This is a genomic window from Paenibacillus sp. PAMC 26794 (assembly GCF_000316035.1).
GTDB lineage: Bacteria > Bacillota > Bacilli > Paenibacillales > Paenibacillaceae > Paenibacillus.
Genome location: NZ_ANHX01000091.1, coordinates 1 through 57,671, shown reverse-complemented (window position 1 = coordinate 57,671; position 57,671 = coordinate 1). Strand labels below are relative to the sequence as shown.

The window sequence follows — 57,671 nt, the reverse complement described above, 5'->3', positions numbered from 1 at the left end:
ACCACTTGCAATGAAATCTCCCGGATGAATAAAGTTGATCACTTGCCGGTCAAAACCTCCCTCTTCCGCTTTTCTGCGCATTTCTGGCGTCAATGATGCGACGACGGTAGGCGCACTAAATGTTACTGCATCTATCCCAGTATACACAGCTGCATATTGCGCATTGGCTCCACCCAAAGAATGTCCTGTGAGTGTGAAGTCCGCGTCTGGATACTTACTCTGCATCTCCTTCACATAATCTTCAGCCTCATATAGCTGATTTTCAAAACGCAGCCCCTTGCTGATGTTTTTTTGAGTGTCCCCTAGCCAATCCTCAAGTTGAGAAAGACCTAGCGAGTCTTCTATTCCTTTAGAAATTTCCTTTTCCAATGGAAATCGGAGATCGTCAAAAGCTCTATTGATCGTTGCTCCAATTTCAGGAAGACCTATATTTAGAACATCCGCTTTTAGATCAGGAGCTTTTCTATCCCAAGTGCTGGAGCCTTCCGTTCCTCGGAAAGCAACGACCGCTTGTTTCGTATCAGGATTATAAAAGGTCACTGCATCCATGCCAGATGAATTGTGTTTTTGGTCTAGTACTTCCCAGCCCGTTAAACCTTCAATTTCAATTCCTTTCTCCAAATCGTTATAAGCTGCATCGGACATTCGTTGATAAACCTGATCGGTTATATTTCTATTGTTTAGATCATCCTTACTCATTTAATCTCCCTACCTCACATTTAACTGTAATATCAAAGATTATATCCTTTTACTAATAATGCTTTCTTAAATTCAGGACTATACGCAAACATCTCTTTCAAACCAGTTTCATAATTAATCGATATTATGAACGTTTGATCTTCGTTTCCCGTTATATAACCATATATTGATACACGTGACATTGCCATCTTAGGCTGCATTTGCCTCCTTGTGATGGTCACGTCTAAATCATAAGTTTCTTTTAGATAATCAATGGCAATGGTCTCCGAACGCTCTATAATTTCTTGATCCTTTTTGTCCACTCCAGAACATCCTCCTATTACTCCAACGATCATTATGGTAAATGTAATTATCTTTATTATCCGGGACACAACCATCCCTCACTTTATCAATGTAGTTGTAAAACAGAAGAAATCCTCTAGTTAAAGGATTTCTTCTATCCAGTAACTGATTGTAATAGTTACATTTATTTCTTAATGCGGTACCTGCGCACTGAAATCATCGCGGCTGGAGCGATCTGCATGGTAGAAGACTACGTCTCCGTCCCGCAACGTAAAGCTGTTTCCATAGCTATCCTCTACCTCACGCTGGAATCCTTCCAGCAACCATTGATTCATCAGCGGGGCATGGATATATTGCAGATGCGGCGCCGCCAAATTCCCCTCCCGAATGGACTCGAAGTTGAAGTTCACCACGATATACCCATCCTTCAGGAAGATTGGCGATTTAGCATCCAATCCGCCATGCGTACGTCCATACTCAGCCAAGTTTGTTCCCACTTGCACCACATAGGGCTCGGCAGGCAAACTGTATTCCCCGTACCATTGTTGAATGGCTGCATTCGCACGAAGTACATCTGCACTGGCGGTCGTTGGAATATTCGTTTTCGGACCGATAAATGTCCGCAGTTGTTCTGGCATCAAGAGCAGGCTATATCCACCTACCGGAGTTTTCATTTTCGTAAACTTGTCTCGATAGTACTCTTGATACGCTCGTTCACTCATCATCCCCAGATGGATTTCACCATATCGGTTGTATTTGTACGTCGCTGTATCTCGTAGTTGTTCGGACGGAACTTGACGTAGCCGATCGTTCAAAATCACGAACCGCTTCACTTGATCTTCTGTCGAACCGATGCGAATAAAGTTGCGCTGGTTGGTGGAGTAATACAGATCCACCGGCACACGTGTACTTCCATCCTTACTCACAAAATCAAAGGTTGGCGTGAGACGAATGCCATCTCGTGGGCCGAACATGTTGCCTTTCGTTTTAAAGTCAAACTTGAAGTGATATCCCGTTTTCACCGCCACATTCTGATACCCTTGCAGGGGGTGACTGCCGGGACGAATCGGGACGGTAAACTGGGGTTTGTTCCCCCGCTTGTCTCCATCGATATCCTGCGTGCCGGTCCAGTAACTGATCCAGGTCGGCGCAAGACTATTTTTAAAACGGCGGAAGACCAGCTCCCAGTTATAGTCGGCGATATCGGTAATCTCAAAGTCATATAGTCGCCCAATGACCTCTACGGAGACTTCGTCCGAAGCGGCGTGGTAGTACAGATCTGTGTTGGCATCGGGCTGGGCATCAATCTCCGGCTCGATACTGAAATGCGACGGGGCATTTTCAGCAATATTGCGGAATTCCACCTGGTAGTCTCCTTCATCTACCCACACGGGCAGATAGAAGGTCGTATCCAGCACCGGTACCTGAACATCGATCCACGTGTTTCGCGGATAAAATTGCGTTCGGTCGGCACTGTACACGTCAAATGGAAACCGGACTTGTTTAATCCGATAATACTTGGCATAATCCCGATCGCCATATCCCGGGTAGGACCCCGCATCCAGATGTTGTCCGCTGGTCGGGATGCGAACCGTGAATGGTCGCTCCAAAATGAGCGCAGACCGGTTCATGTTCGGCACCGTTTTCTGATTATGCGGCTGATCATCCGATACGAGCGAGTAGTTCACGACTGGTGTATGGACGGTGACGGTATTGATTGGATCGACAGAGAACGTTTTTCCTCCACTGCCTCCCAAGGTGGTTGGATGGAGGGCATACTGGATTTCCCCTGTGGACTCCGTATCTGCTTTATTCAAGAGTGTCCGGGGAATCAACAGCTGATCTTCATACAACACCTGCTCCCCGGTATTTTTATACGAGCCGATCTTGGTCGGTGCTGGGATTTGCGTCGGATCCGGTCCATTTTCAACCACGGTGCTACCATCCATGACGTTTGTCGTTGAACCCTCCCAGGTAAAGTCCAGCGCATCATTCTTCACATCGGGTGGACCCGTTTGGCCTTCGGCCATGCCTTTAAGCAGCTCGGTATCATCAGGTACATCTAGCGGTTCGTACCCCTCAGTCGCTAGTACCTCGGGAACATAGCTGATTTCTCCCGTTTCCTGCGGCATGACATGAATTTCCACGTCTTCGTCATGCTCCATCTCCAGGTCTGGTGGGGTATACCCTTGAGGATACAGCGTAATTCGCTCCCCGTCAGGAAGCGCATAATTCTCCATCTTGGCCTGCTCAATCGAATACAGTTCGACGTTATTGATGTTCCAATAGCTATAGTTTCGTTCAAAGCTGAACCTATACGTCACATCAACCGTATCCGAATCCTCGGTATCGGGTTGGGGGATAGACGTGCCATCCGGTCCCGGTAGATCAGGTTGCTCCACCTTCCAGGTCCGGGCATACGTAAGTTCCGCGGTACAATCATAGGTAATCGTGCCTTGCTGTTTGCCAAAGGTATGCTGGAACAAATAGTTCATCGCCCACGTGTTGGCGTACAGATGCTCCGACGTCGGAATCCCTCGTGTGACATCAAAATGAATGCCGTTCGTTGGATCATCCGCCAGAATATGCCCTTGGGCACCAGGTTCCATAAACGCAGTTTCGGGTGCGGCTACCTCATTCGGTGGATTGATGGTATATGTACAGCCTGCAACTCCCCCTGGTGGGGCTGCCCCATCACCCACCGCGACTTTTAAGTAAGCTATAAGATCGTATTTATATGAATCGTCGCTTTTCCAACGTACAGAAATTGTAGCGGTTCCCGGGCTTACGCCTTTAATCTTTCCACTTGGGTTCACCTCAACGATACCTTCCTGATCTGATTTCCATTCCACACCCGAACGAGTGGAGATATCTACCCAGTTGCCAAATTGCTTAGCTCCATGACTCATCGTAGCCACTTCACCTTTGAGATTGGCTTCTTCATCTTTTTTTAATCGCTGAGTACCTGTAAGTCGAATTTTTTTCTGCTCCGTCCACTTACTTCGCCATGTTATATTTAAAGGCGTTAAATATAAGGTACTGTACTTATTTTCATTTTTGGGATTTTTTCCATAAAATTTTGTATAATCCTGAACGTAAAGCTCCGAATTTTTCTTTCCTGTGTCAGAGGTTAATGTTACTGCTGTTTTAGCTGGGTTTAATTCTAGCTTAGTGATTAGCGAATTTGTTCCTTGTGCCTCTGTAGTTTCAGCTTTAATGATATATGGTTTAGGCACCTTATCGGGGCTTACAGTTACTCCAGTTTGGTCTCGATACTCGTCTGGAAAATAAGCACTGTTATCAGCCATAAGAATTCTATCCTTTACAGACTTCACTTTTGGGGCAGATTCCCCTTGGTAAATAACATTATCTGCTTTTACATTCCCGCCACTTAAAGTAGTTTCTGCAATCCAATCTAAACTGTCGATTTGGTACCAATACACCCCTGGATTAGCCTCTTTTATTCCTTCAAACACTCTGAGTACTTTTTGGTATCCTGTCGGACCTCTAGGAGAGGCTAAAGGCTCTTCAAATTCATTTATTTTTTTGGAATCTTCGGGATCTGGACTGACAACTACTACTTTACTACTTGCTGCACTAGCATGATAAACGCCTGTAACAATGAGAACCATCACAAGTCCAATAGCAAGGATTAAAGGTGTAATTAATTTCTTTCTTCTCGTAACATTCATCTTAGTGGAAGACTAAATGACGCTTTTGTATTATTATCAATGAAAAAAGTTTTCCAACTGTCTGATGAGGATCCATCAGAAGTTCTGGCCAATCCAAATCTCATCCAAAACTTTCGATCCACTTTTTCTTTAAAAAATCCAGAGCTTACATAGTCCTCAACGGGAAGATTATTTATCCCGTATTTATCCACTGCTCCACTATTGAAGTTGTTTACCGTTGTAAATACGTTAGCAACCTCCTGGTAAAATGTTAAATTCCTTAAATTATTACTACTAGGGGTTACGGTCACTTCAATGAAAACCTCATAATATCCTTCTTTAATGGGGTATCTATAATCTTTATCAATAAACATCCTACCATAAATATTGTTAATATTTGTCTTTGAATGTGCATCGGCAACAATCATCCGATGCGGGGTCATAGTACCTAAATTGTTACGAAGTTTTACTGTCTTGCCCACTATACGATCAAAACTGGAACTAACACCCTCTTCGGATTTTAGATATATGTATGGTGTTGCAGACGTCAGATTTGTTCCTGTCAGACCTACCTCCCGCATTTCGTTCAGATCTTTGTACGAAGTTGCCTTACTTTCCTGCACCTGTTCGTAACGCGATAAAATAACTGCAGCCTCTGCTCGGGTGGTTGTTTTCCCCGGACCAAACGTACCGTCTGGGTACCCGCCCATCAATCCAGTTCCCAATACCACCGACACATAGGGATAGGCTGCTTTCTTCAACCCGCCCTTGTAATATTCTGCCACAGGCACCAACGTATTTTCTGTATCCTTCAACGCTTGCTTGTAATCCTCATCCTGAGCTGCAAGTCCTGAACCGAGCCACTTCGCCATTTCCTCTCGTGTCAAAGCCGTGCCTGGCTTAAAGCCATTCGGATAATCGGAAGCTTTCAAAAAGCCGAGCGATACCGCATGATTCACCTCGTTCTCACTCCAATGCCCCGTCAAATCCTTAAACACATTAGTTTTCTCCGTATCCGGCGTCCCTTTAGCCACTCGGGCTAGCAATGCTGCAAATTCCGCACGTGTTACTGTCGCCCCAGGCTTAAATGTACCGTCACTATATCCTTTGAAATAACCTTTTGCTACCGCTGCATCGATCGATGCTTTCGCCCAATGGCTCGTAGGCACATCTTTAAATGAGGCAACGGCTGCTTGACTGGTGTTTCCGGTAAAAGGGAACATTCCAAATACCAATGCACCGCTTAATATGAGTTGTGTTACTTTTTTCAAATCTTTCACGCTCCATTTTTATAGTTTTCTGTGGAACCTTCATGCCTATGTATCTTTTTTTCTTGAATCTACTATTATGCTATTATCAAATATATAGGACTTATTTAAATAAAATAGTTCACTAAGCAATATATCCCATTCAAGTTCCATGAATATTTTACCATATCACGATGCCCATTCATAGGTATTAAGACTTATTTCTCCTTGTATAAATACTCCTGAATCCACATATAATGTTCCTACCTTTCTAGCATTTTTTGATATATCTCTATTGAATGCTTTATCTCTTCACTAAAACATCCAACTTCACTGTTTAACGGATTAGCGCCTCCCCTCTACCCTATTTACTTAAACACTCAATACTTTACGTATGTACTTGCTACTCACAACATAGACTCTCATGATAAAAAAATGAAATTGTATAATAGCATAAAGCATGCCACATTTAACACAATTAATAAATCTATCCCCGAGATTGTGTTTCTCCTCATAACTCCTCAATAGATCTGATAGAGATAATTTTAAAAATATTTCTGTGTTCAATCCATATTGATGAAGTTACTTTATAGATCTTGCTAACGTCTGCAATTCTTCTTTTCCCTTCTAACTCTATTATCTCCAAGATATTTACTAATTTTAAAATCACAAAGTTATTAATTCCCAAAATCTTTCGGCAATTCATCGCTACAAGAAAAGTAGCCAGTTGCGTTCTCACTGGCTATACCTTCTCAAATATATTACATCTGGTACGATTTTGACTGTTAGTTTTAGATAACTTATCTAAGTTTTTCTTAAGAAAGAAAATTTCTATTTATGCGATTGAGAATTATAACAAATTTATCTTCTTGAGAAATTCGTACCAATCATCTAGATGCACATCAGGTACGAGTTCTTTATATTTTGGACCAAATACATAATTATAAAAAGGAAGTAGTTAAAATCCCCAAAAGTTTTCTCAGCGCTTGCTGAATATCCTTATTTAAAAAAGCATACTTGTCCAGAGTGCTTATCAATCACTAATGGCTCGTACAATACTTGCCCTACTTCCATCCATTCTCTTTTCCTCCTATAAAATCAGAAACCCGATATTGATGCTCATCTAATTCATTAATCGACCATAAATCGATTGCTCCACATCTTGCACCATCAGATTTTCCCAAGAACTCAAAGTACAGTTTCAGGACTTTATTATCCATTGTTGTAGCTGTAACACCTTTACATAATTCACCATAAATAATACTATCAGGTTCAGTTTTCAGTTTTTCTTTTACCCTCATTATTAAGTCGTCAAGTTTTTCATCCATCTACTTTCCTCCCAATTGAATATTAATCTTAATTTTTGTACCAAGTAGGTAAGATCCCTTGATACAGGCTTTTGTGCTTTGTATTAAAGACCTTGATCACCTAGTTCCTTTAACTTATTAGCCTTTTTCTCAGATTCACGTTTTGGCATTTCACTATCATATTTAAGAGTTATCTCATTCTCACACTTCATCAACCCTAGCGGATCGATTTAACTCACCGGATTCCCATTGACGTACACATACCGGTTAAACGTCTGCCCATCCTGAATCTCTCCACGAATCACGTCTCGATTCAGGAACCGTTTCAGCTTCGGATCATAGTATCGTGCCCGCATGTAATACATTGCGTTCGCATTGGTCATGCTCCCGTTCAGGCTGTTATATGAAAAATGCTTGAAGACTACTTCCTTCATATTGGCTCAACTCATAGATTCAAAAAAAACCTTAACAGGCAAATATGCCCATCAAGGTTTTAATTTACTTGACCAGAGTTGCCACCATGGCCCTATATCCATGTAGCCTTAGGATTGGATCGTTGTAGCTAGTAAAAAGTATGTTCTACTCGCCTTCTAAGATTTCATCACATTCAATACTTCGCATGAATATCATCATTACACGTAACGCAGCCTTAATTTCATCAATATTTAATTCGGGGAATTCGCTCTCAATTGCATTAATTATTTTCTTCTCCCCTTCAATAAAATACATGATATCTGTTAAAAGAATAGCTTTCTTTTTTATTTTTAATCCATATATTTTTTTATATTCATCAGTAACGTACTCTTTTTCAACTCTTCCATATTCGATTTTTTGTACAGCATCAATATTAAAAGGTGTATGCGAGGATTGCGTTAAAAAACTTTTTTCAAAATCTTCTTGACTATATTCTAATTCGCTTTTTTTAACCAATTCTTTGGTGTACTCCCTAATTTTGTCCAAAAATTCACTGTTATTCTGAAACATATTTCTCACCATCCATTAGTTATTATCTTCCTTTATTCTTTTTAGAAGTAGGAATTTTCTCTGTTGTGATTTTAACAACCCAGTCCTTATTAAACTCATCCAACAGGCCAGATCCCACTCCATATGAGCCTGCTTCATTTTTGGATTTGATTACAACACGATTTGTATACTTGGATTCTCCCCCAACCATATCTTCAAAGTCTATCCCTTTTGACTGGAGCCAGTCTTTTGCTCCTTTTCTAGTTTCAATCATGATTGTGTGTGTATAATTCTCTCGGTCTCCAAGATCTCGAGGATCTCTTGTACTCCCCTTCTCTGAAATCCATTTACTCCCTCTTGATACCGTTCCGTTATCATGAACTTTAGGTACCAATCCTTTTGCATCCAGTGAATCCCTAGCCTCTTTCTCAGAACCATATCTAACATAGTGTTCGTTCTCACACTTCATCAACCCTAACGGATCAATGTAACTCACCGGATTCCCGTTCACATACGCATACCGGTTAAACGTTTGCCCGTCCTGAATCTCTCCGCGGATTACATCCCGGTTCAAGAACCGCTTCAACTTCGGATCATAGTACCGTGCTCTCATATAATACAATCCGTTGGCATCGGTCATGACCCCATCTCGACCATTATACGCAAACGGTTGCTGGGTTAATCCTTCATGTTGCTCCAGTTCGCCATATAATCCATACGTATAGCGGTCCGTCACCCGGTTCTGCTCATCCGTCAGCAACGTCGTACTACCGCGCAGATCGTAGTGGTAACTCAGATACGTTCCATCGGCATCTTCGCGTCCAATTAGCCCCAGACCATAGATGTAACGGGATTTCACATTTCCTTCCCCGTCCATCTCCATTAGCACCCGGCTCAGTTCATGTGCATCGTCGATGACATAGCGGGTCACTTGTCCTCGCTGCGCGATTTCAATCCGGTCCCCCTGCGGGTTGTAGCGATACTTCAATTTCCCTGCTTTCACCATACGGTTTCGAGCATCGTATTCGTAAGCGGAAGCGGTGTTACCATCCGTTGCATACAGCAGATTTCCGTTGGCATCCATTTCAACTGGGTAGTCCCCCACACGTTGGAGCCGGTTATCCCAGGTGTAGTGCAGATGCTGCGTTGGCGAAATACTCGTGGATTCCGTTTCAGATGTCCCCATCTGTTCGGTTGTCAGGTTCCCGGATGGGTCATACGTGTAGTGTACAACACGACCTAGCTCGGCGCCACTGCGCAGGCGTTTCAAGGTATCGTACGTGTACTGTTTGTTTTCTTCCTTCAGCAGCAAGCCGCTTGGGCTGTATGCGTACTTGAATTGCTGTAAACGAATGCCCTGTCCGCTCGTATCCGTCAGGCGAGTCAGTTGGCCTGCGCCATCGTATTCCCGTTGCTCCTGGCTGCCGTTCGGGCGCCGAGTCTCGATAAGCTTCCCGCTTGCATCATAGCGGTACCGGGTCAGACGGCCGTTCCAGTCCTTCACTTCAGCCAGTTCACCCGTGGCTTGGTAGCGATATTGCACCACTTTGCCATCCGGATAGGTCAGCGCCGTCATCCGGCCTGCCGCATCATACGCATATTGCAGGAGATGCCCAAATCCATCGGTTCGGGTGAGCACTCGGCCTGCTGCATCGTAGGTTCGTTCCTCATGCTGCTCCGCTTCGAGCACACGCGCCACTTGTCCATCGGGCGTATAGGTCAGCACGATTTCACCTGCTTCATCCGTGGCACGGATCAGGCGACCCGCAGCATCATATGCGTACCGAGTTTCCTGTCCCTTGGCATCCAGCTTAGTACTTAGCCAGCCGCGATTATCATAAGTATACGCCGTCCGTGCACCTGCGGCATTCGTTTCCTGCAGCAAACGACCACTGCGGTCATACGTTAGACGGGTCTCGTTTCCACTGGCATCGGTGTAGCTCGTATGGCGATCTTCCCCATCCCATGTCTGGCGATAGGTCACTTCATCTGCGCCTTCGCCTTGAATGACTTCGGTCAGACGGTGCGCGGCATCGTAGCGATAATGGCGGGTATGCCCATCCGCGTCAGTATCTTCGACGCGTTGATGGAGGGCATTGAACCGTAGCCGCGTCATGTGGCCGAGTCCATCCTGCCATGCCACGGGGCGACCAGCCGCATCATAGGTCAGTTGCTGGACCGTCCGACCTTCGCCATCGATGACGGAGACCAGACGACCTGCACCATCATAGTGATACTTCGTGATGTGTCCTGACGCATCGGTCACGGCCTGCAATCGACCAGCGGCGTCATAAGAAAGTTGAGTCGTTTCACCGAGCGCATTCGTTTCGGCGATCAGGCGGTTTTCGGCATCATAGGTATACTGCCGGGTGTGACCGAGCGCATCGGTGATGGTCGCGACTTCACCATTCGGCGTATACGTATACTGCATGGAGGCTCCAGACGGACGGGTCTCCCGAATCCACTGCCCACTGGCATCATACACGGTCTGCCACATGAGGCCCAGCGGGTCGGTGATAGATGTCAGGCGATCTGCACCATCGTAGCTCCGGCGACTCACACTTCCTGCGGCATCTTTTAGTTCGATCAGTCGGCCTGCTTTATCCCAGCCCACCTGTAAACGTCGGCCTTCCGGATCCAGCGTATGTTGCAGTTCACCTGTCTCGCTGTAGGCATAGGTCCAGATGGCTCCCGTGAAGTCCTGGTACGTAGCCGTTTGTCCCGTTTCAGTATAGGTCCATTTCGCTATGCTGCCATCTGGACGGGTCACTTCGGTCAGACGCTGCTGTTCGTCATATTGATAAGTGGTTACGCCGCCTTCAGCATCCGTTTCGCGCGCAACTTGGTGGTGTGAGGTATAGTGATATTCCGTTTCATGACCCAGTGGGTCGATTTCGCGGATCAGATGTCCCTCTTCATCGTAAACATACGTTGTTGTTTCGCCCAGTGGGTTGGTGACACTGGCCATCTGTCCCTGCGGCGTGTAGGTGTATCGAGTTATACCGCCATCTTCGGCATGCACTTCGAGGAGCTGCAAGGCGTCATCATGCACGAGGATGCGCGCCTGACCCAGCCGATTGGTCACGGTAGTCCACGTCTGACCCGAGTGACTCTCGGTATCGTACTGGAACTGGAATTTACTTCCGGCCGCATCCGTCTGCTCCACAATTCGGTAAGATGCATCGAAGGTGTTCGTAAACTGGAGGATGCCACTCTCCGTCAGGGAGATCAACCGTCCATCCTCATCCGAAACCAAGTCGGTTACTACACCCCCCGGCTCGATCACGTGAACCAATACGCCCTCCGAGCTGTATTCAAATGTTACACGCCGCAGGGCATCCTTCACTTCTTTCAGTTCGCCTGTCGAGGTATAGTCCAGATGCAGGGATCGCTGGGTTGCCCGATCGGTTAGGGTCATCAGGCGACCCGCTGCCTGATAAGACATGTCCAGGGTTAGGCCACTGGATTGCGTGTGACTGAGCAGTTGTCCTTCTTCGGTAAATCGATAGATCTCACGCGGCTCACGCGTTGTCAGTTTCCAACCATCCTCTTCCCGTTCGAGCACGTCCCAATACACATCGAGATCTGAACTTCGATAGGTTCCATCGGCTTGATGGATGAACGAGTTGTGACGTCCTGCTGTCCAGTAGACGTCAACGGCAGGCGCGCGCTCAGCTGAATCTTGGATTGAAGAATGAACATGCAATCGCAGTCCGTATTGGTGCGTCCAGGCAGGTCCCAGTTCCCCTCGTTGCAGTAGCCCTGAGTGGTAGATCAAGGTCAAGGGCCAATCGGTAGCTCCATGCAGCGTCAGGATATCATGGTTCATAAACTGATAACCGGTAGCCGCATGGATCGGATCACCTGGACAGCTTTCTTTGTTGGATTTGGTTACATTCTGCGTTTCGGTGTTTCGACCTGTAGAGGGAGATTGCGACGAAGTTTCGATATCCTTCGACTTGGGCGCCCCTGGCGGCTCTGCTCCTTTGGCAGCACTTCCCCCGGGCGTCTTCTTTATCATCGAAGCGGCCGCTGCAGAGCCCGTTCCTGCCGCCGTTCCTGCTGCAGCCGCTGCTTTCTCGGCATCGGTGAGTCCCGTATCGTGGCGTGTGGACCCGGCATCGCTTGGCGCATCGTCTGCTTTGCCCGTTGGTTTGTTACTGGTCATCGGCGCGTCACCTGTATCCCTGGAGCCTGCGGGGGCTTCACCTGCCTTGGTCGACTTCGGCGTCGCTCCGGCCATATCCTCCCCGGCTTCTCGGGTCGAGTTCCCGGGCACTCCCGCCTTGTTCGGACTGGTTGGGATCGCATCGATTGCATCATCCGCGTTACGACCGACGGTTTTCGCTGCATCTGCGGCGTCGTCCGCATGCTTCACCGCTTTCCCGGTCAGATCCATAGCTTCATCCGCATATTTAAAGAGGGAAGCCGCTTTATTGGCTCCTTTCCCCAGCGGCCCAAGCACGGAGAGACCTCGTTCGTACCATGCGAGCTTCTCTCCCGTGAGCAGATCCCGACCCGTGATGGCCTCAATAATCCCTTTCACATTGCCAACGACAGGCAAGAAATCCAGCACCGTCCCCAATGCAAAGGTGAGGAAGCTCGCCAGCTTCCCCCAGTTGAATTTTTTGCCCTCCCGATCCGCTTGTTCATATTCTTCTCGTTTGCGACGGGTCAACTCCGACAACAGTTCCAGCTTGCTTTGCAAGCCGTCCAGTTCCCGCATCAGGTAGGTGAACGTACTTTGTACCCCACCTTGGCTGAGGGTTTTATAACTTAGGCTGTTCATGGACCGATTCAGGTCCGCGCGCAGATCCCCCATCTCATCCGCGGCTCCGTTCAGACTTTTTGAGGTCCGCTTCAGGTCAGATAGGCTGACTTCCAATTTCACATTGCTTCCCCCTTATTTCTTCTTCGCAGCAGCAGAGGCTGCCGCTGCTGCCGCTCGTTGTCTTTCGCGCTCCTGACGCTCACGTTCCTGGCGTTCTCTCTCTCTGCGCTCTTCTTCAAGATCTTCCTGCATGAACTGATTGGCTAACGCATCCAGTCGTCGTGCGAATTGTTCCATTTCATCCGCTGTCTGCCTCATCCGTTGAGTTGTGTCTCTGAAATCATCCATAAAGTGTTGATACACTCTACCCTTCCAGATCATGGACTGTACATTACTATTAATACTGGAGCGTTCATTCTCCAGCTTGTTGCTGTTGTTGCGTAATTTGGAGGCAATGCTCCGCAGTTTACCGACGTCAGGCCGAATTGGCATATGTACATCTCCTTACTTTATTGAATCTGCCTTACTGAATCTCTCGGAAATGGCTTTAAGCTCTTCCCCTACATCCTTCAGTACAGTTGATACACTTTCCAGCTGAACATGGGCATCTTTGTAAGAGGAATAGAAACGCTCTTGAGATTTCCCCTCCCATTCCCCGGTAATTCCATCGATCAATGACTTTAACTCTCTGGACAAAGCTATACTTTCCTGACTGCTGGCCAGAAATCGGGTAGCGATCTCCTTAATACGTTCAGGTTCAATTTTGATACGGTCTGCCATTTATTTGACCCCTTTCCCATCTAGTTTTTCGATTTGATCCGCAAATCGTAATAACGCTTTTTTCAATATCGCCGGCTTGTATGGCTGGAATTGAAGCGTACCCTCCGTCAATTCAACCGCCAAATACAGCTTGTCTCCCCATTGCGCATAGTGATAATCCTCCTGATGCCACATCAGTCCATGCCTCTTCATAAACATCATGGAGCCTGAGCGCTCCCCATTACTGAAGATGTCTAATGCAAGCTCTGCCTGTTCTTCCGTATGCCCTGCTTGAACCAGTCTATTAAGCCGGTCTACTTCGGTAAGCTGATTCCATTGATCCCACGTGCAGTCTTTGATGACCGCCTTTTTGGCTGCACTCTTATATTGAAGCGTCAGTGGAAAGAACCCCTTCATAGCTTCTAACGTTAATTGGGCATCTGCCACAGGAACAAGGACAATGCCTCCTAATTCATCTGCTGTTTGTTCAACAACGATTCGAGGAGTGAAATAGTAGTGACCTGCGAATTTCCCAGTGCCTTCAATCTTCTTACTCACATGCATCACATCAGCACTGCCGCATGCAGCAATGCAATAGGCGAGCATTTCATTCATATCATAGCCAGTCCCCTCTTGCTTCGGAACCAGATACCCTTTTTCCACAAATGTCTTTTCAATCACCTTATATTCCGCTTCCAATTCCTTAGCCAGATACCCACGATAAGGATCATCAAAGTTAGCTATATGACGGACTCCTACCAACTGAGTCAAGAAGAAAAATTCTTCAGGAGAGAGTTGAAATGACCACTCTTCCGTTAATTCATTTTCCAAGATAAAGCACTCCTTCAATCACTATTTAAATAGACCAATAACATAAATAATTAGTGCAAAAACCAGCGCACCAACCGAAGCACCTATTACATAGATCCACATACGGTCATAGGTGGACTGTTTATTCTGTTGGATAAGTTGATTCCAGCCTTTTTTTACGAGAGTCTGCTTAGGTTCAGGGTTAAAGACAGTCTGATCTATGCCTTCTTGCACCTGCTCCATGGCAATGGAGATTTCAACATGAAATGGCGAACGATCGTTAAATTGCTCAATCAGCTTGCCATATTCCCAGAAGGCCGATGTCAGATTCCCCTGACGTTCCAATTGACGGGCACGTGCCAATTGATTCTCTTGGGCGTGACTCAAAGCGTTAACAGCATACTCACTCGGCAAGTGAATAGATTCCTCTGCTGGTTGCTCCAACTCTATTTCCATTTCAGATGTTGAAATCGCCTCTTGCTCCACGAATTGCTTCGCTGAAGCCAGTGCAATCTGCCATTCTCCAAAGGTTGGGCATTGCTGTAGTTGCTCTGCATTCCACAACCGATCTAGCAATGCTGCTACTTCAGGGCCATACTGCTGCTCAAGCGTCGCTTGAAGAAGTACATAGCGCTCACTTTGTTGCTGGATTTCTTGTGGATCAAAATAACTATCTCCCCACGCTTGCTTACATATGTCTGTACTCGACCAAGCCAGCATCTCGGCAAGCAGGATTCCACCAGCAAATCGATCCGCAAGAGGACTCCAGTCCCCATACTCTCTAAGGAAAGCTGCGGTATATCCCGTTGCACCCTCTGGCAGATTATCGGGTTCCTCCAATTGCTTAGCGTACATTCCTTCCACGTCAACTAATTCAACAGACATGTCCTCCGCCTCTTGATTAGGATTGACGATCAGCAGATTAGAAGCTGACAAGTCGGCATGGGCTATGCCAGCTTGCTCCAATACAGCCATGGTAGATACCAAAACCATTGCCAATTTCATTGATTGTTCCCGAGATAATGCTTCTCGGCCAAGCATTAATTCACTCCATGTCACACCATCGATCCATGGCATATGTGCACCGTAAAGTAACTCAGGATAATGTCCGAGCAACTCCATATCTTCTATCGGATTCAATATCATTCGTGACCATACGCTCAGTCCTGAGTGGACTGTGAGGTCTGCCATGAGCTCTGTTAACTTCATGACAGAAGGCTGTCGGAAGGCTGGGCGGAACACCTTCAAGGCACTGTTTTCTCCCGAGCTGTTAATAAGCTTGTATACTGTGCCTTCCCTGCCCTCCTGACCATAAGGCATGCCTTCGAATTGAGGGTGCTGGCCCAGTCTGTAAACTTGGTTTCTGATTCGTAGTTCTGTATTTATATCAGGTGGAAACACGATTCTTGCTCCCCTTTGCACAAAAAAATGATTCGAAATTATATTGTTGAGAAGGAGTTAACCTGCTCAATGCGCAGATAGCTTCCATCCATTGCTTTTACATCCTCCAGAGACTGCTGAAGATCCATGCTATTCCACTCGCTTCCATCACTGCTAAGATAGTAGCGATAGTTGGATGCTTGAAACGTAAGGGCCATACCTTCATTTAATCCTTTGAGCATGGGTTCAAGTAATTCATGCAAAGGTATCGTATTAGGTAGCTCTACATCTGTCTTTTTTCCAGTAGCATCAATAATTAAGGTCAATAATGTTCGATCCATGTGTTCTCCTCCTTACGGTTACATCGGGGTAGAAGCAGACATCTGCAGCCCTAGTGAAATTAGGTCTTTACTTGTACCAGGCAGCATCATAAGTGCACCCTTCTTAATCGAATATCCGGATTCCATCATCATTTCGCGATAGCTTTCAGGTACAACCGAAGACATTCGTTTTAATTTCTCCGAATAGGGATCCACCACGAAGGAATCCGGCATCATCCCTTTCCAAGCTCGTGTATCGCGAATCCGGCTAGTGGAAGCATCCTCTGTAATAAAAATATTTTCGACCAGCACTTGTCCATCAGGGACAGACATGGTTTTGATCCGTTCAACAATCGGTTCAGGATCTTCCCCTGTGTAAATGCCATCAGTCATATGACAGATCAGAGGGGCAGGACAGTGCTCCATGTTACGAAGCTCAGACTGAATAATCTTCTCCGCTTGTTTGAATGCCTTCGCCGTGTCTGTGAATCGTTTCGGGTATAGCGGTGGCAGACTTCCACGATTAGCGATACGATCAATAGATTTAACACCATCTAGTAGATCGTATACTTCATCACTATAGGCAAGAATCGCGATTCGATAACGAGGAGACACTTTTGATCCTTTCGTTGATCGGTAGACGATCTGGCGAATAATCGTCTGAAGTCCCTCGTTAACGATATCCATCCTCCGTTGCCCTTCAAGCTCAAGTGTCATTGAACCGCTAATATCAATTAAATAGATTAGTAAAGCGGGGGTGCTTCCCGTCGCATGTACTGAATAACTCATAGGAATAACCTCACATTTTCATACTCTGGATATAGAAAAAGCCAGGTAAGTTTACCTGGCTTCTTATGTAACTACTACTGTTGGTCTGCTTGTCTGAAGCGATCTGCAATGGATTTCAATTCTGTACCTACTGCACGAAGCATTTCAACGTACACTGTCATGTTCTTTTTATCGGATTCGTATCTATTGTAAAATCCTTGGGAGGTCATACCTTCCCATCCGCCTTGCAAGGATTGCATCAAGGAGTTCAACTGTTGTGCCAGTTGCTCACTTTCTTGCGCTCCTTGGTCAAACTTCGATGCAGCATTATCCATCTCTTCAGGTGTAATCTGAATCTTTGCCATTCTTATCTTCCCCTTTATACCATTTTTATAAATTTTACCCATTAACTATTGTATACAAAGAACTAGTGAATTGCCAAACAATTTTTGGGAAAAAAGACTCATTTATGAGTCTTTTTTCCTTTAATGACTTAATTTACGACAAGAACTGCGTTTCTATTTATTTCCTCTACTTGTTCTGCTACTTGAGCAACCCCATTGGCAAATGCATGTACTGCTTTCACACTTACGAATTTCCGCTTAATATAGTAACCTTCTCCATCCGGCAGTACTCGACTACCTGAGACAAAAGGAACTTTAATATTAAACAGCTCAGTATCTGTAGATTCAGCCGTACCCAACAACCAACCGATCTGACCAGATTTAATCTCTTTCATCCACTCATCATAATTACGGTTAATGGCATTGGCTTGCCCAGAAACGATAATATAGACACCGTGCTCTCGTCCGTTTCGGGTGATGTATTCCAGATGACCTGTGATCGTTCTGGAGATACGCTTAGCTAGGAAATCAACATCATCCATCATTAGAACCATCTTCGGAGCGAATTCATCTGGATCAGCAACTCTCTCTTCCAGTTTCGTACGTAGATTTTCGATCATTTCTTCCATCGTTGCCTCATTGGTTGCAAATGCCACCGTATGATTTAATTCCTTCAGTGCTCCCAATCCTTGAGGCGTGCGTCTAAAGTCGCATAGATACAGTTCAAGCTCATCCGGCGAATACTTCATGGCTGATATCAATCCTATTGTGACGAGCAATGACGTTTTACCAGATTCCATTCTTCCGGCAACTATGAAATATGGACCATCCGCTTCCATATCCCATCCCAACATTCTCAAACTATCAATGTTCATATGAACGGGTAGCGTAGGGGCAGACACAATATTAATATCTTTCAACACTTCTGGAATAGCAATGACCTCAGGTAATACTCGAATGGACTCTGGTTTAGCAGTCGTACAAGCAACGTCAATTACTGCAAACTGTTCGCGCAATAACTTGGCACGGGAAGACTCATTCACCGCATTAATGGATAACGCCGTTTGGAACTCATATGGAGGGATTGTTCCCTTCACAAAGGCCCTTCCTTCCGGCATCTGTGTTGGTGCTTTGTTCAGCCTTCCTACGGCATAGTTATAGTCCCCTGCATCTGCAAGCATATATGAGACAGCATTCGGAAAGTTACTGCGGATTCGTTCCAACATATCGGAAATACGGTTGATCGTTGCTACAAAGTATATGCCTAGTCCCGGACCTTCACGCAGCAGAGGATCCAGCTTCTCATGAAGCTTCTCGAACTGCCCTCGGAAACTAACATAGCTATCGATAATAACAAGTATGGCCGGCAGCGTATTTCCAGTTTCGGAACAGTAAGACAATCTGGATTTTACTCCTGTTTCAGCAAACAGCGTTTTACGCTTACTAATGGTCTCTTCCAGATAATTGAACAATCGGTTCATCTTCTCTTCCTGATCATCCTGAATGACATCCGCTACATGAGGCAATAGAGTATAATCCTTAAGCATTCTTCCGAAATCGAGCGCATAGATATTCACATCACTAGGTGTCGTTTCCATTGCCAGTGAATAGAGCAAGGTCTGGATAAATGTTGTTTTCCCCGTACCTGGCATACCATATATTAGCCAATGTCCTGATTCGAGATCGATCCGAAGTGGAAATTGTCTTTGGTTCACTACATCATCAATAAGTCCAACTTGCGGATTCAAAATTTTACCTGGTTCACTGGAACTAACAGCCAGATCTTCCAAGGTCAGATGATTAGGCAATGGCTCCAGCCAAGGACCTGGTAGACGCTGAATACCTTCTCGTTCTGCTTTCATCGCGATATGCTCAATAAGAACGTTTAATTGTTTTTTACTGAGCGTCTTTTCTTCAGAAGGTTTTGTGTCCTGAAGCAACTCGAGCTGGTCTCTTAACTTGGTCTTGCGTCCATCTAATTCATAAGCATACATATTGCGGTCAGATTGCGTAATACTCTGATCTGGTCGATACGGAGCACCGCTCCATGCGAATTGAACAGATTCAAATACTTCATTACTGCCGACCTGCAGAAAACCACGACCCGGGTTTGTAATATGAGCAGCATCCGGAATTCGGATCATCTCACGACTATCACTTTCGTCCTGAACCCGAAGGCAGACTTTATAACGGGAGTTACTCCAGATTTTATCATCTACAACGCCGCCTGGTTTCTGGGTTGCCAAGAGCAGATGCACACCCAATGTCCGACCAATAGCCGCAATGGAAACCAATTCACTCATGAACTCCGGTTGGTCTTTTTTCAGTTGTGCAAACTCATCGATGACAATGAATAGATGCGGGAGAGGATCTCGATCTTTCCACTCTGTAAGATAATATTCGTCAATATGCTGTACATTACCAGCAGCAATGAATAACCGCTGTCTTCGTTTAAGCTCTGCTTTAAGGGAAACCTTAGAACGTTCAATTAATCCTTCTTCTTCCAGATTGGTTACTGTGGCAATAACGTGAGGCAATTCCTGGAACGTATTGGACATACCCCCACCTTTATAGTCAATCAGCATAAACGCCATATCATGGGGATGATATTCAACCGCAAGTGATGCAATAATGGATTGAATAACTTCACTTTTACCTGAACCGGTTGTTCCTGCCATAAGTCCGTGAGGACCATGTCCTTTACGCTCGATCTTGTCATGAAGGTTCAGCAGAACCGGCTTTTTCCCCCCTCTAACACCCACAGGGAAAGGCAGGGTATTGGGATAACGTGACTTCTGCCAATTGTTTTCCACATGAAACTGTTCGATATTCTGTATTCCAAATAGTTCAAACAACGTCAGTACATTTACAATCTCATCCGCAGAATTTCGCTTGATCCGATACGGAGCAATCTGACGTGCAAATTGATCTGCTTGTTCCATTGTCATCTGATCTGATTTGAAGGGTTGTACAAATGGGATCTCATCCTTAGGCTTGGCATAGGTAGCATCGCCAGCGGAACCCCCCGTTACATTCGTTGAACGCATGACCCCTTCAGCCGAATGTAAATCAATAACCAGTTCACATTCCTTCGGAAGAACATCCTTGCTCGGTGCAAGTACGATGCTGCAGACACCGATGACCTCCGAGCTCTTCATCATCAAAGGAAGAATAGGCTCATGCTCCAGCATCTCAATAAACGGCAGGAAACACACGTAAAACGGGAGTGCTTTCTCCCCCTTGTTCAACCATTGGCGACGCTGTAACATTGTAAATAATTGCTCCATTAATTGAGGTTGATATCCACGTTCTTCGAACAGATATCTGCCCGAACGGGTGTCGTTCCACACATGGGGAATCCACCTCATCCAGTCCCAATTTTCTCGCTGTATCTTATTCATAAATACGGCCATTTTAAGCTCGTCAGGTGCATGATGTGCCGCAAGTTGGGTCACAACAGTACGACAGAACATATTCAGTTCTTCTTCGTCGCCAACAAGTCCGATAATGCGATATTTACTCAAGTCTAACAGGGCGGGTGCATTCGTAATTGTAGTGAATTTCTCCGTCATTTCTCTCGCTTTTTCAAGCATCGGATCCTTCTCGACTCCATTTTGCTTAGGTACCGTAATGTCGAAGTTACTTGGCACGGTTCCAATGCCGACGCGGACTTTCAAGAAGTCAAAATCCTGTGGAATTCGCTCCCATACCGAAGAGCTTCGCTCCTTGACCATATTGATACAAAATTGTGGATCCAAATGGGTTTGGTGCCAGTTCAAAATCAATTCGTTCTTCCAGTTCTGCAGCGTTTCCCTGTTCTCATTAATGTGATTGTCGTATAAACGTTCACGATCTTTAATTTTCTTGCGATGCTTTGCTTTATTCTGGAAATGAACCAGTACAGGTACAAAATATGAAACAACCATCATACAGAGGGAAATCATCTGTACGGTTACAAATTGCCCATTCCCCCGACTTTGGTAAAAAGTCATCATTGCCGCCCCACCTGCAACTGTAACCATGATGGGAACCATAATCGAGATAATGTTCAATTGTGGTGGTTGAGGAAGTGAGGGCGGGGAGAAAATTTCTACTTCCTCTCCCGATGTTTCCTTAATAATCCTAGGCGATCTCTTATAAAAAAAATGGGACATGCTCCGTCTGCCTCCTCTTCAACGTATTTTTTTAGCGATTCATGCAACCCTTTGGATAATAACCTGCTGCTGCTGCATCTCTTTCACTTGAGAAGGTCTCATCTTCCCGATAACCATAAGAACATGTACTAGGGTAATAATATTTAATACCGGTTGTCAGATCGACAGCGCCTTTAATCTCTGTTTTCTTGACCAGTCGGCCTCCACCAAGAGCATAGTTGTTATAGAATTGGTCCCCTATCGGAATTCCTTGGATAAATGCCATAATTCCAATGTCATCGATGGAGTTGATCCATTCTTCCTGTGAAATTTGTGGAAGGCTAAAGGTATAATGGACTCCGTACCGAGTCGCGTACTCATTATGTTTGTTTATATAATAAGCCAGATCCTGTTGAATACTTTTCACGATGACACTTTTTCGCATCGCTTCAAAATTGGCTGCATTGTCTAATAAAGGAATGTTGGTTGTGCCCTCCAAATCTTCACGGAACCCTTCAACCCAAGCCTTTGCGTAAGAATCATACGCATATACATAACTGTCCAACGTGAAATTAATACTGTTACCTCTGTCGTCCGAGTACGAATATGGTTTCTTCGGTCTCCACATATGCTTGAATACCCTCTCGCCATTGGCATCCCTGTACTCATCCACTGCGTACAAGTCATAGCCATCGTAATCAATGACGGCAACTGCTGGAATATATCCCGCAAGAGCTCCCTGTCTAACAGGGTCATTGACAACATCAAAATTCAAATAGAGTGTGCGAAAGAAAGTGTCCAGCGCTCTCTCTTTATTCGCAAAGAAGAATTTTCTCGACTGATAACCCGCCTCATATTCTTGGAGTACATTCATATTTAACATCTGAGAAGCATCCTGAACTGCAGTATGCAGTGAAGCTGAATATTGATCAGATAAGGCCTGAGCCGTTTTTTGGTCTCCTGTTCGAAAATCCATGACTAGATAAAAAGGGACAAAGATACAGATAAACAATATTGCCAGATTAGTAATCTTCATTGATTACCATTCCCCCGTAAGGAACATAGACCTTAACGTTGCCATCCGTGATGCCTCCAGTAAAAACATCACTAAGGATTGTAGCCATGGTGCGATTAACATTTTTCACTTTCACGGTGAAGAAGTCACCTACCGCCATGACATATCTACGATTCAGATCAGATGCTGGGCTATTGGGAAACAACCTCTGCATAATTTCCTGATTATAATGACCATCGAAGTAGGTCGTGAAACTATCACGGAATGTAGCCGGATTAGCCGGATCGGTATATTCCGGATTATATTTCTTGTGTAAATGTTCCATCTGGATGTCATACTGATTGCCCGTAGCTCCGAGCTTTTGGTTAAACTCTAGATACATCTCAGGAGTGATATACCCCTTGGTTCTAGCGGAATCCACGAATGTAGTCACAGCTGAGTGGATAACGATCTGAGACAAGTCATCCTGTCTTTGAGCCTGTTGGTACAACGGATACAAGAATAACAACACGATGGCAATGAAAATGCCTAATATTTTGGAGAAAGAGTTTTCCACACTAGCTCACCCTTTATGTAAAAACAATGGTTTGTACTTTGCCTTGACTGTCTCGAATATATGAAACAACATAGGTTCGATTGAGATCGACTCCTGATACATCAATACTTTCAATATCATCTGAACTATAGAAGTATTTATTAACTACACGAATATTGGCGTCCAAGGTTTTCATTTGTCTTATGCTTTGAAGAACCTCTGCACCCGTGTATGTAACTTGCTCCGTAATTTCAAGACTTGTGAACAACCTTCGCTCTTCATTTACTGCGGATTTATGCGTAACGTTAACTGCCGCATCCTGAGACTGAATGCCTCCAAGAGCGAACATGCAAGCCACAATCAGAATGCTAATTTCAGCCACGACCAGTATGAACTTTTCCATCGTTTCGCTCATTGGAGACCTCCTTCGACTTAAATCAGAACTATCTAATTTTGTTGCACAAATTTAATAGCTCTAATCATGTTATTGCCATCTCTCACTATACTAGATATAAATTTTCCACTTGGATTAATATATTGGGCACTCGCCTGATTCTCAGCATCCACTAAACTTGTCTTTTTATCTCGATCAATATTCATAGAAGTTACTACACCACTTTCAACCCCAAAAGTATTACCATAATAGTTACCTACGGTATCACCCCCAGCTCTCTGTTTCCCTGTTATAACTTGTATACCAAACTGCTCCTGATTCATATATTGCCGTATCGCATTCAACACCTGACTTCCTGACAACGTAGTATTGCTATACGTCTGATACTCCGTATCCGACAGTTGTGTTGTAATCGCGGCCATCTTGGTCTGTCCCTGTTTTGCTGCATCCTGCGATGAAATCGTAATAATAACTACAATCGTAATCAACATAATTGTTAGGAATATGCCCGCCGCTACTCGAATACCGACGCCTGTATTCTCTTCCAAGTTTATCAGCCCTCACTTTTATTTTGGCTATTCTTGTTCAAAAACAATGCCTCTAATCATATTATTCTTATCTCTTACAATAGAAGATCTAAACTTCCCACTTGGATTAATATATTCATTGGCAGATTGCTTCTCAGCATTAGCAAGGCTCAAAGTACCACCACTATTGGGAGTTATCTCTCCGATGTCGTTAAATACATCGCCGTAAAAAGTACCTTTAGGCTGTGTAGGTTTTTGTTTTCCCGTGATGACCTGCACACCAAATTGTTCCTGATTCATATATTGCCTTACTGCATTCAGAACCTGACTGCCTGACAAAGTCGTATTGCTATATGTCTGATACTCCGTATCAGACAGCTGAGTTGTAATTGCAGCCATCTTTGTCTGTCCCTGTTTTGCCGCATCCTGCGATGAAATCGTAATAATAACTACAATTGTAATCAACATAATGGTGAGGAATATCCCGGCTGCGACCCGTATTCCGACGCCTGTATTTTCTTCCATGAAAAAATCAATCCCCTCTTAAATAGTTTGTAATTGTGTTGATATATCACTTAGTTGTTTGAATGACATGTAAAGGAATGGGAAGACCAGATATAGTGCAATCAGCAGTGCACCTGGTGTCCAGCCAAATAACTTGCCATACGATGTTTTCTTTCGAATCAAACGCTCAAGGCGTTCCTTCTTCTGCTCAGCATAGTACTCTTGTTCCATCTCCAGATCGTCAAACGCTTCACGTAACGATAGCTTATCTACCGCCTGCATTAGACGTTTCACGATTCTACCAAACGAATCGAACGGCGCATCCGATTTCAGCATTTTCAAGGCTTCCTCTGCACCACTATCATAATTGAGCAGACATTTTTGTAGCGCTGGTCTGAAAATGATACTGTATCGTTCCATCCACTCAAGTACAGTCTCCACAGAGATCCGTTCAAATTCACACAGAATCGAGATTAGCACATGGAATTGGTCCACTTCATTTTGCATTTCCAATGCGCGTAACCGACGCTGAAATTGTAAAATCCATATGGTGATGTAATACCCTGTAACTCCAAAGCCTATAGCGATAAGGAGTTCCCACCATTTTAGATACTCGTTGTTCACAACAGTTACTTTACCGATAATCCGATTGACAGTATTATTCATAGCCACATCTGTTAATGGCTCATTTGAATGAGTTTCTATGGACTGAACAACCTGTTCTCGCGTCAGATCTTTATTCGTCCGAAGATCTTCGATAATTTGGTTGTCCATTGTCGTTACCTGATTAGCACGCTCCAATTCATCAGCATTCATATATCCAAGAATGTTCGTTGCTTCTGACGTCGGTTTGCTGAATATATGGTGTACGCTGTTGTAATGTAAAAACACAGAGAACACAATTACACCAATAAACGCGGAGACAGAGATAACGATTCGGTGGATATACAACCATTCCAATGTTAGATGAGAGTTTGCCTCTTTGAGGAGCATGTTGGTTCGATGATGCTTCCTCGTATTTGGTGACGGGACCAATCGATCCACGATCCACTTGACCCAAGACCAAGAATATGCTTTCTTTTCCCACTCTTTTCGCGGACCTTTAGCTACATATTTGGCTTCATCATTCTCCGATAATTTACGAATTAGCAAGTAACAGATTACAGCTGAAGCGTATATGAACATTCGAACTAAAAAACCAATTCTGCTGTCATAGAACTCTGTCGTAATTGGAAAATAGTTTTCCGCCCAACGCTGCAACGGAAACGACAGCAGGATTGGAATAAGTGCAAGTAAGGTCAATCCGCCTAATTTGTAACGTAATTTTTGCCTTCTCATCAGGTCATATCTGATCTCTTGCACAAATTTATTAATGGCATTCAGATACATGGAGCCCTTTGGAACGTTGCGGTCACCGTACTCCATAATCAAATGTGACACTCCGGAAAAAACTTTCAAATAACGGTTAGGCGCAACCGCATAGTATTTTTCCAGCTCTCGAGCAGGATCCTTGGATGTTAATACTTCGTGAATCCTCTCTGTCTGGAGCTTGATGTCATGTGGTGACGATTGTGCAGCCTGGTACAAGGCCTCATCAACCATCCTCACTTCCTGATAATGATGACGATCATCCTCCAGAACGTTCGAGAACTGTTTTAACAGACGATCTTCAACCCGGTTCACAAAAATATCAATGCACAATTCGTTTATAACGATAGCTGCTAACGCTCCAAAGAATAATGCCATCCAACTTTTACTGATTATTGCCAGTACAATAAGACCAATAATGATAGATCCTAGCGTCAAATAGGTAATTCGCATCGTTTCTTTACGCAATGAATACTCATCGTAGGTGTTGATCGCAGTCAGACGTTTACGAATCTTCAGAATCTGTGACTTGACGATCGGAACCTTGATCAGTTGATGATATGATTTCTGGTAAAACACCAACAATTGTCGTGGTGTTTTTCCTGTTACATTTTTAGAAGAAGGCCATACATTCTCACGATTCTTCTTCCGCTTGCGATCTTTGAGAATAAGATAAAGAAGTATTCCGCCCGAAATAAGCAGGGCACCGCCCGCAATGGCAAAAATCCATATCCACTTATTCATTGAGCCTGCCCCCAGTGTGCATTCAGAAACTGTCCGAAGTTCTCACGATCTTCCTCGTTCATGTTTAACAACATTTTTTCAATTTTTTCAGGAGAGATTGGAGACACAGCAACGTATTCACCATTACGGTATTCAATGATATTTCGTGCATTCCATACTCTTCCGCTATTTCTTCTGTACACTTCTCTTTGAAGATTGACCAAAGCGTCCAACTTGCTCTCAATAGAATCATCTTTAGATAACACTTCTTCATGCTCCAACGTATCCGATTCAAATCGAACAGGTGTGATCTCAGTTATTCGCTCAATGTAACGTTTACCGTTCATTTCCTTACGCATGTGAACATCCCATTGCACCGCATTTGCTACCTGTTCTTCTGCGATACGTTCATTCTGAAACACACCGGTTTTGAGCAATGAGTTCCGCAAAGACCATACCAATTCACGTGCAGAGGTCGCATGATGTGTAAAGATCGTAAACAGACTTGCTACCTGCGACATCTGAATCATCCAAGCTGCCACGGGGTCCGTAGCGACCTCCCCCAGAATGTTTACGGAACCATCCGTTTTTTTCTGAAGGTCTAGTCCAGCTTGTCCAGCAATGTTCTCGGTTTCTCGCAATGCTAGTGAGTTACGTTGTGGATATAGTCTTCTTAGATGCAGCTCAAATGTCATCTCTTGAATCCTCAAAGTTAACGTAGCGTATATGTATTTAACTGAGGCCATGACCAAAGATGTCTTTCCTGAACCCTGAGGTCCAGTAAATGCAGTAACCTGCGCACCTTTCATCAGGTACTTAATCATATCTCTAGCTAATTCAGCATTTACGGCATCTTTGGATGAGATCAGATGATCCAATTTCATATTAGGTAGATCAAACTTCCTAACAAAAAATGCCCAACTCTCTGCAAACGGCGGTCGAACAACCACGACCCTGGATCCATCTTTCATTTCATTGACTTTAAAACCGTTCGTCTCCGTTAGTTGACCTGGATTGTCATACTTATAGATGTTCTGACATACCCTTTTCAATTCTAGGTCAGTTTCAAAACTTAAAAACGATAAATGTATAGATTTACCTCGAAAGAAAATCCATACGCTCTGGTACCCCGGATACTTATATTGCTTCATTCCTTGCAATAATGAAATCTCATCTTCAACAATCTGCATATTGGTAGGAACACCTGATACCCCACCAGATACGCCATCAATGGACATATCACGAATTTCGTCAATAACGCCAAACCCTTTATAATGCTGGTATACACGCTGCACAACGATAGCTAACTTATCATCAAACTCCAAACCACCACGTGCTTCTTTGACAAAAATGGAGTCAATCTCATCACCTGTGATTACATATGAATCTACCGTTCCATCTTCAATAACTTTTTTTGGTTGATCCAATTGATACTTATCGATTAACTTGGATAGACCTTGAAATCCGTGCTTCTTTTTATATAAATGAAGCAAAATATCAAATTTATCTTGTTGTGTTAATTGATCTTCATCCTCAAAAGGAATGATTCTATCGATATTATCATCGTTAAAACCATAATTACGTTCCAAAAGATCAGATATAAATTGCTTAAGATAAATCTTCTCTTGTATGTCACCTGAAGTCGCATTTTTCATGGCACTTCTTAGCTCAGCTACAACTCCCAGACGACGATTGTATTCCTCGCTTGTCATTCCCATATCCAACAAGTTACTATTTACGTACTCATTAATCATGGTTTTAACGTATTCAAGAAGATAATCAAATTGGAACCGTTCTTCATTTTCATTTTTCTGACGTGTTCCAACCTGACCAGGTTTTCTGTTCAGCTTCAAGAATAAATACGCAATTAAAACAGCTACGATCAAAACAATTGCGAGGAAATTAATGGTGAAATTCAGTCCCATCTTAATTCCCTCTTTCAATTCGCTTCAGTTTGGTGTTAATACCAATCTCATGCAGTATTGTTTTTGCAGCACGGCCAACTTCCTGTATGAAGTAATGATTTTCATGACTGCTGCCGACAAATCGATTTCTAGCAAAGAAACCTTTAATGTCACCATCATTTAAATGATCTTTGAAGCTTGTATTATAGGGAATTGTCAATATAGGAGCTTTGAGCTTGTACTTGTTGGCTATATTTTTGATCTTATATTTTGACATAGGATCATACTGCGTCATAAGAAGCAGATGTGGCTTTTCTTCAAGTACCTCTGGCCAATGCTTCCTTTGATTGTCAAAATATTTTTCTAGTACACTTATATTTTGATTCACACAGATAACCACCAAATCTGCATCCCTGATCAGGCTGTTAGAGACCTCGTTATCCTGCCCACTTCTAGCATCCAAAAGTGAAATGCCATAGTATTCTGCCGCCATACGAAATACCATATTCACAGCTTCGATCGAACCCTGTTGTGGTCGATTAAGACGTTCACTTCCCCAAAGAAGGTCCAAACGATTCCGCTCTACCATTAGTGTATAATTTTTAACACTATTGCGTTCAAGCTTACTGCTCTTCGCAACACGCTCTAATGAGTCGAGCCCCAATCCACCAATGGCAAAAAATTGCCGATTATATTGATTAATTGTTTTATTGAAAAACCGCTCCATATCACCGTCCGTCCGCTGCGGCTGAGATACTAAAGTTCTCACATCATACTCCAACCCGATAAATGCAGCCAAAGCAGCGGTTGCACTGGTTACGCCTAATCCATGCTGCATACCCCATAATGCAATTTTACCCATGTTAATTACTCCTTTCGGCCCGCTTCCATAATGCGTTAACTTTTGACGTTTCCAACCCTAGGATGAACTCTATCGCCTGTTTAATGACTAGCTTGTATGAACTGGACATACGTTTGACCATGACTGTATTTTTATATTGATTAATAATCTTCAGTGTCTGATCACGTTCATCAGGATAATAAACAAGACTCTCTTTCCACAATAAAGGTAGTTCGTCCAGCAGACTATCCATATATTTTTCGTCCAGATGATTACTAACCTCATAAATAATTTTCGTTACCGGAAGGTTAACAGAGGATAACTTTTCTCCCTGGAAGTATGCGCGAATAAGGTTAACGTTTTTCTGAATAACAGGATTCTCATAGGAAGTCACAACATAAACAAAATCCACTTCTGGCCAATCAACCAACGAAGCCTCGTCATTACAATCTATGAGTACAAAATCATATTTCTGTTCTTCCAGATTATGCATCAGGTCCTCATATGAATGGACATCTTCCATAACATCAAATTGATCATGAGTGTTCATCGTGAGAGAATGATCAATTTTAGGGAATACGAACTCATAATCCTTATTTTGCGTTGCGTCTACAATCAGAACCCGATGATCCATTGACAACAATTTACCAAGGTACATCATAAAATCCGTTTTATCATAGTGGCCCATAACAAGTATTTGTTTCATCTTGGTCTCCTTATTACTGTGCAGGTTCACGTGTATTGCTATCATTGAAAATACTACCTGAGTCTGAAGTTGCATTTGGTGTATTCCCAGTATTACTTTGCTGATTCATATCCGCTGAATTTTCATTTATCAGAGAATTATCTTGCTGGGATGTTGTTCCGTTCCCTTGTCCTTCTGTCTCCGTAATGTACTCCCTTGAGTTCATCTCCGTCGTATTACGTCCACTGATATACTTTTGTCTATCTTCATCACTCATGGACTGAAGATCTTGTTCTAATTTTGCTCTTACTTGTCGTTCGAGAGCCGTGGTTGCCAATCCAATAATATTAGGATTAGATTCAATGAGATCCAATACTTTAGGATTAGATGGATAGTTGATGATTGCACCATCTTGCATGTAAGGATCTACATAACTTAATGCATAGATAGAGGCATCATTGATGTAAGCATCTACAATAGCACTTGACATCGTCAAAATTTCTTTTTCAGTCATTTTGTACCATATCGTCCCATTATTTAAATCTTCTACTTTTTTCTTAGAAAGTACTATGTAATCCTGACCTGTTGCAAAACGAATCCGAACATCTACAAATTCATCTTTTCTCAACTTTAAAGGAAGCTGTACTAGACTAAACTCTTGGTTTCTAAGGTCATTCGGTGTTATTCCATCTTCAAACAACATTGGTGTGGTGATAATAGAGTTTTTCTGAAGATCAATCTTAATCCTTTTCCCTACAATCTCTGCTTGCTCTACTGTATTTTGGGGTACCGTACTAACCGGTACAACTAGAGAACTCACGTCATCTTCTGTAATTAAATCTCCGGCCTTATGATCATCATTCAGTACGATCACTTTCATCTTATCTTCATTCAACTTCTTCTGTGCATCTTGAAGTTGTTGCTCAATCTGAAGTGTTCGCTCAACATATCTTCCTTGAATATAGTCAATAATAAAATAGCCAGCGATAACACAAACAAATAAAATGATCGCACCCCCAATGGAAGCGGACAGAAGCAACTGCTTCTGCCTAAAACGAATCTTAGACATAACGAACTCCTCTCAATCCAACATGATTAAACTTATTTATTCACGACCAATAATATAATCAAAACAATAATAATAACGATGCACAGTCCAAGGACACCATACAATAATGCTTTTGAAGATATCTTCTTAGAGTCACCCATGTAACTTTTCATCAGCTTGTTTAATACCGAGTCTGTATCTCCTTGGTGTTTATAGGGATCAGCATGTGGTGGAATTCGATATACGAGATTCCCTGGAAGATCTTTTCGAATATCTTGGATACTGAGATTTTCAACAAATGGTACACAATAAACCCAATTAGACTGATCCATTTTTTTATGTAAATCTCTAAATCTTCTAATTTTCCCTTGTCGCCATTCGCTACCAGCACCAAGCACAATGTTTACACTCGCTCTGTAGAACTCTTTACTCCAGTCACTCTCTTCAAAGCTCCCGATATCTAAAATTAAGTAGTCATGTCCTGCTGTAATCAGATGGTTAATATCCAATTTGTTATTATTCTTGTAATACTCCACGCCCTCTATAGAGAAGTGAATGTTATTGCTTTTGAAATCCTGTGTTCCTTCATATGCATTCTCAATACTTGTAAAGTCACTTGAACCATTTGCCTCTACTAAACCTACTGAGTAGCCTTTACGTTTTAAATAGTTTGCAATTAATATACTTTGATGAGTTGAACCGACTTTAGATTCAACACCCATAACTCCGACTAAAATCGTTCCGATGATTCGATCTTTTAGAATGATTCTTTCTTGGATCGGCACATCTGGAAGTTCCAAATCCATGACATCTGATGAGTCAAAACTGCCTGCAGAGGTTAATTTCGCTGTATATCGATAAATGCGATCCTTTATCTTCTCAAGATCAAAATCTGTTGATTCCCAATCCTCTTGTCCATTTCCAGTTACCTCGCTTTGATTTGGCAATAAATTGCGCAGTGCTGGAATAATGGACTTTGGCTTCGTTCCTGGCGAGGTTGTAACAACGTTGATCCCCATGTCTGCCAATTCATGAACGACTCCGTCATCCTCATAACGATCAAGAGCAATGACAATAATTCGAGTATTTGAACGCACTGTTCGATATTGACTAATTCCACGTAGAAAAGTATTTGAATCGGTGCAGTCTAGATCAGTTATAAATGCATTGATGTTAATTCTAGCTACAGCTTCGCAAAATTCGATAAACTGACCACTCTCAAAGCGACCTACTTTTTCAAAACTAACATCTGTATTCCCTATGGCTTCATGTACTAGCGTAGAAGCTTTACTGGAAATGATAACCGCATTCACTATGGTTGCCTCCATTAATCCGCTAAAATTTTACTTTGGTCTAGATCAAAGATTCTATTAAGCCCACTTTGCTTCGTTCGAACAGCACCTTCTTTCGCCTCACGGATATGATCATCCAGTGTAAATTCAGGCTTAGTGTCAATATACCCAATCAGTACAGTACTTGAGGCTTCAACATCAATTTTCATCCTTATGGAGTTAGCCAGCTCTGCTAATGGTAAATTAGAACTTGTTATAAGAGCCACAATGACATCACTTTGGTAACGTCCAGCAAATCCACTACCTTCCAAAGCCCTGCCCATGGCTCTTCCCGCTCTCTTAAAGGACTCTTCCTCCGAAATGTGGGTTGGATTCTGAATCTCTATGTATAATACCCCTACTGTCTTCCCCTTGGATAAAGCTTGATTAGCTTGATGAATAAAATGTTTTTGCGTGAACAAACCTGTTATTTCATCCCGTGTTGATGTGTATGTCGCAGCTTGCATAACCCCAATAATCTTTTCAAAAATCATCGTGAACACTATGAAGCTAGCAAAAACACTCAAAATCAAACTAAGTTCTGCCAATAGTTCATAACCTGTAAATGCGCCTGATAGATGCAACAATAGCTGCATTGCAAAAAGGATCGTTACCATAAAATACTGTGGATTTAGCCCGACATCCGGAAAAATCTTGACCAGTGTGTACAATGTCACACCTATTACAGAGAGAAACACTAAAAAGGAACTCATTTGTACGGGTAAAAACAAAGACATTGCGGCAGTAATCAAAGTAACCGCAGTACCGCCTAAATGTACATAAAGTTTGTCTGTTCGTTTGTTGTAGTAAAGTCGAAATATCCCGATTTGAGCAATTATCATTCCAGCTGCATAGAGTGATAAGAAAAACATATATACAGACATGAGCTTATGCGACATCAAAGCCATACCCACATTTGCAAATAACATTAAAGAAAAAGCTCCCAAAAACTTTAAGTATGTTGGGTTTCGCCATTTCCTGTACATTAAAAATCCAATGATAAATAAAACAATATTAATAGACAACATAGAACCAATTGTTAACTTCCCAAAATCCCCCATGTAGTTCCTTTAACCCACTTTCTTGAAAATTATGTAATTTCATGAATTTTACAATTCCAATTTTTCATTCATTTTTCCCATTTCAAATATAATCAAACTCTTATCTGATTTGGTTCTTAGTACCTAGCATTTGGATAAACAAGTAACAGTAGATTAAATAATAGACCCATTTCAGCAATTTTACAACATATTTTTGTTATTTATGACCAATTGTACCTAAGAATATAGTCCTTTATTTTCACAATAGTCCTAGACATTGTTTAGTTCAGATCCGAAATTTCCTTTTTCATTTCCAATTAAATTGAGAGGTATTGAAAAACAAGAAAATTTCCAAGTATGTATCCAACCAAAAAAACTGCCAGATCAATTGATCTAACAGCGTTTTTTTGGATATTTCACCCACTTGTTCTATAGTTTTTCATATTGCTCTTATCACAAAATAAATGATTAAATACTCTGAAAAATACTAGAAATTTGCATTAAAAATCCAACTTGCTCCCGAGCGTAATACTCGAATCCTCGAAGTTCTCCACCGTCGTCTTTTTTTCATAAAAGTGTACTGCATGTTGCATAATTCCTTCTCTTGTGTAAAACCCGTCTTCCGACCCTAGTGGGAAAACAACCTTTTCCCCCGTACTTGCAGATTTGTAGATACCCACAATCAGTTCAAGTGTATTCCGGCCACTTTGGCCATCCACCAGAAGGGGAGAACCTGTCTCAATAGCATTTAACATATTCTCAACTTGCCCAGCGTGACCGACATGAGTAACATCCGGTAATTCGTCAGCAAGCTTCTGAATCTGTTGTTCCAACTCTTGATTGGATTCCGGAAATCCGTTATTCCGCGCGGTAGAAGCAACCACTTTCCAAGGTGCAGATACCCGAGCTTCTTTGCCCTGAAAAATTAACTGCTGCTCCTCTCCGTGATGTACGACGGAGCTGGTAATCATGCCAAGCGCCCCTTCCTGGAAGCGAAGTATCGCCATGGATATATCCTCAACTTCGGCATTATCATGTGCCGTATTTGCCATCATGGCCTGCAATTCCACTGGAGGTCCCATCATCCAGAGCATGGCATCAATATGATGCACCGCATGATTAAGGGTACAGCCTCCGCCTTCTTTTTCCCATGTCCCGCGCCACCACAGATCATAATAATTGTGGCCCCGCCACCAGAACGAATCAACCTGCACATGTACAATCGGTCCCATCCGTTTACTGTCCAGCACACCTTTTAGCTTCATCATTGGTGTCGTAAACCGATTCTGTGCTACTACGGATAGCAACTTGCCACTTGCTTGCGCTGCTCTCAACATCAGATCCGCTTCCTCCAGGGAAGAAGCCATCGGTTTTTCGACTAACACATGTGCACCTGCTTGCATGAAATCACAAGCAATGGGAGCATGCGTATATGGCGGCGTACAAACTGATACCAGATCAATGTTTTGGGCAAGTAACTCTGTGTAATCCGTGACGGCTTGTGCACCTTCCAGACCATATTCATTAATTCGCTTCTGTGCTTTTTCCACGTAGATATCGACCACAACAACAATCTGACATCGCTCAGGGAACGCCATATATGCTGAGATATGTGCTCCACTAATTGCACCTGCTCCGATAATAGCCACTTTTAACATCGTTGCATACCTCCCTTATTCCCTTCACAATACACAATAATAAAGCGCTTTTATGCGTTCATCTTGTGCTAAAATAAAACTATCTTGCGCATGATAAGGGAGGCATTCATGAAGTCCATCTTTCTGGGAGAACAATTTAATCTGGTCTGTCGTCGTACATCCAACACTACGTCTCGCGAAGTGTTCCATGCTCATTCGCAGCTGGAGATAACCTATATTCACGAAGGATATGGGCAGTTGATAACCGAAGGTCAGGTTTTCTCCCTTGAACCCGGTATGCTCATGATTTTTCGACCTTTTCAATTGCATCACATCCAGATTCAAGTATCCAGACAGCAGCCTTTCATTCGAAATGTACTCATGGTTGAACTTGATCTACTTAAGGCACATTGGGCCCAATTTATCGTTACTCACGACTTCATACAGGACCTGCTGGAAGAGCAATCCCCCATTCAGCCCATCCGACTTGCTGCCACATCCCCACTCGTTCAACGAATGGAACAATATGCAGATACGTATCCAGGTCTGCTTCCTCACGAAATAGAGGAGGATACACGCCTCTTTTTATTGGATCTGCTCGTACAACTTCGCTATCTGAGGCAAGACGGGCAGCAAAGCCGCTCCCAAGATGTACTTTCGTCCAGTGCAACCGTTCTTCACCCTCATGCCGAAGCCATCATGCAATGGATTGAACAGCATTACCAGGAGCCTTTCCGTTTGGAGCATATCGCAGATACTCTTCATCTGTCCCCCTATCATCTATCTCATATATTCAAAAAAGCGACCGGCACCACGATTGTTGCTTATGCTCAAGCCACCCGCATTCGTCATGCCTGTGGGCTGCTCACTCGGTCCTCGCTCTCCGTTCCCGAAATCGGTCACCGTGTCGGTATGACCAGCCCCTCCTACTTTTGCAAAGTATTCCGTACTACCACAGGCTCTACACCACATCAATATCGGCTGAAGGTGCAGGGGAGGAAGTAATGGATCACAACATAAAAAAAGAAGCGAAAGAATTCACTTCTCCGCTTCTTCTCCTCTTTCACAGTTCCACCCGACTCAACGCAGATTGAGCTCCAACCGTTTCAAATATGGAATTAGGCGTCTCTCTAGCTGCCTTAAATCATCCTTCTGTTCCGCTGACAAGCGTTCCTCATGGATACTTCCATCCTTGTCCATCACCATAACTTTGTATTTTTTCATTTGTTCATAGACAGACTTGAACTCACGATATTGTTCCTTGGTGAATGTCTTCTCTGCCTGTTCCAACTGTTCCGTCCAAAATTGCTGCTCGTCCATCAGTTTTTTGGAGGACCCTACACTCACAGCTTCCAGCTTCTCAAAAAACGGTTCGAGCTCAGCTGCAAGAAGGTTATATCGTTCCTTTTCCACTGTACTCCATTGCTCTGGATGCATATTGCCTTGAGAATCGGCATGCTTCACGGCCATTTGCCCTAATTGCTTCAGCAAGTCCATATATTGAACAAATTCTTCTTCGCTGAAATGGGCCTTGGCCGTCTGCAGCTTTGCTTCCAACCTCATATAATCCTCAGCTGTCCCCCCCATAGCAGCGATATTCTCCTGTGAACCATATATTCCGTCTGCGAGATAGGTGTACCCTGCATAGGCTCCGGTGGGAATAATGAGTACAGCAGCCAATAGCCCAGTGACCAGCCATTTTTTTCGATTTCTTCTGATGTGTGAATCACTTCGAATACCATCCATCATTTTATGTTTAATCCTCGCAGGAACGGACCAGTCTTTGGTCTCTTCCTGGTAGGCTGTTCGCAACTGTTCATCGAGTTTCATGCAGATCCTCCGCCTTTCCCCGCAATCTTGGATTCATCTTTTCTTTCTGTCTCAACTTCGCCAGCGCCGCATGTATACGCGATTTTACGGTTCCAAGCGGAATCTCCAATATGCCAGCAATCTCCTCTTGCGTGTATTCATTCAAATAATGAAGTGTGACCACCTGCTGCAGCTTGTACGGCAAACGGCGCACCTGTTCCAGCAAAGGACGATTTGCCAGTTTGTTGACCAGATCAGTGGAAAAATCATATTCTAGTCCCACGTCAGATTTTTCAATGCGCTTGCCAAACCGAAACTGCATCAATCTTTTGCGTCGATAACTCTGAACCTGTCGCATCGTCACCCCCATCAACCAGGGACGAAAAGCACGCTCCGCATCATATCGCGCCAATGATCGATACGCCTGAATGTAAATCTCCTGTACTACATCCTCCGCGTCAGACTTGTCCTTGATGAGAAATCGCACAGTTTGATATACCCCCGTCACTGTTTTCTCATATAATTCTCCATATGCTTCTTCATGCCCCGCACGTATTAACGTTACAAGTTCTATGTACTCATCTTGTTCACTCATTATCCATCCCCCTCCTCCTTACACTATATATTGGCATGCCAGCATTATTTCGTTCGATTTATTTATTGAATATTTCTAAAAAACTCTTTTAATATGATTTATTAGAGAGCAACCTAGCGAAAGATGGTACTATTGTGATGAAGTTTTTCATCAGATTGTACTCGGAATATTTATTGATTCCAAAATTTTAAGTTCTCATGGGACATAAAGAAGAGCTAAGTCGTCTTTATGACGTCTCGGCTCTTCTTTATGCTCATCTTTTCCGGGCAGACGAAGATATGGTAATCAATCCGAACACGTTATAACGTTTACCAAGATGAAGGACACAGTGAAATGAGCAAATTGGGACTTTAGCTCAATTCTGAAATGACCGGATAGATTGCGCCTGTCAGCTGAAAATCATAGTTCTGGTCTACAATCCCTACGACCGCTTCGTTGTGATCATACAGATCGATCATGAAGCCAGCCATTTCTTTAGCTGTGTGGTACTTGGGCATATTCGCTTTGTAATCAAATCCTTCAGCATCTATTGATTTTTGTACGAATTCTGTTTCCGTGATCGCTGGTGCCAGAACCTTCGCTTTTAGTTTTGCAGCTTTCAGTTCCAGTTCTTTGGCAAGGCCCTCTGTGAAGGCACTAACGTAGAATTTCGATGCAGAATAAGCTACACTGCCTACAGCAATGGCATATCCGAGTGCGGATGAGACGTTAATCAATTGAGTGCCTTCCACATTCGCATAATCTCGCACATACAGTGTAGAAAGAACAGTCAAGGATTCAATGTTAACACGCAGCATGGTCTCCACTTTATCCAAATTCTGATCAGCAATGAATGAGCTTTCTCCAAGTCCTGCATTGTTGATCCAAGTCTCGATTTCATATTCCTTCAAATTGTTGTACAGTGCATATGCTTCTGCGGTAACAGACAGGTCGCTAATGTGAACAATAACATTTACTTTAGTATCCATACCCTGAATAGTCGATTTAAGCTCTTCCAGCTTATCCAATCTTCTAGCTACCAAAATCAAGTTTTTGCCACGTGCTGCAAATGCCAATGCTGTTTCATATCCAATTCCAGAACTTGCTCCTGTAATTACGGTGTATTTCATCTTATTCTCTCCCTTATATTCTTTAGATTAGTGTATTTCTAGTTTTGAGAACGATCGTTCTTAAATGTGTAAAAAAAGTAGTTAGATCTAACTTGCTGTTAGCATATCATTTCTAGAACGAACAGTAAAGAATTATTTTATATATAGAAAATATGCTTGGAACACACTTAAATAAGACTAAGATCACGCTATATAAACCATTTTTATATCATAAATTAAGAATTCTTATATCGTTTCATAAGATAAACACATCTTTTCTATAATACAAATTGAGATTTCACCAAGGTCCAAATACATTATTACAAGGGCAATCAGCATTAGGGAAACACGCCTTACCCCGGCCTCGTTTACGAAAGTGATGACTTCACCTATTTTCCTTCCATCACTAAGCATCAACCTTTCCTAGCTACGCTAATCTGAATTCAACATCATCCATGCCAGAAATTCTCCAAACGAATCGGATACCTTTTCAACCTCTTCAAATTCAGGCTCACATCCACGGACAATAGCTCCACTGTCGGTTGTTAAGTCAATGGCATAGAAGGAATATCCATCCTCCACAGACATTACGATCGGCAAGTGATAATCCCACCAAGCCGTTATCTCTGACTGCCAAATAGAATCACCCTCTGCTGCCTCCAAACTAAGCATTTCAAATTCATTCCATTGGAATGCGGTCTCCGTGCTATTGTTGAACTCAGCATCACAAATAAACCAGGTTTGCTCATCCGGTGCAACGCATTTTTCAACTACATTTAGAAATTCCAAATATTCATCTGGAAGTCCTTTATATCTTGAAGTAATGCCGTTGTTTAAATGTAGCTGCGAACCGGATTTAGTCATTATGTCCCAGCCCTTTTCCCCAGCCCAAGTCATAAATTCCCTAAGGTGAGTTTTTCCTTTTCCATTATTCATTTCCAATTTATACACCTGCCCATCAGCTTAAGAAATACAAACTATATCACCTATTCGGGATTTGAATGGAAAATCCCTGCTGTGGTGCTTCAAAGAGAAAGACAAAAAGACTGGACAAATGGTTGGGAAAAGCGGCAACCATGTTCCAGCCTTTGGTGGTTTGGGGAAAGTTAATTTTAGTTAGGGACAGTTAATTTTAAATTGGACAGGAAAATTATTAGTTAGTTAAACATCCGCTGTCTCATCGCCTCAAACAGCAAAATCGTTGCCGCCATCGCCGCGTTGAGCGACTCTGCCTGTCCCTGCATCGGGATCGTAATCGCATCATCTACCAAACGTGCCGTAGCGTCTGAGATACCTTTACCTTCGTTACCAATCACAAGCCATACCGACTGCGTAAAATCATAACTATAACATGAATGCTCTGCCTGCAAAGAAGTACTGACCAGCTTCACGCCCGCAGCCTTTGCTTCGGGAAGCAAGGATTCCAACTGGCCCTCCACAATGGGCAAATGAAACAATGACCCCATCGTCGAGCGAATCGTCTTCGGGTTATACACATCAGCACAGCCCGCGCCAAGTACCACACCCGCTGCTCCCGCTGCATCTGCACTACGGATAATGGTTCCCACATTCCCTGGGTCCTGCACCCCATCCAGCACAACAACAAGCCCACGAGCTCCTGCGATCAGGCTTTCCAGTGGCTCACTGCCTTTACGCACAATTGCGAATACAGGCTGTGGTGTTATCGTATCCGTACATTTGGCGATAACCGCAGGAGATACACTGACCCACTCCACACGCTGAAGCGGGTTTTCAAGCCCTGCAAGCTCAATCGGTACGCCTTGCTCTCCGTCGTACACGATACACTCCAGATCAGCTCCAGCGCACAATGCTTCCTGTACCAGATGAATGCCCTCAATGATATATTTATGTTGACGGGTACGATGCTTTTTCTCCAGCAACTGTGCCCATTCTTTTACACGTGTATTTTGCGGTGATATAATATCCATCTTTCCATCCTTCCCATCTGCATCCATCACTTCGGATATGCAAGCTCCATTTTCGTCAAATGATCCTTGTGACCCACAATGATCAGCACATCTCCAGCTTCGATCCGATCCTCCGCGTACGGCGAGATGTTCATCGAGTTCCCACTGCGGATCGCCATGACGTTGCATCCAAAACGTGCCCGGATGTTTAATTCCATCAGGTTTTTGCCGATCATTTGCTCGGAGGCTCTCATCTCCAAAATGCTGTAATCCTCAGATAACTCGATGTAATCCAGTATATTAGGCGAGGTCAGATGATGGGCTACGCGCAGTCCCATATCCCGCTCAGGATAGATGACTTTGTCTGCGCCAATCTTTTGCAGCACCTTACCATGAAGCTCATTTTGAGCTTTTACGATCAGCACCGGTACACCCATATCTTTCAATATCAGGGTTGTCAGAATGCTCGCCTGAATATCTTCACCAATCGCCACAACGACAACGTCGAAATTCCGTATGCCCAGCGCACGCAGCGCTTCTTCATCTGTTGAATCTGCCGATACCGCATGGGTCACCACATTGGACATTTCCTGAGTCCGCTGCTCGTCCGCATCAATTGCCAGCACGTCAAATCCCATGCCACTCAGTGCATTGGCAACACTTGATCCGAACCGTCCCATGCCAATTACGGCATACTGTTTCTTGGCCATTAGGGTCTTAACCTCCCGCTGCACTTCAGCATGACGCATCATTACGGATACCCATGCTAACGTAAATAATCCTTCGTAGTATACCACAAAGCCTGATAAACTTGAATGCGCTCGCGCTTCACAGGGAACAGTATTAGAGCAGCCGAATATACGAGGAGGGAATTGCGATGCCCATTACATTAAGCCTGCGTGAAGCGATTGTTCATAAAGTTCATGACAAGAGTGATGATCAGCTCCGGGAGATGATTGAAGGTTCGGTAGATGGACCGGAAGCTGCATTACCTGGACTTGGCGCCATTTTCGAGATGATCTGGAAGAACACAGAACCTGCCAAGCAGGAAGAACTGATTCAAATCGCGCAAGAGCATCTGCACACCATTCCCGTCCAACCGCTTAGCTAATCGAAGCAGTGGAGGGTAAGGTAACCATCATTACGTTTGTTCTGTCTGCAAAAGAAAGCTTTCCCTTATTCGGCTGGATCATACCCGCCTCCAGGTAAGGTGTATAGCAATAGATCCCTCCGCCAATCGGCGGAGGGATCTTATTTTTAACAAGCTCTATCTCATCACATGAACTTGTCACGTTTAACTAACCTTTAACAACTCCCACGAAATACTTCTGTCTTCACTTAAGGCGCAGTCTCCAGGAATTGAGCTGTAGGATTTTTATCCATAGCCGTTCTCATTGCATACTCATTTTCGAAGAGCACCACATAATTACCTTTTTTATCTTTTACAAGCGCAGAGTTAATCCGGAATTTGCTTGGGTCCAGATTCTCGTCCACGATCCAGCGAGCGAACTGATAAGGCATGCGTTGTAATAGTACGTCTACCCCATACTCGCCTTTCATCCGGTATTCAAATACCTCGAACTGTAGTTGACCAATTACGCCGAGGATTGTCTCGTCGAAACTTGCCGTCTGGAACACCTGAATGGTTCCTTCCTCCGTCAACTGATCAATTCCTTTTTGGTACTGTTTATGTTTCAATGCATTTTTCACGGTAACTTTGGCGAAAATCTCTGGTGAGAACGTTGGCAATTCCTCAAAAATAACTTCGCTGCCTTGGCTCAATGAATCACCAATCCGGAAGATACCTGGATCGAACAGACCGATAATATCGCCAGCATATGCCTCTTCGACGATATCCCGGTCTTGTGCCAGGAATTGCTGTGGCTGTGACAGCTTGATTTCCTTGCCCACACGAGTATGCTTCACACTCATTCCACGTTGGAACTTGCCTGACACAATACGCAGGAACGCAATACGATCCCGGTGTGCCGGGTTCATGTTTGCCTGAATCTTGAACACATAACCGCTGAATTTCTCATTCGTTGGCTGAATCTCTCCTGCCGTACTGCGACGTGGTTCAGGCTTCGGTGCCAGTTCCAGGAAATTCTCCAAGAAGGTCTGTACGCCGAAATTGTTGATCGCACTACCGAAGAAAATAGGGGTCAGTTCACCGCGCTGAACTTTCTCCATGTCGAATTGGTCGCCTGCGATATCCAGCAACTCCAGATCCTGACACAATTGATCATGCAGATATTCTCCAGCCATCTCACGGATAATCGGATCTTTGTAGCCGTCTACCTTTTGTACTTTAATCGTCGAGTGATCGTCCCCTTGGAACAATTCCACCTGATTTTTCATCCGGTCATACACACCGCACAGCTCGCGACCTGTACCAATAGGCCAGTTCATCGGAACCGAACGAATACCCAGTACATTTTCAAGTTCTTCCATCAGGTCAAATGGGCTTTTACCCTCACGGTCGAGTTTGTTGATGAACGTAAAAATTGGAATGCCACGCTTCGCACATACCTGGAACAACTTGATCGTTTGTGCCTCGACACCTTTTGCCACGTCAATCAACATTACCGCGCTATCGGCAGCCGTCAGTGTCCGATACGTATCTTCACTGAAATCCTGGTGACCCGGTGTGTCCAGAATGTTGACGCGATGATCCAGATAATCAAATTGCATTACGGAAGAGGTAACCGAGATCCCCCGTTGTTTCTCAATTTCCATCCAGTCACTTGTTGCGTGTTTGCTGGCTTTCCGAGCCTTTACCGTTCCCGCAAGGCGAATCGCGCCCCCGAACAGCAACAGTTTCTCGGTCAATGTAGTTTTACCCGCATCCGGGTGAGAGATAATGGCAAACGTCCGGCGTTTGTCCACTTCCTGTTGAAGAATTTCATTTGCAGCTTTGCTCATAGGTTTAATCCCTTTCGTCCGTTCATTCACGTTAATCCGGCATGGCCGGTCCATCATTCAATCTTTATGCAATCCGGCGAGGCCGGTTGATTGTACACGAGTTTTTACGTACTAGGTATTTACACACTAGATTAATTTTACACATTTACAATGGAGTTCATCCTCCTCAAATCTGTGCTTTCATGTATACCGTGAACTGCTTCTTAACCCAACTCTCCTATTGTACCATAATCTGTACCGAAAATAACCGATTACTACAGCAGATTCTTCTCTTTTCACTTGCAAAAAAAAGCACCCTTCAGCCATTTCCATGGCATCCAGGCACTCCTCATTCATTTTTATTTATCGGTTTTAGAAAATCAAAGCATCCAGCGCGTATTGTCCGCCACCCGTCAGTGCCAGCGCTACACCAATCACCAGAATCGCGAGATTATATTCGAATCCGTTCTGTGTGGACCAGTATCCGTTCGCTCCATGGACTTTCACAATTGCAATAACCATTGTCAATGCAATCAGAATGCCACCTACCGGTGTGAGCAGACCTAGAGCCAGCAACAATCCGCCACCAAATTCCGCGAGTCCAGCCAGTAACGCCACCAATGCACCGGGCTTCATGCCCATCGACTCAAACCAACCGCCTGTACCCTTGATTCCGTAACCTCCGAACCAACCAAACAGCTTTTGAGCCCCGTGCGCCATGAACGACAATCCAATCACCAAACGAATCAACAACAACCCTAAGTCCAACATCATTTTCTTTTTCCTCCATTCGATATATACAAAATAGTATTCTTAGATTAAAGATATTATGCTAAATTTTTTTCTCCATGATATCGTGTTGAAACCCCTTCACCTGTTTCACATTTCATCTCATGAATCGTGCACTTATCCGAGTAGTTCATCGGGTTAAGTTGGTCATTTGCGTAACTCTTTATCTCTTGTGTTGAGTATAAGTTATATACTTACTTTTTGTCAACAACTTATTTTAAATATTTTTATTATCGTGTTCTCCTCAGTCTTTCCCCATAAGAAAAACGTATCGACGTACTTTACAAAAGACAGACCGCGTTTAGCTGATGTATCTCTTACCATAATCTAATATTCAGCTCCGCTGAAAACTTTTAAACTCTTTTTTCCATAAAAAAAGAAGCCCAGAAAGTTCGCTTCAGCCGCGTTCTTTCCAAGCCCCTTAATCATTTCATTTTATAAATGAATAGCGTTAATTGTTGACTTGCCAGATCACGCTGTCCTCGTCCTGACCATTTACCGGCCACCAGTGGAATCCGTCCTGCTCCAGCAGCTTATCTGTTGCTTCTGGTCCCCAAGTTCCAGCAGGGTACGTATGAAGTTCTCCCTGATTCTGTCCCCAGGCTGCTGCAATCCGATCCACAAAAGACCAGGCTGTTGCCACTTCATCCCAACGGGTAAAGTACGTGGAATCCCCCTCTGCTGCATCGTGCAGCAGACGTTCATACGCTTCAGGCGAGTTAATTCCAATCATGCAGCTCTGACAGAAATCCATTGCAAGTGGCTGAATCTCGGAATCAGAGCCTGGTTTCTTGGCATTAATTTTGATATATATGCCTTCCATCGGATTCACCCGAATGACTAGCAGATTCGGTTCCAATTTATACTTTTTCCCAAGGTACACGTTGTTTGGCATCGACTTGAACTCAACTACGATCTCGGTTGTTTTCACCGGAAGACGCTTGCCTGTCCGAATGTAGAATGGAACACCTGCCCAGCGGAAATTATCCACGAATACACGTGCTGCAAAATAAGTTTCCGTATTCGACTGCGGATCAACCTTGTCTTCCTGGCGATACCCCGGAAGCTGCTTGCCACGGTATTCCCCTTCGGAATACTGTCCCCGCACGACATTGTTGCTCACTTCCTCATCCGAAGTAAAGGCCCGCAATGAACGTAATACCTTCACCTTCTCATCCCGAATGTCTTCCGGGAATAGGCGACTCGGCGGTTCCATCGCAATCATCGTCAGCATCTGAAGCATATGATTCTGCCCCATGTCACGCAGCGCACCGGAGTGATCATAATAACCACCACGTTCTTCCACGCCTACGGTCTCACCAAGCGTAATCTGAACGTTGGCAATATGTTTGTTGTTCCAGAGCGGTTCAAAAAAAGCATTTCCGAAGCGGATCACTTCGATATTTTGCACCATTTCCTTGCCCAGATAATGGTCAATCCGATAGATTTCCTCTTCACGGAACACCTCACGAATCTGCTCATTTAGATGTTCGGCGGATTGCAGATCATAACCAAATGGTTTTTCGATCACCAAACGGTTCCACCCCTGACTTTCCAACATACCGCCGTCCCGCAAACTGTACGAGACACTGCCAAACAGCTCAGGTGCCAGTGCCAGATAGAACAGCCGGTTCCCCGGCGTGTTAAACTTTGATTCCAGATGCTCCGTCTGCGTACGCAGCTCTTTGAATCCTTCTACATTGTTGATATCCAGTGCTTTGTATTCAAAATGATCGACAAAAGCGTTCCACTCATCGGGTTCCCCCGCTGGATAACGGCAGAACTCTTTAATGGATGCATAGATGTCTTCCCGGAATTCTTCTGGGGACCTCGGACGACGTGCTACGCCAATAACCGCAAAGTCTTCGGCAAGCTTGCCTTCACGGTAAAGACTGTAGATAGCCGGAAACAGCTTCCGGCGGGCCAAATCACCCGTTGCTCCAAAAATGAAAAATACTGCGCCTGGTGTCTGTACTTCATCTTGCAATTGTTTTTCAACCATGGGCTCCTCTTTCTTCCGGGAAGATAACCTTCACGCTCTCCCCGAGCTATGTAATGGTGTTATATATGCACGACATACAACTGTCAATTACCAGCAAGTTCCTTCTTGGATGTGATGCCATTTTAGCATATCAACTGAATGTATGCTAATATTCAATCGTAATCACCGGAAACCCCACTGTAATTCGATTATCGACCTCGTCTCCAACCTGGTGAACTGCAAGTTGCATATTCAACATGTGCGAGCCACTCTTGATCGATAGGGGCAGCTCAGCCGCCTTATAAGAGACACTTGCAGTGCCTGCATCTGTATAACGTTCGACGGAGGCGATATCCACCTTTGTGGACAGCTGTTCTTCGATCAGTTCCAGTTGCTGACTCGCATCATGTTCAGTAGCACTAACTGCTGTACCTTGCACAGACATATTCCAGCTTGCCTTCATCCCTGAGTCTACAAGCAATTGATCGACCTCTTCATGTAATGTCATTAATGCCTTCCGATCCGTGTGTGCATCCCCTGAAAGTTGTACGATGGCGTAGTAGCCGTTATCTCCTGTCTCGACGACATTGACCAACATGCCTACGCCACCATTAGCTGCACCTACAACCAACTCACTACGGTACACATCGTGGCCGGTCTGACGTACCTGCATCGGTGGTTCAAGTCCCAAGTGACTTGCCAGTAACACGGCCTGCGCTTGTGCATCTCCGTTACCTTCTCCTTGCCATTTAATAACTAGACGATCCACATTATCAATCACACTGTCAGCAGTATAGATTAACTGTTCCAGTTGGGCAGCTTTGGATTCGTTCTTCTCTGCATATACCTGTGTCACACCGATAAGAATAATGATTGCTATTGCCAAGATACCTGCTGTCATCCAACGATTTAACATTTGAATCCCCCGCTTCTTTCTTGCATTCTATGAATCTATCAACAGCATGCCCCTTGGCCGCATTAGCTATACTTCTCCTGAACCCATCAAAAAAAGCCCCACCCGCCACTTGCATGGCAGATCGGAGCTTTCAATTCATACTTATAGAGGTTGTTCAAAAAGTCCGCTTTTGATTACGAAGGGTGCCTAGCGGCATCATCAACATCGAATATGGAATTCAGCCGAAATAAGTGGGGCTTACGAAGAATGTTTCCTTCGGAAACATTGCGGTTGCTCACGTAGCTCGATCTACGCTCCGCTACTCCATTTCTAGCTTTATCCCATCTTCTTGGTACTGAAAACCGACCTTTTTGAACACGCACTTATATATAAATCATCTCTTATCTATAACTTACGTACATTAATGCACGGTTCTTTGGCTTAATGATGTTATTGCATATAGTTCTTGTTATTACTCTGCAAGTCCATTTTTATAAGCATAGATCGCGGCCTGTGTACGGTCGTCCACGCCTAATTTTTCCAGTAGGTTTGTAACATGGAATTTGACTGTCTTAATGCCGATGATCAGATCATCAGCGATGTCCTGATTCGATTTACCTTTGGCGAGCAACCGGAGAACATCCATTTCACGGTCTGTTAGTTCATCATGCAAAGGAGCTGCTGCCTGTGGCTGCCGGAAGCGATTCATCATTTTCGAAGCCACCTGTGACTCCAGAACGGATTGCCCGCGAGCTGCTGCGCGAATCGCATCTGCCACTTCGTTGGCTCTTGATGTTTTCAACAGATAACTGAATGCGCCTGCTTCAATGACAGGATACATTTTTTCATCATCCAGGTAACTGGTCAATACAATGACTTTGCACTCCGGATACATTTTAAGTACCTGACGAGTAGCCTCAATGCCATCCATTCCTTCCATAACCAGGTCCATCAGAACAACATCAGGCTTATATTCCTGTGCGAGCCGAATGCCTTCCTCTCCACTACCTGCTTCACCAACAACTTCAATTCCATCTTCGGTATCCAGTACCGCTGCAAGACCAATACGTACCATCTCATGATCATCCACGAGCAATACTTTGATCGACGTTTCCGTCTCCGTTTCGACTTCCGGTTCCATTGACATGTTCTTCCTCGCTTTCATCGTTCATCAAAGGTATCGTAATCTCAATCCGCGTTCCCTTACCAGGCGCTGTTACAAATTGTATGGCCCCGCCAATCTCCGTAACACGTTCACGCATGTTAGCCAGACCGTAGGAAGCTTGTTTATTCTCATCCAGATCGAAGCCTTGCCCATCATCACGAATCAATACCCGGATCGCATCAGTACGACGCTGGATCCGTATCTCCATTTTTTCCGCTTTTGCATGCCGTAACGTATTGGACATAGCCTCCTGAACGATTCGAAACAGATGATTCTCGATACCTTTGATCAGATCAATGTCTTCGTCCATTTCGAACACAATGTCCATGGGTACTTTCGTTTTCAGTTCCATCACTAGATCACGCAGACCTTGTTCGAGATGTTTACCCTCCAGATAGACTGGCCGCAGGTGCAACAGTAACGCACGCATCTCGGACTGGGCTACCGAAGCCATCTCCTCAATCAAAGCCACCTGCCGCTGAGCACGTTCAAAATCCTTCTCCATCTTCCGTCCAACGGCTGTTGCTGTCATGGATATCGCGAACAATTGCTGCGATACCGCATCATGCAGTTCCCGTGCCAAACGTTGCCGCTCTTCCACAATAGCCGTAATTCTGGCTTGTTCAGCAAGCTGTGCATTATGAGTAGACAATCGCTGGAGCGAAGATATCTGATCTTCCCACTTTTTGCCGATTCGTCCGAGTTGCTCACTTAAACGGCCCACATCATCATCGCCCAGATCAGGTACAGTGCGTGATAGAGAGCCCTTCTCCCACAGTAGAAGTGTTTCCCGCAGCAGTTCAAGCCGGCGTTTAACCCGGTAACTCTGATAGAACCCAAAGACCGCACCAATCCCAATCAGAAGCAGCAATAAGGCCAGACCCGATTGAATCAGATGCCGCCAGCCTGTAAACGGAGCAAGATAACCATATGTATACAATACATACAAAATAACTGCGAGCACAATGAAAACCAGGAGGATCCCTTCACCCATACTTCGGGTTACCATGTCGGTATGTCGTTTTGTCTTCATCGGGGTCTCCTCCTTCTCTTCATCTATTTTACTACGGATTACTGATGTTTAGGTCGCCAACAATATAAGAAATGACAAATTTTGCTTTATGTTCACTGGATTCATATCCAGGCGTTCTCCATACTAATTTGTTCATCATGCCGCTATCTTGTTCTCCAAGAAGATTAATCCGGCCGAAAAGAACCGATGCTTCAATCTCCACACCATAATCTTCTGGTAGCGTAAGGCGAACATTACCCATAACTCCTTGCAGCAGCACAATTGTTTGTTTCTCCTCCGGAATCGAAAGAGATAGATCGGCGTTAACCTCACCTATGGCATGCCACAGACTCATACTACGTAACGTCCATGATGATTGATCCCAGTAGTACCGAGCCATGAAATTCTGTTTCTTCATAACACCTTCGTCCAGATGAATCTTTTTGTTTTTTGAATAAAAGTAAGCTAAAGAAGCCAGTACAATCAAGAATACAATCATTAAATTATCCAGCAATAACAGTGCCGCACCAATGCCAAGATACCGATGACCTTTGCGGGTATCCCCTTTGCGGACTTGAAGCATTCCAACCGTTAACAGAATCAGTGCGGCAGCGGTCAGGAAGTTAATATTCTCATTCAATAACATCATTGTGCCAATAATCATAATGACAACTGCAAGCCATTTACTCTTTTGATTCATCCCCGCCGCACCTCCTCTGTAAGTTAATCTCTCTTTATTCAACGGAAAAGCCATACCAGGCAATGAAGTCCTGTATGGCTTAACTTTTGTTCTACCAATCGTACATTATACACGATTTATAGAATATCATATTGTCCACTAAGCGAACAGTTATTCTTTTGAAGTTCCGTTCGCTTCATTCTTGGAACCATTGCCCATTTTGTTTTTGAGGGCTTGTAATTGCTGATCCACTTTGAACTGTTTTTCCACATCTACAGGATTCGTGTACGTGGATGATGTGTTGCGATAAGGTGCACGAGCTACGTCAGCTTCAGCTTCCAGCTGCATGATTTTCTCTTCCATGCGGTGGAATCCAAGTGATGCGCCGCCACTTTCAATCGAATGCAAGCTGTTGATGGAAGACATTTGTTTTTTGGCTTTTGCCATTTGTGCACGGGATACAAGTTCATTACGCTTGTTACGCATTTTGTAGAACTCATCTTTCATATCATGCAACTGTTGCAACAGATCTTTTGCTTGTGCTTCGGACTGTGCATGCAGTTCGCTGTACTCCGTAATTTTTTGATCAAAGTAGATTTTCTCTTCCAACAACTTGCGTGCCACTTCTTCCTGACCGTTAGACAGAGCAGCTTCTGCTTGGGACTCACGTTGTACCGAAGTACGCTCCGCTTCATCCAAACGTTGTTTCATGCGACGCTCATTTGCCATTTGTTTGGCAACAGTTACCTCTGCCTCATGAATCTCAGCCTCCATATCACGCAAGTACTGGTTCAACATTACAATTGGGTCCTCTACTTTATCCAACATATCATTTACCGATGCTTTCGTCATATCCTTAATCCGTTTAAATACTCCCATTTTACTTTTCTCCCTTCTCGTAACGAGATAATTTTTGGCGAAGCTCTTCAACTTCTTTTTTCAGTGCTTTTTTCTCGATATCTTTCATCATGGAATCAAGTTCACTTTCTTGCGGTGCTCCTGCTCCGTAGGCGTTGTTGTCATAAGAACGGGGACCAGATTGAGGTCTGCCGTTGAATCCAGGGCCAGGACCGAAGTTACCAGGACCTTGTTGGTTGTGATTATTTTGAAAAGGACCTCTTGGTGGCTGATGATCGTAATTGTCGTATCCTCTGCCAGGACCAGGGCCTTGGCCCGGACCGTAGCCATATGGATCATAAGGCGGATACGGTTCTTTTGGTACCACCAGTGCTGCAATAAAGTATATTAACAACGACGTGCCGCCAGTTACGAAGATACTGATAACAAAGATGATACGCAGCAGGGTGGAATCCATTCCGATGGTTTCGGAAATTCCGCCGCACAAGCCGGTTAACATCCGGTCACGCGTTGAGCGGTATAATTTGCTCATGTGCTTGCTCCTTTCGTTTACTTGTATCCTCTTACGTTGGAATCATAAGCATATGGATCAACGTGATTGGATTCCTTTGGTACCACCAACGCAGCGATGAAGTAGATCAACAATGATGTACCTCCCGTAGCGAAAATACTGATGAAGAAGATGATACGTAGCAGCGTGGTACTCAATCCGAGATTTTCAGAAATGCCGCCGATCAAACCTGTTAGCATTCGATTACGCGCCGAGCGGTATAATTTACTCATGTGACTACTCCTTTCTGTCATTGTTCAATTTCTGTCTTAAGCGTTCCAGTTCCTTATCCAGCGTAGAGGATGACATGCTGCCAGTCACTCCTGAACCATCTTGATTCATCCGCCGGATATCGCGGAGACTTTGTGCTTCATATTCGAGATCAGAGACTTGATCATCCAGTCGGTTAAACATACGGGGTACATTCTGACCGTTGTGATTGCCTCTCTGGTTCATACGTTGCTGTAACTGAATCGTCTGCATACGAGCGTAGTAATATTGACGTTTGCTGTATACATTCTGATATTCGACCTTCAGCTGGTCGATCTGTTCATCCAGCTCCTGTAATGCCGCATAACTTTGTGCATACAATTCATTGTATTGTTCCATTTTTTCCTCGTGGAGGATTTTCTCCTGCAAGGCCAGCTTAGCGAGATGCTCTTCGCCTGCTTTCAGAGCCATGGAAGCCTGTTCTTCCCGTTTGTTAACCATACCTGCTGCCTGATCGGCTTGTTGTTTCATTTGTCTGGTATGGCTTGCGTATTGATGACGAAGTTTCTCGGCTTCACCGATGTCTTGGCGGGTCGAGACCAGGAACTGATCAATCAGTTTTACTGGATCCTGACTTTGCTCCAAATGTTCGTTCAGATTGGCTACGGTAATATCCCGCATTCGACGAAATACACTCATTATGTTCTGTCCCTCCTTTTCATAATCGTGAAAGCTTAGTACCGACCACGACGACTGCGGTTATTGCTTAGCATTGAGATACCAAAGATGATTAACCCGATCGCGATGATCGGTCCGATCAACCATGCCAGTTTACCCATCAGTGAGATGATACCGATGATGAGAACAATCCAGCCAAGCATCACATTCCCTCGTTTAACTCCGTAGTATCCCAGTGCAATCATCAGGACCGGAATCAGATAACCCATTAAGTGTCCAAGAAGTGGAGTTAACTTTCCGAAGAGGAGTAGTGCACCCAGCGCAATCAATACAATCGCCCAGCCATTTCCCTTATTCAATCTCATAATTGTTGTTCACCGCCCTTTCCATTCGTTCCTTTTAATGTGTTGAGTCATTTGTTCGTTTGTTTCTTGTTTTTTTGTTTCCGTGTTTCTTGTTTAACCTTATGTCCTTATTCTAGGGGATTCCGCGACTTTTCAAAACAGACCGTGGACGGTTTTTCATCCTAGACTCAGGTCGGGGATCTAGTTGGACCTTTGACTGTCCTTATATAAGACCAACGTTCCACTTAAGCTGAATAGCACTCCAGATACCTTCTATTACCCGTATTCAGGCTACCCTTTAGCCGATATCGACCTGTAGAGAGAATGATGTCCATGTCTCTATTTACGTTCACACTGCAATTTCGTTTCTCATGATTCCGTATTGGATAGTCAGTCCAAGCCGTTTCTCTAGCCTTTTCTGCAAGTTCATCTATCAGCAATCCCTTATCTCTGCTCCTATACCCTCTCATAAAATTACTTATTTATCCAAATAAACAAAATTTAGATTGTTCTATATGTAAGCGTTTACTAAAATAGAAAGTGTTACTATTTCTAATGTCAGGGGTGGAACTGAAACTGTGCGACCAATCAGCTATCTCCATAAAATGATCATCTTCGGAATCCTGTTAAGCACCCTGCCCATTTTGTTAACGGGAATTGCCGCATTTATCTATTCATCAAACCAAACAGAGTTGCATCGTACGCAGGCCAACAGACAGTTGCTGGAACAAATGCAATCCAACGTAGAACACAAACTCGCTACAGTCAGTTATATGCTTGATCAGGCCGTTCGCTCTCCAGTAACCCTTCGTTCCCTGTCTGCTTCTTCTTCACAAGAAGGGAAAGGACCTTTACTTGCAGACAAACTACAGAGCGAATTTCAGAATATGAGGTCATGGGAACCTTTGCTGGATATTACTCTGGTGAATCAATCTCAGAATTGGCTTATTGATCATGCCGGATTATATCGTAATACGGATTTTCCACTGGCTCTTCCCATGAAGGAATTGATATCGGATACGTTAACCTCTGGATGGCAGCTCTCCCCTTCATCGGTGTTCAGTAATGATGAGCGTTCACCCGGTACAGGCTGTATTTATCATATTGCCCTAGCGAGGTCTATTCCGAATCTGAATACGTCTTCCAATGCTGCCCTGATTGCGGGAATTCCTGCATGCTCTTTGCAAAATACACTAGGAGAAGCCTCCTTAGGTAATGCTGCCTCAGGACTGATCATTTTGAATCGGGAACAACGTATCTTGGTCCATCCCGATCCTGTATACATTGGACAACCGTTGTCTGCCATTGGATTACAGGATCGGGATACGGAAGCCAACATAACCAAACTATCACCCATTACATTTTCAACAGGCTTTGAAAAACGGGAAGTTAAGATCGCCAATACACATTATTCCCTGACATATAGCCCTTCTACCTTAAAAGGATGGACTTATGTGCTAATCTCACCTACCAATATTCTGACACAAGAATATATCGATATCGGATTACACACCTTGTATATCAGTATCTTCTTACTTTTACTTTCATTATTACTCGCCTGGCTCGGCTCCAAGCGAATGCATGTCCCGATTCGTAAACTTTTAACCCAACTTGGTGACAACCACCTGTCCAAAGAAGGAAACACATTAGCTCAGCAATCACCACCATTTTCTGATGAGTTCGAACAGATCAGAGCAGGGGTCTCACAATTATCTGCCTCTTGCTCCCAATTAGAGAACACACTTAATGTGCATCTATTGCAGATTCGCAATCATTTTATGATGAATCTGTTCCAGGGTAAGATCCCTGTTCATACTCTTCATGACACCCTGAATGAATATGGCTACACGCATCAGGTTCGGGAATGGCAACAAATTGCTGTTATTACACTACAGGCCGATCTTGTTAATCATACAAAATATAGAGCTAATGATCGTGACCTCTTATTATTCGCTATTCAAAATATATTGGAGGAAACGGTTGTGCATAACCAACAATTGCTTCCCATTGTGCTGGAACATACGGTAGTCACGGTGATTGGCACCGTGGAACAGGATCAGTTTATTTTTTCACAGCAGCTATATGTATTAACAGACCAGTTACAGCAACAGATGGATAAGATTCTGGCTCTTCAAGTCAGTATAGGATTTAGCCAGCCGCACAGCTCTCTATATCACATCTCTCAAGCTTACACAGAAGCCATGGAAGCACTAAGGCATCGGATGAAGCTGGGAACAGGCATTATTTTTCAATATGAGAACATAGATCATTACACTCCCACTTGGTCCATCATCTACCCGGAATCATTGGAATATTCGTTGATCCAAGCTATTCAAAATGCGGACGAAGTCCAGGCCTCTGCTCTTCTGAAACAACTGCTTGAAGTGATCTTTGGTATGGAGGTTACACCGGAGGAGTATGAGGTGGCTCTTACGAGGCTACTCACGCATATTTTGCAAATGACTCAGGAATCCGGCATACGACTCGGACAGATCTCCCAAGGTCGTGGCTCGATGTTTCATGAACTTCATGGTTTGCAGTACGCTGCTGAAGTTGAGGAGTGGTTTAACCATCAAGTCATCTTGCCCGTCATTCAGGTTTTTAAAGCAAGACAGTATGCCCAGTATCAGCATATATCTGAGAAAATGATTGCCATGATTCATCAAGATTATGATAAGGATCTGACGCTTGAGGAATGTGCCTTGAAGCTTCACTACAATGCCAACTACTTAAGTAGTGTTTTCCGCAAAGAGACAGGCTGTGCATTTAGTGAATATCTGACCAAGTACCGATTTAATATCGCTAAAAAATGGCTGGACGAAAGTGATCTAACCGTTAAAGATATCGCAGCACGACTTCGGTACAACAATCCGCAAAACTTTATCCGATCATTCCGTAAATGGGAAGGAATCACCCCCGGCCAGTATCGGGAGCGTAAGCAGAAAGCAGAAGTGTCGAACAGAAATTAGACAAGGAGCACGATAGTAAGTCGTACTCCTTCGGCCAACTCGGATACCTATCAATATGGCTCTCCAAACAGGGCTCGGACCTCTGACAACTTGATTATCCGTCGAGTGCTCACCAACTGAAATTTCAGGGAATATGCTTCAGAGATCATTCTCTGAAAACCAGATATGTGTTTTGTTTTTCGTTGTCTCGAACATCTCTAAATAAACGAGGGTCTGGTTCAAAGCGGTCGATGAATTAGTGGCTTATAAAAAGAGGGAGCACATAACCTGCTCCCTTCACTTACAACTTCACTTCTGCAATCTTAACTTCATAATGTTCCACACGTGCATCTTCTTGTGGTGGCGGTGTAATGCTTGCTAGCGTCATCTCAGACGTTAGACTACGTTGTCCGTCCCGATTCCTGCTCCTGTCACGTAACAAGCTTATGCGATTTATCGCTTATCCTTAGTGCGAACTGTTTTCATATTTGGCTGTTCAAGTTGAATTAGAATTTTACCAAACCTTGCTCCACGTGAGAAGGTCACCGTACTATCACTGTACGTATCCCGAATGTACTTCTCAGCCAGTCTGAGAGAATCTTCATCCGATGGTAACTCATACGTATTAAGCCATTCTGGCAGCTGCTCGATAATCTCTTCCACCGGTACTTCCAATGAGTTAACTTCTCTCGTAATGATCATCGTATAAGAATAACCCTTCAAATACAGCAACTGTTGGATATACCCCATATCACCGACCTTGTGTGAAGAAGTTACACCCAGTACATCCTTAAGTTCATCCATTAGTGTGTGTTCCTTCTGTCCCGCCATAGTACTTATATACACATACTTCCGGGCACAATTGATCGCCTGCTCAATCGTTTCCCAATCCGACATCGCTGGACACATGGATGCAAATGCAAAGTCATATTTCTTCTCCCAGCCTTTATCCTGAATAGAGATTTCCTCATATCGTTCGTTTACGATTTCGATTTTGGATTCCAGAGCTGAAGGTATCGTCTCTTTCATAAGGGAGACAAGCAACTCAGAAGGCTCAACTGCGGTCACACTTGCCCCCTTTTCTGCAAAAGGAATGGTAAATATGCCTGAAGCGGCTCCAATGTCCAAAATGGATAACCCTGCGAATTCCACACCCTGGTTTTCAATCCAGCCCATAATGCGTTCAGAACGCTGCTTTCCTTCTTCGGTGAACGACTGTGCATGATAATCTCTGGCCCACCGCTCAAATGCTTCTTCTGTATTAGAGGGGACGCTTTTCTTCTTATATTTTGAACTTCTCGGACGATTCTTCCATGCCTCTTCCCACACAGAAAGGTTAAATAACAGATCGGTATCCGATAGATTTTTTCCATTAGTCACTCTGCTTCACTCCTCTACATTAAAGACTTTACTTATCTACAATATACTGAATATAATCATACGTCAATCTTTATTAACGTCCAACTATCCTTACAATACAAAAAATCAATTTATATAAAATAAAAATAGCCCTACACATTGCATAAGCAACATGTAGGGCTATTCAATATACCGGCGAGAGGACTCGAACCTCCACGGTTTCCCACTCGATTTTGAGTCGAGCGCGTCTGCCATTCCGCCACGCCGGCATATGCTGGAGGCGCCACCCAGATTCGAACTGGGGATAAAGCTTTTGCAGAGCTGTGCCTTACCACTTGGCTATGGCGCCATATTTTGGAGCGGACGACGGGAATCGAACCCGCGACCCTCGCCTTGGCAAGGCGATGCTCTACCGCTGAGCCACGTCCGCATAATGGCTGGGGATATAGGATTTGAACCTATGCATGACGGAGTCAAAGTCCGTTGCCTTACCGCTTGGCTAATCCCCAATAAAAAATGAAAAAACAAAGGGGCGATCGAGGGGAATTGAACCCCCGAATGCCGGATCCACAAACCGGTGCGTTAACCACTTCGCCACGACCGCCATAAAAGGTTAATTTCTAAAAAGTTAATTGGCAGGGGCAGCAGGAATTGAACCCACACCAACGGTTTTGGAGACCGTTGTTCTACCTTTAAACTATGCCCCTAAAAACTGGTGGAGGATGATGGATTCGAACCACCGAACCCGTACGGGAGCAGATTTACAGTCTGATGCGTTTGGCCACTTCGCTAATCCTCCAGGATTACATGGTGCCGGCGAGAGGACTTGAACCCCCAACCTACTGATTACAAGTCAGTTGCTCTACCAGTTGAGCT

General features: G+C 43.9%; 51 protein-coding genes and 7 tRNA genes (1 of these 58 running past the window's edge). 3 read left to right on the top strand and 55 right to left on the bottom strand.

Going from position 1 to position 57,671, the window contains the following annotated elements:
- The 29 genes from D829_RS0128720 to D829_RS0128575 all read right to left on the bottom strand — a co-directional run.
- Positions 1 to 699, bottom strand: the 5' portion of a protein-coding gene (locus D829_RS0128720) for a DUF2974 domain-containing protein (RefSeq protein ID WP_017692362.1). It extends 606 nt beyond the left edge of the window; 699 of the gene's 1,305 nt are visible here — the first part of the coding sequence; it begins with the start codon at positions 697 to 699; its stop codon lies off the left edge, out of view.
- Positions 700 to 731: 32 nt separating this feature from the next.
- Positions 732 to 1,001 carry a hypothetical protein gene (locus D829_RS32130; RefSeq protein ID WP_017692361.1) on the bottom strand — a complete coding sequence of 90 codons (270 nt, stop codon included), beginning with the start codon at positions 999 to 1,001 and terminating at the stop codon, positions 732 to 734.
- Positions 1,002 to 1,172: 171 nt separating this feature from the next.
- Positions 1,173 to 4,289, bottom strand: a complete 3,117-nt coding sequence (locus tag D829_RS0128710; RefSeq protein WP_241230832.1) for a DUF5704 domain-containing protein — start codon at positions 4,287 to 4,289, stop codon at positions 1,173 to 1,175.
- A 380-nt stretch (positions 4,290 to 4,669) separates the two neighbouring features.
- On the bottom strand, positions 4,670 to 5,923 hold the full coding sequence (locus D829_RS32125; RefSeq protein WP_017692359.1) for an S-layer homology domain-containing protein: 1,254 nt from the start codon (positions 5,921 to 5,923) through the stop codon (positions 4,670 to 4,672).
- A gap of 1,040 nt (positions 5,924 to 6,963) precedes the next feature.
- Entirely contained in the window at positions 6,964 to 7,227 is a 264-nt protein-coding gene (locus tag D829_RS0128695; protein WP_017692357.1) for a hypothetical protein, read from the bottom strand.
- Positions 7,228 to 7,436: 209 nt separating this feature from the next.
- Positions 7,437 to 7,640 carry an RHS repeat-associated core domain-containing protein gene (locus D829_RS0128690; protein ID WP_017692356.1) on the bottom strand — a complete coding sequence of 68 codons (204 nt, stop codon included), beginning with the start codon at positions 7,638 to 7,640 and terminating at the stop codon, positions 7,437 to 7,439.
- 145 nt (positions 7,641 to 7,785) lie between these two features.
- Positions 7,786 to 8,190, bottom strand: coding sequence for a hypothetical protein (locus tag D829_RS0128685; RefSeq protein WP_152417169.1), 405 nt, complete (start codon positions 8,188 to 8,190; stop codon positions 7,786 to 7,788).
- A 22-nt stretch (positions 8,191 to 8,212) separates the two neighbouring features.
- Positions 8,213 to 13,060 (bottom strand): RHS repeat-associated core domain-containing protein, encoded by a 4,848-nt coding sequence (locus D829_RS32120; RefSeq protein WP_017692354.1) that lies wholly within the window; start codon positions 13,058 to 13,060, stop codon positions 8,213 to 8,215.
- Positions 13,061 to 13,072: 12 nt separating this feature from the next.
- On the bottom strand, positions 13,073 to 13,432 hold the full coding sequence (locus D829_RS0128675; protein ID WP_017692353.1) for a WXG100 family type VII secretion target: 360 nt from the start codon (positions 13,430 to 13,432) through the stop codon (positions 13,073 to 13,075).
- 12 nt (positions 13,433 to 13,444) lie between these two features.
- On the bottom strand, positions 13,445 to 13,720 hold the full coding sequence (locus tag D829_RS0128670) for a WXG100 family type VII secretion target (RefSeq protein WP_017692352.1): 276 nt from the start codon (positions 13,718 to 13,720) through the stop codon (positions 13,445 to 13,447).
- Complete coding sequence (locus tag D829_RS0128665) at positions 13,721 to 14,530, bottom strand: hypothetical protein (protein WP_017692351.1); 810 nt, start codon at positions 14,528 to 14,530, stop codon at positions 13,721 to 13,723.
- Between the two features lie 21 nt (positions 14,531 to 14,551).
- A complete protein-coding gene (locus tag D829_RS32115; protein WP_017692350.1) occupies positions 14,552 to 15,910 on the bottom strand; it encodes a protein kinase family protein in 1,359 nt (452 codons plus the stop codon).
- Positions 15,911 to 15,948: 38 nt separating this feature from the next.
- On the bottom strand, positions 15,949 to 16,230 hold the full coding sequence (locus D829_RS0128655) for an EsaB/YukD family protein (protein ID WP_017692349.1): 282 nt from the start codon (positions 16,228 to 16,230) through the stop codon (positions 15,949 to 15,951).
- Between the two features lie 18 nt (positions 16,231 to 16,248).
- On the bottom strand, positions 16,249 to 16,998 hold the full coding sequence (locus D829_RS0128650) for a vWA domain-containing protein (RefSeq protein ID WP_017692348.1): 750 nt from the start codon (positions 16,996 to 16,998) through the stop codon (positions 16,249 to 16,251).
- Positions 16,999 to 17,072: 74 nt separating this feature from the next.
- Positions 17,073 to 17,342 carry a WXG100 family type VII secretion target gene (locus D829_RS0128645; RefSeq protein WP_017692347.1) on the bottom strand — a complete coding sequence of 90 codons (270 nt, stop codon included), beginning with the start codon at positions 17,340 to 17,342 and terminating at the stop codon, positions 17,073 to 17,075.
- Between the two features lie 128 nt (positions 17,343 to 17,470).
- Positions 17,471 to 21,475, bottom strand: coding sequence for a type VII secretion protein EssC (gene essC, locus D829_RS0128640; protein ID WP_017692346.1), 4,005 nt, complete (start codon positions 21,473 to 21,475; stop codon positions 17,471 to 17,473).
- A gap of 31 nt (positions 21,476 to 21,506) precedes the next feature.
- Positions 21,507 to 22,490, bottom strand: a complete 984-nt coding sequence (locus D829_RS0128635) for a hypothetical protein (RefSeq protein WP_017692345.1) — start codon at positions 22,488 to 22,490, stop codon at positions 21,507 to 21,509.
- Positions 22,477 to 23,025 carry a hypothetical protein gene (locus D829_RS0128630; RefSeq protein WP_017692344.1) on the bottom strand — a complete coding sequence of 183 codons (549 nt, stop codon included), beginning with the start codon at positions 23,023 to 23,025 and terminating at the stop codon, positions 22,477 to 22,479. The genes D829_RS0128635 and D829_RS0128630 overlap by 14 nt, the downstream gene beginning before the upstream one ends.
- A 13-nt stretch (positions 23,026 to 23,038) precedes the next feature.
- Positions 23,039 to 23,419, bottom strand: coding sequence for a hypothetical protein (locus D829_RS0128625; protein WP_017692343.1), 381 nt, complete (start codon positions 23,417 to 23,419; stop codon positions 23,039 to 23,041).
- Between the two features lie 32 nt (positions 23,420 to 23,451).
- Positions 23,452 to 23,946 carry a hypothetical protein gene (locus D829_RS0128620; RefSeq protein WP_017692342.1) on the bottom strand — a complete coding sequence of 165 codons (495 nt, stop codon included), beginning with the start codon at positions 23,944 to 23,946 and terminating at the stop codon, positions 23,452 to 23,454.
- A gap of 27 nt (positions 23,947 to 23,973) precedes the next feature.
- The gene (locus tag D829_RS0128615) at positions 23,974 to 24,450 is read right to left on the bottom strand and encodes a hypothetical protein (protein WP_017692341.1); all 477 of its coding nucleotides are present in this window, start codon (positions 24,448 to 24,450) and stop codon (positions 23,974 to 23,976) included.
- Between the two features lie 18 nt (positions 24,451 to 24,468).
- Positions 24,469 to 26,541, bottom strand: coding sequence for a hypothetical protein (locus tag D829_RS0128610; protein ID WP_017692340.1), 2,073 nt, complete (start codon positions 26,539 to 26,541; stop codon positions 24,469 to 24,471).
- Complete coding sequence (locus D829_RS0128605; RefSeq protein WP_017692339.1) at positions 26,538 to 28,445, bottom strand: ATPase, T2SS/T4P/T4SS family; 1,908 nt, start codon at positions 28,443 to 28,445, stop codon at positions 26,538 to 26,540. Before D829_RS0128605 ends, D829_RS0128610 begins: the two co-directional genes overlap by 4 nt.
- A gap of 1 nt (position 28,446) precedes the next feature.
- Entirely contained in the window at positions 28,447 to 29,286 is an 840-nt protein-coding gene (locus D829_RS0128600; protein ID WP_017692338.1) for a hypothetical protein, read from the bottom strand.
- A gap of 1 nt (position 29,287) precedes the next feature.
- Positions 29,288 to 29,971 (bottom strand): hypothetical protein, encoded by a 684-nt coding sequence (locus D829_RS0128595; RefSeq protein WP_017692337.1) that lies wholly within the window; start codon positions 29,969 to 29,971, stop codon positions 29,288 to 29,290.
- 13 nt (positions 29,972 to 29,984) lie between these two features.
- Complete coding sequence (locus D829_RS32110) at positions 29,985 to 31,019, bottom strand: SAF domain-containing protein (protein WP_017692336.1); 1,035 nt, start codon at positions 31,017 to 31,019, stop codon at positions 29,985 to 29,987.
- Between the two features lie 32 nt (positions 31,020 to 31,051).
- A complete protein-coding gene (locus D829_RS0128585) occupies positions 31,052 to 32,311 on the bottom strand; it encodes a hypothetical protein (RefSeq protein WP_017692335.1) in 1,260 nt (419 codons plus the stop codon).
- 14 nt (positions 32,312 to 32,325) lie between these two features.
- Positions 32,326 to 33,390 (bottom strand): hypothetical protein, encoded by a 1,065-nt coding sequence (locus D829_RS0128580; RefSeq protein WP_017692334.1) that lies wholly within the window; start codon positions 33,388 to 33,390, stop codon positions 32,326 to 32,328.
- Positions 33,391 to 33,869: 479 nt separating this feature from the next.
- A complete protein-coding gene (locus D829_RS0128575) occupies positions 33,870 to 35,027 on the bottom strand; it encodes a Gfo/Idh/MocA family oxidoreductase (protein WP_017692333.1) in 1,158 nt (385 codons plus the stop codon).
- Between the two features lie 108 nt (positions 35,028 to 35,135).
- On the opposite strand from D829_RS0128575, the gene D829_RS0128570 reads away from it, so the two are divergent.
- A complete protein-coding gene (locus tag D829_RS0128570) occupies positions 35,136 to 36,011 on the top strand; it encodes an AraC family transcriptional regulator (protein WP_017692332.1) in 876 nt (291 codons plus the stop codon).
- Positions 36,012 to 36,086: 75 nt separating this feature from the next.
- Here D829_RS0128570 and D829_RS0128560 read toward each other — a convergent pair whose 3' ends face one another.
- From D829_RS0128560 to D829_RS0128530, 6 genes are all read right to left on the bottom strand, one after another.
- The gene (locus D829_RS0128560) at positions 36,087 to 36,836 is read right to left on the bottom strand and encodes a DUF3600 domain-containing protein (RefSeq protein ID WP_017692330.1); all 750 of its coding nucleotides are present in this window, start codon (positions 36,834 to 36,836) and stop codon (positions 36,087 to 36,089) included.
- Positions 36,823 to 37,410: a sigma-70 family RNA polymerase sigma factor gene (locus D829_RS0128555; protein WP_017692329.1), complete on the bottom strand. Its 588-nt coding sequence runs from the start codon at positions 37,408 to 37,410 to the stop codon at positions 36,823 to 36,825. Before D829_RS0128555 ends, D829_RS0128560 begins: the two co-directional genes overlap by 14 nt.
- 350 nt (positions 37,411 to 37,760) lie before the next feature.
- Positions 37,761 to 38,519, bottom strand: a complete 759-nt coding sequence (locus D829_RS0128550; protein ID WP_017692328.1) for an SDR family NAD(P)-dependent oxidoreductase — start codon at positions 38,517 to 38,519, stop codon at positions 37,761 to 37,763.
- A gap of 411 nt (positions 38,520 to 38,930) precedes the next feature.
- Positions 38,931 to 39,434 carry an SMI1/KNR4 family protein gene (locus D829_RS0128540; RefSeq protein ID WP_017692326.1) on the bottom strand — a complete coding sequence of 168 codons (504 nt, stop codon included), beginning with the start codon at positions 39,432 to 39,434 and terminating at the stop codon, positions 38,931 to 38,933.
- 221 nt (positions 39,435 to 39,655) lie between these two features.
- Positions 39,656 to 40,447: an RNA methyltransferase gene (locus tag D829_RS0128535; protein ID WP_026081474.1), complete on the bottom strand. Its 792-nt coding sequence runs from the start codon at positions 40,445 to 40,447 to the stop codon at positions 39,656 to 39,658.
- A gap of 26 nt (positions 40,448 to 40,473) precedes the next feature.
- Positions 40,474 to 41,175, bottom strand: a complete 702-nt coding sequence (locus tag D829_RS0128530; RefSeq protein WP_076211287.1) for a TrkA family potassium uptake protein — start codon at positions 41,173 to 41,175, stop codon at positions 40,474 to 40,476.
- Between the two features lie 128 nt (positions 41,176 to 41,303).
- Here D829_RS0128530 and sspI point away from each other — a divergent pair, with 128 nt between their 5' ends.
- The gene (sspI, locus tag D829_RS0128525) at positions 41,304 to 41,537 is read left to right on the top strand and encodes a small acid-soluble spore protein SspI (protein ID WP_017692323.1); all 234 of its coding nucleotides are present in this window, start codon (positions 41,304 to 41,306) and stop codon (positions 41,535 to 41,537) included.
- Between the two features lie 227 nt (positions 41,538 to 41,764).
- Here sspI and D829_RS0128520 read toward each other — a convergent pair whose 3' ends face one another.
- From D829_RS0128520 to D829_RS0128465, 12 genes are all read right to left on the bottom strand, one after another.
- Positions 41,765 to 43,348 carry a peptide chain release factor 3 gene (locus D829_RS0128520; RefSeq protein WP_017692322.1) on the bottom strand — a complete coding sequence of 528 codons (1,584 nt, stop codon included), beginning with the start codon at positions 43,346 to 43,348 and terminating at the stop codon, positions 41,765 to 41,767.
- A gap of 351 nt (positions 43,349 to 43,699) precedes the next feature.
- Positions 43,700 to 44,098 carry a DoxX family protein gene (locus D829_RS0128515; RefSeq protein WP_026081473.1) on the bottom strand — a complete coding sequence of 133 codons (399 nt, stop codon included), beginning with the start codon at positions 44,096 to 44,098 and terminating at the stop codon, positions 43,700 to 43,702.
- A 469-nt stretch (positions 44,099 to 44,567) separates the two neighbouring features.
- On the bottom strand, positions 44,568 to 46,118 hold the full coding sequence (zwf, locus tag D829_RS0128510; RefSeq protein WP_017692320.1) for a glucose-6-phosphate dehydrogenase: 1,551 nt from the start codon (positions 46,116 to 46,118) through the stop codon (positions 44,568 to 44,570).
- Positions 46,119 to 46,263: 145 nt separating this feature from the next.
- Positions 46,264 to 47,013: a YwmB family TATA-box binding protein gene (locus tag D829_RS0128505; RefSeq protein WP_017692319.1), complete on the bottom strand. Its 750-nt coding sequence runs from the start codon at positions 47,011 to 47,013 to the stop codon at positions 46,264 to 46,266.
- A gap of 451 nt (positions 47,014 to 47,464) precedes the next feature.
- On the bottom strand, positions 47,465 to 48,133 hold the full coding sequence (locus tag D829_RS0128500; protein WP_017692318.1) for a response regulator transcription factor: 669 nt from the start codon (positions 48,131 to 48,133) through the stop codon (positions 47,465 to 47,467).
- Positions 48,075 to 49,190: a sensor histidine kinase gene (locus tag D829_RS0128495; RefSeq protein WP_017692317.1), complete on the bottom strand. Its 1,116-nt coding sequence runs from the start codon at positions 49,188 to 49,190 to the stop codon at positions 48,075 to 48,077. The genes D829_RS0128500 and D829_RS0128495 overlap by 59 nt, the downstream gene beginning before the upstream one ends.
- Before the next feature lie 31 nt (positions 49,191 to 49,221).
- The gene (liaF, locus tag D829_RS0128490; RefSeq protein WP_017692316.1) at positions 49,222 to 49,869 is read right to left on the bottom strand and encodes a cell wall-active antibiotics response protein LiaF; all 648 of its coding nucleotides are present in this window, start codon (positions 49,867 to 49,869) and stop codon (positions 49,222 to 49,224) included.
- A 150-nt stretch (positions 49,870 to 50,019) separates the two neighbouring features.
- Positions 50,020 to 50,727 carry a PspA/IM30 family protein gene (locus D829_RS0128485; protein ID WP_017692315.1) on the bottom strand — a complete coding sequence of 236 codons (708 nt, stop codon included), beginning with the start codon at positions 50,725 to 50,727 and terminating at the stop codon, positions 50,020 to 50,022.
- 1 nt (position 50,728) lies between these two features.
- Positions 50,729 to 51,238 carry a PspC domain-containing protein gene (locus D829_RS0128480; protein WP_017692314.1) on the bottom strand — a complete coding sequence of 170 codons (510 nt, stop codon included), beginning with the start codon at positions 51,236 to 51,238 and terminating at the stop codon, positions 50,729 to 50,731.
- Between the two features lie 17 nt (positions 51,239 to 51,255).
- The gene (locus D829_RS0128475) at positions 51,256 to 51,489 is read right to left on the bottom strand and encodes a PspC domain-containing protein (protein WP_017692313.1); all 234 of its coding nucleotides are present in this window, start codon (positions 51,487 to 51,489) and stop codon (positions 51,256 to 51,258) included.
- A gap of 4 nt (positions 51,490 to 51,493) precedes the next feature.
- Entirely contained in the window at positions 51,494 to 52,165 is a 672-nt protein-coding gene (locus D829_RS0128470) for a PspA/IM30 family protein (protein ID WP_017692312.1), read from the bottom strand.
- A gap of 35 nt (positions 52,166 to 52,200) precedes the next feature.
- Positions 52,201 to 52,509, bottom strand: a complete 309-nt coding sequence (locus tag D829_RS0128465) for a hypothetical protein (RefSeq protein WP_017692311.1) — start codon at positions 52,507 to 52,509, stop codon at positions 52,201 to 52,203.
- 557 nt (positions 52,510 to 53,066) lie between these two features.
- On the opposite strand from D829_RS0128465, the gene D829_RS0128460 reads away from it, so the two are divergent.
- A complete protein-coding gene (locus D829_RS0128460; RefSeq protein ID WP_017692310.1) occupies positions 53,067 to 55,457 on the top strand; it encodes a helix-turn-helix domain-containing protein in 2,391 nt (796 codons plus the stop codon).
- A gap of 432 nt (positions 55,458 to 55,889) precedes the next feature.
- Here the strand turns inward: D829_RS0128460 and D829_RS0128455 are convergent, their stop codons facing one another.
- The 8 genes from D829_RS0128455 to D829_RS0128420 all read right to left on the bottom strand — a co-directional run bounded on the left by D829_RS0128455 (position 55,890) and on the right by D829_RS0128420 (position 57,594).
- Entirely contained in the window at positions 55,890 to 56,816 is a 927-nt protein-coding gene (locus D829_RS0128455) for a class I SAM-dependent methyltransferase (RefSeq protein WP_017692309.1), read from the bottom strand.
- Between the two features lie 169 nt (positions 56,817 to 56,985).
- Positions 56,986 to 57,064 (bottom strand) — tRNA-Leu (locus tag D829_RS0128450).
- Positions 57,065 to 57,070: 6 nt separating this feature from the next.
- Positions 57,071 to 57,144: transfer RNA gene (locus D829_RS0128445), tRNA-Cys, on the bottom strand.
- A gap of 6 nt (positions 57,145 to 57,150) precedes the next feature.
- A tRNA-Gly gene (locus tag D829_RS0128440) sits at positions 57,151 to 57,225 on the bottom strand.
- 4 nt (positions 57,226 to 57,229) lie between these two features.
- Positions 57,230 to 57,304: transfer RNA gene (locus tag D829_RS0128435), tRNA-Gln, on the bottom strand.
- Positions 57,305 to 57,326: 22 nt separating this feature from the next.
- A tRNA-His gene (locus tag D829_RS0128430) sits at positions 57,327 to 57,399 on the bottom strand.
- Positions 57,400 to 57,428: 29 nt separating this feature from the next.
- Positions 57,429 to 57,502, bottom strand: a tRNA-Trp gene (locus tag D829_RS0128425).
- A gap of 6 nt (positions 57,503 to 57,508) precedes the next feature.
- Positions 57,509 to 57,594, bottom strand: a tRNA-Tyr gene (locus tag D829_RS0128420).
- Positions 57,595 to 57,671 lie beyond the last annotated feature (77 nt).

Excerpts from the sequence above, each read along its gene's own strand:
- D829_RS0128710 (WP_241230832.1), bottom strand. The coding sequence starts at position 4,289 with ATGGCTGATAACAGTGCTTATTTTCCAGACGAGTATCGAGACCAAACT.
- D829_RS0128695 (WP_017692357.1), bottom strand. The coding sequence starts at position 7,227 with ATGGATGAAAAACTTGACGACTTAATAATGAGGGTAAAAGAAAAACTG.
- D829_RS0128690 (WP_017692356.1), bottom strand. The coding sequence starts at position 7,640 with ATGAAGGAAGTAGTCTTCAAGCATTTTTCATATAACAGCCTGAACGGG.
- D829_RS0128685 (WP_152417169.1), bottom strand. The coding sequence starts at position 8,190 with ATGTTTCAGAATAACAGTGAATTTTTGGACAAAATTAGGGAGTACACC.
- D829_RS0128675 (WP_017692353.1), bottom strand. The coding sequence starts at position 13,432 with ATGCCAATTCGGCCTGACGTCGGTAAACTGCGGAGCATTGCCTCCAAA.
- D829_RS0128670 (WP_017692352.1), bottom strand. The coding sequence starts at position 13,720 with ATGGCAGACCGTATCAAAATTGAACCTGAACGTATTAAGGAGATCGCT.
- D829_RS0128655 (WP_017692349.1), bottom strand. The coding sequence starts at position 16,230 with ATGGATCGAACATTATTGACCTTAATTATTGATGCTACTGGAAAAAAG.
- D829_RS0128650 (WP_017692348.1), bottom strand. The coding sequence starts at position 16,998 with ATGAGTTATTCAGTACATGCGACGGGAAGCACCCCCGCTTTACTAATC.
- D829_RS0128645 (WP_017692347.1), bottom strand. The coding sequence starts at position 17,342 with ATGGCAAAGATTCAGATTACACCTGAAGAGATGGATAATGCTGCATCG.
- essC (WP_017692346.1), bottom strand. The coding sequence starts at position 21,475 with ATGTCCCATTTTTTTTATAAGAGATCGCCTAGGATTATTAAGGAAACA.
- D829_RS0128635 (WP_017692345.1), bottom strand. The coding sequence starts at position 22,490 with ATGAAGATTACTAATCTGGCAATATTGTTTATCTGTATCTTTGTCCCT.
- D829_RS0128625 (WP_017692343.1), bottom strand. The coding sequence starts at position 23,419 with ATGAGCGAAACGATGGAAAAGTTCATACTGGTCGTGGCTGAAATTAGC.
- D829_RS0128615 (WP_017692341.1), bottom strand. The coding sequence starts at position 24,450 with ATGGAAGAAAATACAGGCGTCGGAATACGGGTCGCAGCCGGGATATTC.
- D829_RS0128610 (WP_017692340.1), bottom strand. The coding sequence starts at position 26,541 with ATGAATAAGTGGATATGGATTTTTGCCATTGCGGGCGGTGCCCTGCTT.
- D829_RS0128605 (WP_017692339.1), bottom strand. The coding sequence starts at position 28,445 with ATGGGACTGAATTTCACCATTAATTTCCTCGCAATTGTTTTGATCGTA.
- D829_RS0128600 (WP_017692338.1), bottom strand. The coding sequence starts at position 29,286 with ATGGGTAAAATTGCATTATGGGGTATGCAGCATGGATTAGGCGTAACC.
- D829_RS0128595 (WP_017692337.1), bottom strand. The coding sequence starts at position 29,971 with ATGAAACAAATACTTGTTATGGGCCACTATGATAAAACGGATTTTATG.
- D829_RS32110 (WP_017692336.1), bottom strand. The coding sequence starts at position 31,019 with ATGTCTAAGATTCGTTTTAGGCAGAAGCAGTTGCTTCTGTCCGCTTCC.
- D829_RS0128580 (WP_017692334.1), bottom strand. The coding sequence starts at position 33,390 with ATGGGGGATTTTGGGAAGTTAACAATTGGTTCTATGTTGTCTATTAAT.
- D829_RS0128575 (WP_017692333.1), bottom strand. The coding sequence starts at position 35,027 with ATGTTAAAAGTGGCTATTATCGGAGCAGGTGCAATTAGTGGAGCACAT.
- D829_RS0128570 (WP_017692332.1), top strand. The coding sequence starts at position 35,136 with ATGAAGTCCATCTTTCTGGGAGAACAATTTAATCTGGTCTGTCGTCGT.
- D829_RS0128560 (WP_017692330.1), bottom strand. The coding sequence starts at position 36,836 with ATGAAACTCGATGAACAGTTGCGAACAGCCTACCAGGAAGAGACCAAA.
- D829_RS0128555 (WP_017692329.1), bottom strand. The coding sequence starts at position 37,410 with ATGAGTGAACAAGATGAGTACATAGAACTTGTAACGTTAATACGTGCG.
- D829_RS0128550 (WP_017692328.1), bottom strand. The coding sequence starts at position 38,519 with ATGAAATACACCGTAATTACAGGAGCAAGTTCTGGAATTGGATATGAA.
- D829_RS0128540 (WP_017692326.1), bottom strand. The coding sequence starts at position 39,434 with ATGAATAATGGAAAAGGAAAAACTCACCTTAGGGAATTTATGACTTGG.
- D829_RS0128535 (WP_026081474.1), bottom strand. The coding sequence starts at position 40,447 with ATGGATATTATATCACCGCAAAATACACGTGTAAAAGAATGGGCACAG.
- D829_RS0128530 (WP_076211287.1), bottom strand. The coding sequence starts at position 41,175 with ATGCGTCATGCTGAAGTGCAGCGGGAGGTTAAGACCCTAATGGCCAAG.
- sspI (WP_017692323.1), top strand. The coding sequence starts at position 41,304 with ATGCCCATTACATTAAGCCTGCGTGAAGCGATTGTTCATAAAGTTCAT.
- D829_RS0128520 (WP_017692322.1), bottom strand. The coding sequence starts at position 43,348 with ATGAGCAAAGCTGCAAATGAAATTCTTCAACAGGAAGTGGACAAACGC.
- D829_RS0128515 (WP_026081473.1), bottom strand. The coding sequence starts at position 44,098 with ATGTTGGACTTAGGGTTGTTGTTGATTCGTTTGGTGATTGGATTGTCG.
- zwf (WP_017692320.1), bottom strand. The coding sequence starts at position 46,118 with ATGGTTGAAAAACAATTGCAAGATGAAGTACAGACACCAGGCGCAGTA.
- D829_RS0128505 (WP_017692319.1), bottom strand. The coding sequence starts at position 47,013 with ATGTTAAATCGTTGGATGACAGCAGGTATCTTGGCAATAGCAATCATT.
- D829_RS0128500 (WP_017692318.1), bottom strand. The coding sequence starts at position 48,133 with ATGGAACCGGAAGTCGAAACGGAGACGGAAACGTCGATCAAAGTATTG.
- D829_RS0128495 (WP_017692317.1), bottom strand. The coding sequence starts at position 49,190 with ATGAAGACAAAACGACATACCGACATGGTAACCCGAAGTATGGGTGAA.
- liaF (WP_017692316.1), bottom strand. The coding sequence starts at position 49,869 with ATGAATCAAAAGAGTAAATGGCTTGCAGTTGTCATTATGATTATTGGC.
- D829_RS0128485 (WP_017692315.1), bottom strand. The coding sequence starts at position 50,727 with ATGGGAGTATTTAAACGGATTAAGGATATGACGAAAGCATCGGTAAAT.
- D829_RS0128480 (WP_017692314.1), bottom strand. The coding sequence starts at position 51,238 with ATGAGCAAATTATACCGCTCAACGCGTGACCGGATGTTAACCGGCTTG.
- D829_RS0128475 (WP_017692313.1), bottom strand. The coding sequence starts at position 51,489 with ATGAGTAAATTATACCGCTCGGCGCGTAATCGAATGCTAACAGGTTTG.
- D829_RS0128470 (WP_017692312.1), bottom strand. The coding sequence starts at position 52,165 with ATGAGTGTATTTCGTCGAATGCGGGATATTACCGTAGCCAATCTGAAC.
- D829_RS0128465 (WP_017692311.1), bottom strand. The coding sequence starts at position 52,509 with ATGAGATTGAATAAGGGAAATGGCTGGGCGATTGTATTGATTGCGCTG.